This window comes from Flavobacterium sp. Root935, from assembly GCF_001429295.1.
In the GTDB taxonomy this organism is placed as follows: domain Bacteria; phylum Bacteroidota; class Bacteroidia; order Flavobacteriales; family Flavobacteriaceae; genus Flavobacterium.
This window is the reverse complement of the sequence record NZ_LMJL01000007.1, coordinates 124,381-182,051: the sequence shown is the minus strand read 5'-3', so window position 1 is coordinate 182,051 and position 57,671 is coordinate 124,381. Positions and strand designations below refer to the sequence as shown.

Annotated in this window: 57 protein-coding genes and 1 tRNA gene (1 of these 58 running past the window's edge); 40 read left to right on the top strand and 18 right to left on the bottom strand. The window is 32.8% G+C overall.

What is annotated here, in order from left to right:
- On the top strand, window positions 1-1,377 hold the 3' end of the coding sequence (locus ASE40_RS02355) for a PD-(D/E)XK nuclease family protein (protein ID WP_057115198.1). 1,386 nt of this gene lie to the left of the window's left edge; 1,377 of the gene's 2,763 nt are visible here — the last part of the coding sequence; its start codon lies off the left edge, out of view; it ends in the stop codon at window positions 1,375-1,377.
- A 297-nt stretch (window positions 1,378-1,674) separates the two neighbouring features.
- Entirely contained in the window at window positions 1,675-2,349 is a 675-nt protein-coding gene (locus tag ASE40_RS02350) for an ATP-binding cassette domain-containing protein (protein ID WP_057115197.1), read from the top strand.
- 6 nt (window positions 2,350-2,355) lie between these two features.
- Here ASE40_RS02350 and ASE40_RS21935 read toward each other — a convergent pair whose 3' ends face one another.
- Entirely contained in the window at window positions 2,356-2,499 is a 144-nt protein-coding gene (locus tag ASE40_RS21935) for a hypothetical protein (RefSeq protein WP_157848493.1), read from the bottom strand.
- 287 nt (window positions 2,500-2,786) lie between these two features.
- Between ASE40_RS21935 and ASE40_RS02345 the strand changes: the two genes are divergently transcribed.
- Together ASE40_RS02345 and ASE40_RS02340 are read left to right on the top strand one after the other, a co-directional pair.
- Entirely contained in the window at window positions 2,787-3,107 is a 321-nt protein-coding gene (locus tag ASE40_RS02345; RefSeq protein ID WP_057115196.1) for a hypothetical protein, read from the top strand.
- 23 nt (window positions 3,108-3,130) lie between these two features.
- The gene (locus ASE40_RS02340; protein WP_057115195.1) at window positions 3,131-3,505 is read left to right on the top strand and encodes a hypothetical protein; all 375 of its coding nucleotides are present in this window, start codon (window positions 3,131-3,133) and stop codon (window positions 3,503-3,505) included.
- 81 nt (window positions 3,506-3,586) lie between these two features.
- Here ASE40_RS02340 and ASE40_RS02335 read toward each other — a convergent pair whose 3' ends face one another.
- Together ASE40_RS02335 and ASE40_RS02330 are read right to left on the bottom strand one after the other, a co-directional pair.
- A complete protein-coding gene (locus ASE40_RS02335; protein ID WP_057115963.1) occupies window positions 3,587-4,363 on the bottom strand; it encodes an alpha/beta fold hydrolase in 777 nt (258 codons plus the stop codon).
- Window positions 4,364-4,555: 192 nt separating this feature from the next.
- Window positions 4,556-5,848 (bottom strand): aminopeptidase P family protein, encoded by a 1,293-nt coding sequence (locus tag ASE40_RS02330; protein WP_057115194.1) that lies wholly within the window; start codon window positions 5,846-5,848, stop codon window positions 4,556-4,558.
- Between the two features lie 305 nt (window positions 5,849-6,153).
- On the opposite strand from ASE40_RS02330, the gene ASE40_RS02325 reads away from it, so the two are divergent.
- From ASE40_RS02325 to ASE40_RS02290, 8 genes are all read left to right on the top strand, one after another.
- Window positions 6,154-7,497: a hypothetical protein gene (locus ASE40_RS02325; RefSeq protein WP_057115193.1), complete on the top strand. Its 1,344-nt coding sequence runs from the start codon at window positions 6,154-6,156 to the stop codon at window positions 7,495-7,497.
- Window positions 7,498-7,615: 118 nt separating this feature from the next.
- Entirely contained in the window at window positions 7,616-8,083 is a 468-nt protein-coding gene (locus tag ASE40_RS02320; RefSeq protein ID WP_057115192.1) for a hypothetical protein, read from the top strand.
- Window positions 8,052-8,483, top strand: a complete 432-nt coding sequence (locus tag ASE40_RS02315) for a nuclear transport factor 2 family protein (protein ID WP_241774310.1) — start codon at window positions 8,052-8,054, stop codon at window positions 8,481-8,483. Before ASE40_RS02320 ends, ASE40_RS02315 begins: the two co-directional genes overlap by 32 nt.
- Before the next feature lie 4 nt (window positions 8,484-8,487).
- Complete coding sequence (locus ASE40_RS02310; protein ID WP_057115191.1) at window positions 8,488-8,928, top strand: GNAT family N-acetyltransferase; 441 nt, start codon at window positions 8,488-8,490, stop codon at window positions 8,926-8,928.
- 18 nt (window positions 8,929-8,946) lie between these two features.
- Window positions 8,947-9,504, top strand: a complete 558-nt coding sequence (locus ASE40_RS02305; protein ID WP_057115190.1) for a hypothetical protein — start codon at window positions 8,947-8,949, stop codon at window positions 9,502-9,504.
- Between the two features lie 61 nt (window positions 9,505-9,565).
- A complete protein-coding gene (locus ASE40_RS02300) occupies window positions 9,566-9,775 on the top strand; it encodes a hypothetical protein (protein ID WP_057115189.1) in 210 nt (69 codons plus the stop codon).
- 543 nt (window positions 9,776-10,318) lie between these two features.
- The gene (locus tag ASE40_RS02295) at window positions 10,319-11,581 is read left to right on the top strand and encodes an ABC transporter permease (protein WP_057115188.1); all 1,263 of its coding nucleotides are present in this window, start codon (window positions 10,319-10,321) and stop codon (window positions 11,579-11,581) included.
- The gene (locus ASE40_RS02290; RefSeq protein WP_057115187.1) at window positions 11,578-12,933 is read left to right on the top strand and encodes a hypothetical protein; all 1,356 of its coding nucleotides are present in this window, start codon (window positions 11,578-11,580) and stop codon (window positions 12,931-12,933) included. The genes ASE40_RS02295 and ASE40_RS02290 overlap by 4 nt, the downstream gene beginning before the upstream one ends.
- A 272-nt stretch (window positions 12,934-13,205) precedes the next feature.
- Here ASE40_RS02290 and ASE40_RS02285 read toward each other — a convergent pair whose 3' ends face one another.
- Window positions 13,206-14,567, bottom strand: a complete 1,362-nt coding sequence (locus ASE40_RS02285; RefSeq protein ID WP_057115186.1) for a hydroxymethylglutaryl-CoA synthase family protein — start codon at window positions 14,565-14,567, stop codon at window positions 13,206-13,208.
- Between the two features lie 356 nt (window positions 14,568-14,923).
- Here ASE40_RS02285 and ASE40_RS02280 point away from each other — a divergent pair, with 356 nt between their 5' ends.
- The 4 genes from ASE40_RS02280 to ASE40_RS02265 all read left to right on the top strand — a co-directional run bounded on the left by ASE40_RS02280 (window position 14,924) and on the right by ASE40_RS02265 (window position 21,138).
- Window positions 14,924-15,589, top strand: a complete 666-nt coding sequence (locus tag ASE40_RS02280) for a succinate dehydrogenase cytochrome b subunit (RefSeq protein WP_057115185.1) — start codon at window positions 14,924-14,926, stop codon at window positions 15,587-15,589.
- An 11-nt stretch (window positions 15,590-15,600) separates the two neighbouring features.
- Window positions 15,601-17,601 carry a fumarate reductase/succinate dehydrogenase flavoprotein subunit gene (locus ASE40_RS02275; RefSeq protein WP_057115184.1) on the top strand — a complete coding sequence of 667 codons (2,001 nt, stop codon included), beginning with the start codon at window positions 15,601-15,603 and terminating at the stop codon, window positions 17,599-17,601.
- A 52-nt stretch (window positions 17,602-17,653) separates the two neighbouring features.
- Entirely contained in the window at window positions 17,654-18,400 is a 747-nt protein-coding gene (locus ASE40_RS02270) for a succinate dehydrogenase/fumarate reductase iron-sulfur subunit (protein ID WP_057115183.1), read from the top strand.
- A 305-nt stretch (window positions 18,401-18,705) separates the two neighbouring features.
- Window positions 18,706-21,138, top strand: coding sequence for a hypothetical protein (locus tag ASE40_RS02265; RefSeq protein ID WP_057115182.1), 2,433 nt, complete (start codon window positions 18,706-18,708; stop codon window positions 21,136-21,138).
- Window positions 21,139-21,220: 82 nt separating this feature from the next.
- Here the strand turns inward: ASE40_RS02265 and ASE40_RS02260 are convergent, their stop codons facing one another.
- Window positions 21,221-23,512 carry a family 20 glycosylhydrolase gene (locus tag ASE40_RS02260; RefSeq protein ID WP_057115181.1) on the bottom strand — a complete coding sequence of 764 codons (2,292 nt, stop codon included), beginning with the start codon at window positions 23,510-23,512 and terminating at the stop codon, window positions 21,221-21,223.
- Between the two features lie 158 nt (window positions 23,513-23,670).
- Here ASE40_RS02260 and ASE40_RS02255 point away from each other — a divergent pair, with 158 nt between their 5' ends.
- Complete coding sequence (locus tag ASE40_RS02255; protein ID WP_057115180.1) at window positions 23,671-24,447, top strand: DeoR/GlpR family DNA-binding transcription regulator; 777 nt, start codon at window positions 23,671-23,673, stop codon at window positions 24,445-24,447.
- Here the strand turns inward: ASE40_RS02255 and ASE40_RS02250 are convergent.
- The 4 genes from ASE40_RS02250 to ASE40_RS02235 are packed head-to-tail and all read right to left on the bottom strand — an operon-like array spanning window position 24,444 to window position 28,449.
- The gene (locus tag ASE40_RS02250; protein WP_057115179.1) at window positions 24,444-25,514 is read right to left on the bottom strand and encodes a dipeptidase; all 1,071 of its coding nucleotides are present in this window, start codon (window positions 25,512-25,514) and stop codon (window positions 24,444-24,446) included. The two genes, ASE40_RS02255 and ASE40_RS02250, sit on opposite strands and share 4 nt — an antisense overlap.
- 12 nt (window positions 25,515-25,526) lie before the next feature.
- Window positions 25,527-26,618, bottom strand: a complete 1,092-nt coding sequence (locus ASE40_RS02245; RefSeq protein WP_057115178.1) for a D-TA family PLP-dependent enzyme — start codon at window positions 26,616-26,618, stop codon at window positions 25,527-25,529.
- 39 nt (window positions 26,619-26,657) lie between these two features.
- The gene (locus tag ASE40_RS02240) at window positions 26,658-27,125 is read right to left on the bottom strand and encodes a RidA family protein (RefSeq protein WP_057115177.1); all 468 of its coding nucleotides are present in this window, start codon (window positions 27,123-27,125) and stop codon (window positions 26,658-26,660) included.
- 4 nt (window positions 27,126-27,129) lie between these two features.
- Window positions 27,130-28,449 carry a GntP family permease gene (locus ASE40_RS02235; RefSeq protein WP_057115176.1) on the bottom strand — a complete coding sequence of 440 codons (1,320 nt, stop codon included), beginning with the start codon at window positions 28,447-28,449 and terminating at the stop codon, window positions 27,130-27,132.
- A 183-nt stretch (window positions 28,450-28,632) separates the two neighbouring features.
- Here ASE40_RS02235 and ASE40_RS02230 point away from each other — a divergent pair, with 183 nt between their 5' ends.
- Window positions 28,633-29,400, top strand: a complete 768-nt coding sequence (locus ASE40_RS02230; RefSeq protein WP_057115175.1) for an amidohydrolase — start codon at window positions 28,633-28,635, stop codon at window positions 29,398-29,400.
- Here ASE40_RS02230 and ASE40_RS02225 read toward each other — a convergent pair.
- Window positions 29,397-31,085: an Ig-like domain-containing protein gene (locus tag ASE40_RS02225; protein ID WP_057115174.1), complete on the bottom strand. Its 1,689-nt coding sequence runs from the start codon at window positions 31,083-31,085 to the stop codon at window positions 29,397-29,399. The genes ASE40_RS02230 and ASE40_RS02225 overlap by 4 nt on opposite strands.
- Before the next feature lie 172 nt (window positions 31,086-31,257).
- On the opposite strand from ASE40_RS02225, the gene ASE40_RS02220 reads away from it, so the two are divergent.
- From ASE40_RS02220 to ASE40_RS02200, 5 genes are all read left to right on the top strand, one after another.
- Complete coding sequence (locus tag ASE40_RS02220) at window positions 31,258-32,262, top strand: hypothetical protein (RefSeq protein ID WP_057115961.1); 1,005 nt, start codon at window positions 31,258-31,260, stop codon at window positions 32,260-32,262.
- Window positions 32,222-34,579, top strand: a complete 2,358-nt coding sequence (locus ASE40_RS02215; protein ID WP_057115173.1) for a hypothetical protein — start codon at window positions 32,222-32,224, stop codon at window positions 34,577-34,579. The genes ASE40_RS02220 and ASE40_RS02215 overlap by 41 nt, the downstream gene beginning before the upstream one ends.
- A gap of 10 nt (window positions 34,580-34,589) precedes the next feature.
- Complete coding sequence (gene mce, locus ASE40_RS02210) at window positions 34,590-34,994, top strand: methylmalonyl-CoA epimerase (protein ID WP_057115172.1); 405 nt, start codon at window positions 34,590-34,592, stop codon at window positions 34,992-34,994.
- A 146-nt stretch (window positions 34,995-35,140) separates the two neighbouring features.
- A tRNA-Ile gene (locus ASE40_RS02205) sits at window positions 35,141-35,214 on the top strand.
- A gap of 159 nt (window positions 35,215-35,373) precedes the next feature.
- Window positions 35,374-35,793, top strand: coding sequence for a very short patch repair endonuclease (locus ASE40_RS02200; protein WP_057115171.1), 420 nt, complete (start codon window positions 35,374-35,376; stop codon window positions 35,791-35,793).
- Here the strand turns inward: ASE40_RS02200 and dcm are convergent.
- Entirely contained in the window at window positions 35,790-36,776 is a 987-nt protein-coding gene (gene dcm / locus ASE40_RS02195) for a DNA (cytosine-5-)-methyltransferase (protein ID WP_057115170.1), read from the bottom strand. The genes ASE40_RS02200 and dcm overlap by 4 nt on opposite strands.
- Window positions 36,777-37,207: 431 nt before the next feature.
- On the opposite strand from dcm, the gene ASE40_RS02190 reads away from it, so the two are divergent.
- On the top strand, window positions 37,208-37,474 hold the full coding sequence (locus ASE40_RS02190) for a hypothetical protein (RefSeq protein WP_057115169.1): 267 nt from the start codon (window positions 37,208-37,210) through the stop codon (window positions 37,472-37,474).
- A gap of 31 nt (window positions 37,475-37,505) precedes the next feature.
- On the opposite strand, the gene ASE40_RS02185 is transcribed toward ASE40_RS02190, so the two are convergent.
- On the bottom strand, window positions 37,506-38,096 hold the full coding sequence (locus tag ASE40_RS02185) for a riboflavin synthase (protein ID WP_057115168.1): 591 nt from the start codon (window positions 38,094-38,096) through the stop codon (window positions 37,506-37,508).
- A gap of 57 nt (window positions 38,097-38,153) precedes the next feature.
- On the opposite strand from ASE40_RS02185, the gene pdxA reads away from it, so the two are divergent.
- The 12 genes from pdxA to ASE40_RS02125 all read left to right on the top strand — a co-directional run bounded on the left by pdxA (window position 38,154) and on the right by ASE40_RS02125 (window position 46,642).
- On the top strand, window positions 38,154-39,203 hold the full coding sequence (gene pdxA, locus ASE40_RS02180) for a 4-hydroxythreonine-4-phosphate dehydrogenase PdxA (protein WP_057115167.1): 1,050 nt from the start codon (window positions 38,154-38,156) through the stop codon (window positions 39,201-39,203).
- Between the two features lie 105 nt (window positions 39,204-39,308).
- Entirely contained in the window at window positions 39,309-39,851 is a 543-nt protein-coding gene (locus tag ASE40_RS02175) for a YceD family protein (RefSeq protein ID WP_057115166.1), read from the top strand.
- Window positions 39,852-39,860: 9 nt separating this feature from the next.
- Entirely contained in the window at window positions 39,861-40,055 is a 195-nt protein-coding gene (gene rpmF / locus ASE40_RS02170) for a 50S ribosomal protein L32 (protein ID WP_008465217.1), read from the top strand.
- A gap of 172 nt (window positions 40,056-40,227) precedes the next feature.
- Window positions 40,228-41,226: a beta-ketoacyl-ACP synthase III gene (locus tag ASE40_RS02165; RefSeq protein WP_057115165.1), complete on the top strand. Its 999-nt coding sequence runs from the start codon at window positions 40,228-40,230 to the stop codon at window positions 41,224-41,226.
- Window positions 41,227-41,249: 23 nt separating this feature from the next.
- Entirely contained in the window at window positions 41,250-41,735 is a 486-nt protein-coding gene (gene accB / locus ASE40_RS02160) for an acetyl-CoA carboxylase biotin carboxyl carrier protein (protein WP_057115164.1), read from the top strand.
- Window positions 41,736-41,853: 118 nt separating this feature from the next.
- Window positions 41,854-43,200 (top strand): acetyl-CoA carboxylase biotin carboxylase subunit, encoded by a 1,347-nt coding sequence (accC, locus tag ASE40_RS02155; protein WP_057115163.1) that lies wholly within the window; start codon window positions 41,854-41,856, stop codon window positions 43,198-43,200.
- Between the two features lie 351 nt (window positions 43,201-43,551).
- Complete coding sequence (locus ASE40_RS02150; protein WP_057115162.1) at window positions 43,552-43,848, top strand: hypothetical protein; 297 nt, start codon at window positions 43,552-43,554, stop codon at window positions 43,846-43,848.
- Window positions 43,849-43,923: 75 nt separating this feature from the next.
- Window positions 43,924-44,220, top strand: coding sequence for a hypothetical protein (locus tag ASE40_RS02145; protein ID WP_057115161.1), 297 nt, complete (start codon window positions 43,924-43,926; stop codon window positions 44,218-44,220).
- 29 nt (window positions 44,221-44,249) lie between these two features.
- Window positions 44,250-44,540, top strand: a complete 291-nt coding sequence (locus tag ASE40_RS02140; RefSeq protein ID WP_057115160.1) for a hypothetical protein — start codon at window positions 44,250-44,252, stop codon at window positions 44,538-44,540.
- 18 nt (window positions 44,541-44,558) lie between these two features.
- A complete protein-coding gene (locus ASE40_RS02135; protein ID WP_057115159.1) occupies window positions 44,559-44,852 on the top strand; it encodes a PepSY-like domain-containing protein in 294 nt (97 codons plus the stop codon).
- Between the two features lie 15 nt (window positions 44,853-44,867).
- Window positions 44,868-45,164, top strand: a complete 297-nt coding sequence (locus tag ASE40_RS02130) for a hypothetical protein (RefSeq protein ID WP_057115158.1) — start codon at window positions 44,868-44,870, stop codon at window positions 45,162-45,164.
- Window positions 45,165-45,292: 128 nt separating this feature from the next.
- Window positions 45,293-46,642, top strand: coding sequence for a sigma-54-dependent transcriptional regulator (locus tag ASE40_RS02125; RefSeq protein WP_057115157.1), 1,350 nt, complete (start codon window positions 45,293-45,295; stop codon window positions 46,640-46,642).
- A gap of 27 nt (window positions 46,643-46,669) precedes the next feature.
- On the opposite strand, the gene ASE40_RS02120 is transcribed toward ASE40_RS02125, so the two are convergent.
- Together ASE40_RS02120 and ASE40_RS02115 are read right to left on the bottom strand one after the other, a co-directional pair.
- Window positions 46,670-49,105, bottom strand: coding sequence for a hybrid sensor histidine kinase/response regulator (locus tag ASE40_RS02120; RefSeq protein WP_057115156.1), 2,436 nt, complete (start codon window positions 49,103-49,105; stop codon window positions 46,670-46,672).
- A 177-nt stretch (window positions 49,106-49,282) separates the two neighbouring features.
- The gene (locus ASE40_RS02115) at window positions 49,283-51,184 is read right to left on the bottom strand and encodes a S9 family peptidase (RefSeq protein ID WP_057115155.1); all 1,902 of its coding nucleotides are present in this window, start codon (window positions 51,182-51,184) and stop codon (window positions 49,283-49,285) included.
- Between the two features lie 261 nt (window positions 51,185-51,445).
- Here ASE40_RS02115 and ASE40_RS02110 point away from each other — a divergent pair, with 261 nt between their 5' ends.
- From ASE40_RS02110 to ASE40_RS02100, 3 genes are read left to right on the top strand one after another with little or no spacing between them, the layout of a single operon-like run.
- Window positions 51,446-52,558 (top strand): NAD(P)/FAD-dependent oxidoreductase, encoded by a 1,113-nt coding sequence (locus tag ASE40_RS02110; RefSeq protein ID WP_057115960.1) that lies wholly within the window; start codon window positions 51,446-51,448, stop codon window positions 52,556-52,558.
- On the top strand, window positions 52,558-53,343 hold the full coding sequence (mtgA, locus tag ASE40_RS02105) for a monofunctional biosynthetic peptidoglycan transglycosylase (protein ID WP_057115154.1): 786 nt from the start codon (window positions 52,558-52,560) through the stop codon (window positions 53,341-53,343). Before ASE40_RS02110 ends, mtgA begins: the two co-directional genes overlap by 1 nt.
- The gene (locus ASE40_RS02100; RefSeq protein ID WP_057115153.1) at window positions 53,330-54,289 is read left to right on the top strand and encodes a lipid A deacylase LpxR family protein; all 960 of its coding nucleotides are present in this window, start codon (window positions 53,330-53,332) and stop codon (window positions 54,287-54,289) included. Before mtgA ends, ASE40_RS02100 begins: the two co-directional genes overlap by 14 nt.
- A gap of 517 nt (window positions 54,290-54,806) precedes the next feature.
- Here ASE40_RS02100 and ASE40_RS02090 read toward each other — a convergent pair.
- Window positions 54,807-55,367 carry a hypothetical protein gene (locus tag ASE40_RS02090; protein ID WP_057115151.1) on the bottom strand — a complete coding sequence of 187 codons (561 nt, stop codon included), beginning with the start codon at window positions 55,365-55,367 and terminating at the stop codon, window positions 54,807-54,809.
- Between the two features lie 115 nt (window positions 55,368-55,482).
- Entirely contained in the window at window positions 55,483-55,935 is a 453-nt protein-coding gene (locus tag ASE40_RS21660; protein WP_082586731.1) for a hypothetical protein, read from the bottom strand.
- Window positions 55,936-56,095: 160 nt separating this feature from the next.
- On the opposite strand from ASE40_RS21660, the gene ASE40_RS22085 reads away from it, so the two are divergent.
- Complete coding sequence (locus ASE40_RS22085) at window positions 56,096-56,272, top strand: hypothetical protein (RefSeq protein ID WP_166669332.1); 177 nt, start codon at window positions 56,096-56,098, stop codon at window positions 56,270-56,272.
- A gap of 63 nt (window positions 56,273-56,335) precedes the next feature.
- Here ASE40_RS22085 and ASE40_RS02085 read toward each other — a convergent pair whose 3' ends face one another.
- Both ASE40_RS02085 and ASE40_RS02080 read right to left on the bottom strand, forming a co-directional pair.
- Window positions 56,336-56,743, bottom strand: coding sequence for a hypothetical protein (locus ASE40_RS02085; RefSeq protein ID WP_057115150.1), 408 nt, complete (start codon window positions 56,741-56,743; stop codon window positions 56,336-56,338).
- Window positions 56,744-56,912: 169 nt separating this feature from the next.
- Window positions 56,913-57,266, bottom strand: a complete 354-nt coding sequence (locus ASE40_RS02080; protein ID WP_057115149.1) for a hypothetical protein — start codon at window positions 57,264-57,266, stop codon at window positions 56,913-56,915.
- Window positions 57,267-57,671 lie beyond the last annotated feature (405 nt).

Genomic DNA, 57,671 nt, shown 5'->3' with positions numbered 1-57,671 from the left:
GTTTACGGAGTTTTTAAAGTCATAAATAAACTAATAAATTACTACTCCAAACATTATCATATCGATAATATAGATACGCTTCACGCCATTTACAAACAGATTATAGATTTAGCAGAAGTATCTTTTGAAGGTGAGCCTTTAAGAGGTTTGCAGATTATGGGAGTTTTAGAAAGCCGTGTTTTAGATTTTGAAACAGTTATTATAACATCAATGAATGAAGGAAAATTTCCAGCAGGAAAATCTCAGAATTCATTTATTCCTTATGATGTAAAACGAGAATTAGGGCTGCCGACTTTTAAGGAGAAAGATGCGATCTATACCTACCATTTTTATCATTTATTACAAAGAGCTAAGAACATATATCTCATTTATAATACTGAAAATGATGGTTTAGATGCTGGTGAAAGAAGTCGTTTCATTACACAGTTAGAAGTTGAAAAACAGAGAAATCATAATCTTACGTTTGATATCTATAATCCGGTACTTCCTAATACGGCTTACGAACCTATTTCGGTTGCTAAATCAGAATCAGTAATGGAGCGTTTAAAGGAAATAGCAATAACAGGTTTTTCACCGTCGGCATTAACAAGTTACATCCGAAATCCGATTGAGTTTTATTTTCAGAAAGTCTTGAGGATTCGAGAAGTGGAGGAAGTGGAAGAAAATATCGCTTTAAATACTTTAGGAACTATCATTCATGAAACTTTAAAGGCACTTTATGAACCTTTTATTGGTAAATTTATTTCAGAAAATGATATTTTAAACTGCTTTAAATTATTGGATGATGAAGTTCTTAAGCAGTTTAAATTGGTTTATAAAGAAGGAGAAATTAAGAAAGGACGAAATCTGCTGGCTTTTGAGGTCGCCAAACGAAATGTTTCTAATTTTTTAAGAATGGAATTAGAATCTATTAAAAATGATGAAGCGATTCAGATTATTGCCCTAGAGCAGACTTTTGAGCGTGAATTTGTTCATCCGAAACTTCCATTTCCTATTTTGATAAAAGGAAATGTTGACCGTATCGAACGACGTGACGGGAAAATTAGAATTATCGATTATAAGACAGGAAAAGTTGAGAAGTCGAATGTTGTGCTGAAAACATGGAATGGATTGACAGAAGAGCTTAAAAATGATAAAATTATTCAAGTATTAGCATACGCTTTCATGTTTGAGAAAGAAGCTGGAGGGCTTCCGATCGAAGTCGGGATTATTTCTTTTAAAAATCTCAAATCTGGTTTTTTACCTTTCGGGTTTAAAGAAGATAAAGATTTAAAAGCTATTGTGACATCAGAAATACTGAATTCTTATTTAGATGAAATTGCGAATTTGTTAAGTGAGATTTTTGATATAGCTATTCCATTCGAAGAAAAAATTTAAACGGCTTATCAGAAAAATTTGGAACATATTTGAGTTTTATAAAACAACTTTAATTATAAATTTAGTTGTTTCTATTCCTGCAATCCTTTTTGGAAGCGTTAATTATTTTCTGTTTATTCTCGCTACAATTGGGTTTTTATCCAGTATAGGATTTAAGGAATTGTATCGTAAAAGCGAATATTTATTTTATGCTAACAACGGAATTTCAAAAAATAAACTTCTCTTTTATAGTTTTTTAATGAATATTTTCTTCATTGTTCTATTTGGAATTGTAGTAATCTTTATTCAAAAAATATATTGAAAAAACATATTTTAGAAGTTAGCGGTATTCAAAAAAAGTTTAGTGATAAACTTGTACTTTCAGATATTTATTTGAAAATTGGAACAGGTGAAATAGTAGGTCTGCTCGGACATAACGGTTCTGGCAAATCGACTTTATTAAAAATTATCTCTTGTAATTTAACTGCTTCGGATAAAAGTATATTTATTGATGGAGTTTCAAGGAATAATTGTTCAGAGGTGGTCAATGAAATTAGTTATATGTGTCAAGATCAATTTATTCCAAACCATTTGTCCGTATTAAGGACAATTGAATTATCAGTCGCTAAACAAAAATTGAATCTTTTTTATGAAGATGACTTCCTAAAACCTTTTTTAAGACAAAAAATCAAAAACCTATCATTTGGAGAATTGCGATATCTTCAAGTAAAATTAGTCCTTTTTAATTCGTCGAAATTTATTCTTTTAGATGAACCGTTCAGCGGATTGTCACCAAAAATGATTGAAATTATAGTTCAGTTAATTAAAGAAAATTCTCGAGAAAAAGGAATTCTCATAACCGATCATCAATACGAAAATGTGATGAAAATTTCAACAATATTGTTATTGTTGAAAGGCGGTAAGTTGCATAAAATCAATGAAAAAGCCGAACTAGTAAAAAATGGTTATCTAACACGTCCGGCTGATTTTTAAAAGCTATTAGCTAAATATTTTTTTAAAGAAACCTTTTTTAGTATTTTCTTCTGCATTTGTAGTATTGATGTTTCCGTTTTCAATACGAAATCTTCTAAACTTCATCAATTTTACATTTAGGTCAAAGCGTAATTCGTCAACAGTTTTCATTTGTATAAATTTTTTGCAAATCTATATAAAAACTTTTGGGTAATGCAACAATCTCTATATGTTAATTTTAGAATTGAGTTTTATCAAATGAAATGTTACGATTTTAGTATAATATGTTTTTTCTGTTAATTTTTTTTAAATATTTTATCCGAAAAAATACGATTAATTATGCTATAAATAAAAGTGGCTCAGGATGTTATATCGGCTGTTTTTTTAACAAGTGTTTAGGCGACAATTGTTAATATTGAAATATCTTTGACGCTTCCAAAACATGACAAATAAAGAATATGATTGATTTACAAACACTAGTAGAAGAGACTGGAGCAGAATCTGGATTGAGTTTTAATATTGATGGAATCTTAAACGAGTCGGTTAATTTAGAATACGACGGGAATATTGCTGCGATGATCGGAATGATCTTGAAAATGTGCCTCGAAATGTCTGAAGACATTAACAACGGAGATCTTAAACAAGTAATGATTAAGAATAATGACGGAATTGTAGTGGCAAGCAAAAATCAAGAAGATAATTGTATCGCGTTGCTTTCTAAAGATTTAAGTAAAATGGGTCTATTACTGAGAAGAATGGATTCTGTTTTTAATAATTAATTTAAAACCAATATTTAATAAACATGTCAGATTTTTTACAAAATTTTCAAAACGATTTAAAAGAGAATGTTAACGGATTTATCGCTGTTTCAGTAACTGAAGTTGAAACAGGGATGTCTTACTGCTCACTTACTGTAAATCCTAATTTTGATCCAGAATTAGCATCTGCTTACAATTTAGAAGTAGTTAAAGCAAAACTAAACGCTATTAAAGCTTTAGGATTAAACCAAAAAATCAATGATATTTTAATTACACTTACAGATCAAATACATATAATTGACGTGTCTGAAGACGGAAGGTATTTTATCTATTTAGCTGTAGACTCAACTAAAGCAAATCTTGGATTAACAAGAGCTACTTTATCTAAATACAAAAAAGATATTACTTCAAAGTTATAATAACATTTTGCCCCCAGAATGATAAAAAGGCTATTCCAACCTCGGTTAGAAATGGCCTTTTTTGATTTTGTAAAGTTCAAATTATTCGAAGAAATCGAACAAAATAGTATTCAAAGCTTCCTTGTTTTCAATATGGCTCATGTGTCCATCTTCAAAAGAAACTAATTCTGCTGTGGTGTCTTCAATCTGAGCAAGATTTTCTTCGTAATTTAAAACAGGATCCTTCTTTCCTAGAATTAATAGAAGAGGAAAACGATTTTCGTGTAAAAGCCATTCTCTATCTTTTCGTATCTTCATTCCTTCAAGAGATGCTACGATTCCTTGTAATGGTGTTTTTAAAGCCTGCTCTTTTACTTTTTCAATTTCGTCAGCCAAGCGGGTTCTATTATTTTCACTAAATAAATTAGCGATTGCTAAACTAACAAAACTTACATAATTCTGTTTTACGGCTTTTATGGCACGGGTTCTATTTAATTTTTTTTCAGCATTATCTTCTTTAGAAGTGGAATTCTGTAAAACTAATTTTTGGATTTTCTGCGGATATAATTCGGCGAAAGCCAAAGCAACATAACCGCCCATAGAGTGCCCGACAATTGTAGCTTTTTCAATTTTTAAATGTTCTAAAACTTCGTTAACAGCTTGAGCATTTTCTTCCATTTCGTGAACATAGCCTAAGGAATCAGATTCGCCGTGGCCTAATAAATCGATGGTTACAACACGATATTTTTCTGAAAAAAAAGAAGCATATTCTGTCCACATTTTTTTGTTTTCCAGAAAACCGTGAAGAAAAACTATTGTATTTCCTTCTCCTGAGTCTGTAAAAGAGATTTTGGTATTTTTATAAAAAATATTTTTCAAAACGGTGTTTTTAAATGTAAAGTGCAAAGATAAAAAAGGTAAAACCATATAAGAAATATAAGTTCATTTGAGTTAAAACTAATGTTCTTTCAGTTCAATTTTAAATGATCTTATAGTTTATAAGGCAAATAAAACGGCCTTCATTTATGAAAGCCGTTTATCTTTATTCTATAATCTGTTTTCTTTTCTCTTTTAAGAATTCATCAAAGTTTCGATTTCGTCAACTTCAACTGGAATGTTTCTCATTAAGTTAAAAGGTTCTCCTTTTTCCTGAACTACGACATTATCCTCCAAACGAATTCCGAATTTTTCTGCCGGAATATAAATTCCCGGCTCAACCGTAAAGACCATATTTGCTTTCATTGGCTCGTGCAGCAATCCGTAATCGTGCGTGTCCAATCCCATGTGGTGAGAAGTTCCGTGCATGAAATATTTTTTATAAGCAGGCCATTCTGGATTTTCATTCTGAACATCAGCTTTGTCTAATAAACCTAAACCAAGTAATTCAGAAGTCATAATTTTACCAACTTCGATATGATATTGTTTCCAAAGCGTTCCTGGAGTCAACATTTTTGTAGCTTCGTTCTTAACTCTCAAAACAGCATTGTAAACTGCTTTTTGTCTTTCAGAGAATTTACCAGAAACAGGAATTGTTCTAGTCATATCGCTTGAATAGTTAGCATATTCAGCAGCAACGTCTAATAAGATCAAGTCGCCGGCTTTACATTGCTGATTATTTTCGATATAATGTAAAACATTCGCATTATTTCCAGAAGCGATAATTGGCGTGTAAGCAAAACCTTTAGAGCGGTTACGGATAAATTCGTGTGCTAATTCAGCTTCGATTTCATATTCAGTAACATTTGGTTTTACAAATGAAAGCAATCTGCGGAAACCTTTTTCTGTAATATCGCAGGCTTGCTGAATCAAATCGATTTCTTCGCTTTCTTTTACAGAACGAATTCGCTGTAAAATCGGGTTGCTTTTTGCCACATTGTGCGCAGGATAACGCTCTTTCCACCATTTTACAAAACGAGCTTCGCGAGTTTCAGTTTCAACAGTCGCGCGGTAATGTTCGTTGGTGTTGATGTACATCGTATCGGCGTACGTCATCATTTCGTTCAAAACTTTATGAAAATCTTGTAACCAATAAACTGTTCTAATTCCAGAAACCTGAAAAGCACGTTCTTTAGTCAGTTTTTCACCTTCCCATACTGCAATATGATCGTTGGTTTCTCTTAAAAAAAGAATTTCTCTTTGGTGCTCATAAGGCGCATCTGGAAACAAAAGCAAAACACTTTCTTCCTGATCAACACCGCTCAGGTAAAAAATATCTCTATGTTGTGCAAACGGTAAAGTACTGTCGGCACTAATTGGGTAAATGTCATTAGAGTTGAAAACGGCAACCGAATTAGGTTTCATTTCTGCCGTGAATTTTCTGCGGTTTTTTACAAAAAGAGCGCTGTTTATTTGATGATATTTCATAATTATTTCGTTTTTGAACTTCGAATTTCAAAATTAGTGATTTTTGAAGAAGTGGCACAAGATTGATTTATTAAAGTTTTCTTATTTGTTTTGGTTCTAATTTTTTAGCCACAGATTTGAGGGATTAAAGAATTTTTCTCAATTTATGTCATTGCGACAAAGGAGAGATCACGGTAGTAATTCGACAAAGATTGATATGAGGAAGTTGTTATAAATTTTGTAAGAAAAGAACTGAGTATGTGAGAATATGTCAGTAAGATGATGTTAATTTGTACTTACTAAGTTTAATTTTCTTTTTAGATATAATGACCACAATCAATTTCAAATTAATCACAATAGCCGAAATCAAAACAAAATATCCTTTTTTAACAGAAGATGAAAAGTTCGATTATTTTGAAGAATGGGAAAATGAAGATTTTTTTCTCATTGCAGACGAAGATGTAAATTTTGATGGCAATTTTTATTTAGATGTTTATGAAGAGAAAGAGAAAAAATGGCTTGCCAATTTGCTAAACCTCTCAGTTAAGAAGATAGAAGAAATAAGAATAGAAGGCATTTTTATAAATGGAAATTTTTCTGTAAGCGGTTCGATTATTAATGCAGAAGGCGATTATGGCCCGTATGTTTTTATTAACGGAAATGTAATGTGTCAAAGTCTTTTACTTGGCGGCGCTAATGTTGAAATAAAAGGGAAAATTACAGTAAAAGAAGTTGTGATGACTTATTATAATCATGGTAATTTTAATTGTTCGGGGTTAATTGATTCTCCAGTTTTTATTGTTAATGATCATAATACAACATTTGCAGAAAGAAAAAATGATTTGTTCTATTATAATGACAGGGACGATGATGTAGATCCAAAAAATGAATGTAAATATGATGATGAAACAGGTGATGAAATTATTTCAAACGAAATCCGAAAATTACTTGATAATCAACTAATTGAAACTTTTGAAGAATTAGAAAGAGAGCTGGCAAAAGGCGAATTGGTTTTAAAACAAAATAATCCACCCGCTAAAACTTATGAATACTGGCGTAATAGTGTTTCAGAAAATTATAGAAATCTAAAACTAGTTCCAAAAGAATTTAAAACCGAAGAACTTTGTAATTTGGCATTGAATAAAACCTTCCACGCTCTGCCATTTATCGATCAGGACTTAATAACATATGAACTCTGCGAAAGATTAGTCAGTAAAGATGGTTTTGCAATTCAGGTTATTCCAGACGAGTTTATCACAAAAGAATTATGTTTTAAAGCTGCTGAAAGCGGTACAATGCTAAGATTAATTCCGTCAGCATATTATTCTGAAGAATTGATTCTATTAGTTTTCAAAAACGGAAAACATGAACCAGATATTAATGATGTTCCTTTTCAATTTATAACAGAAAACCTTCTTGTAGAATATGTGAAAATTGGAAAAGGATTATGGCTTGATAAAGCCTGTAAAGGAAGTGGGATTGATAAATTACAAATTCTAAAAAAAGTAATTGATTCAGGAATTGAATATTTGAATAATATTTTTGGAAATCATTTTAGCCAGGAAACAGTTGACTATGCTGCTTTAGTTTATGATAATGAAGTTTTTAAAGAAACATGGAATAATTATGTTCAAAAGTATAAACAGAAATTTGAACGACTTGAGAAATGAAAGAGCTATTAATTGAAAGTAAAGGAATAAAAACTAGCGAGTATTTTATACCGGCTTTTGAACTTAGAAAGGAGAACTGCTTCTCATTCATATACATGGAACAGTTTGTTTTTATGAAATGAAAGCAGAGTTAACAGATATTTTTACAGGAAAAACACAACATGAGAATGTAAAGATATTACATGCCTTAACTTTTGCTGAGAATTTTAAAGAATCAAGATTTGAACGTATTTTTAATTCTATAACAGTAAGTAGATACTTAAAAAGAAATACAAATTTGAATGAACACTCAGTTCCAAAAATCTTTAAAGAAAATGGTATTTCTAAAAATGATAAAGTAAAAAGCCTTGATTATAGTCAAAAAAAGTTACTTTCTTTATATTCAGTTTTTACGAAAACAAAAAATATAGTTTTTGATTTAAGTGGAGAAGTTTCTGTTGGAGCTATAAAAACATTTGATTTTGTTAAAAATGAAATAAAAAATGATGGTGCCGCAATTTTAATTGATTGGGCGGGAAGTGATGTGAAAGATAAATGTTCAAAAGTTATTGCTATTGAATGGCTTATTGAGCCGAAAAAGAGGTAATAAAAACATTGAAGGAAATATTATGAACAACAAAGAAAAAATAATTCAAAATTATATCGAAGGATATAATCAATTTGATATTGATAAAATGATTGCCGATTTTGACGAATCGGTTATTTTTGAAAACATTCAAAATGGCGAAATCAACTTGACTTTGACTGGAATAAAAGAATTTACAGTCCAGGCCGAAAAAGGCAAAGAATATTTCTCAGCACGAAAACAAACTATTACATCAATTAAGCAAGATGAGATTACAGCAATAATTGACATTGATTATTATGCTGTTCTAGCAGTAGATTTCCCAAACGGATTAAAAGCTGGTCAAGAATTAAATATGAAAGGAAAATCGATTTTTCAATTCTTGGACGATAAGATTGTAAAACTGATTGATATTAGTTAGAGTTATGAATCTAAAAGTAAACATCAGAAAAGTAGAAAATTACGACTTAGATTTCGTTTACAAAGCAATTTGCGAACTCGAAAACGAAGTTTTAGATTTTAAAATGTTCGAAACACTATTCAATGAAAACATATCTAACCCAAAAAATCTTTATCTAATCGCCGAAAATGAAAATGAATGTTTGGGATTTATTAGTTTCCACACCCAAAATCTTTTGCATCATTGCGGATTGGTTGGTGAAATTCAGGAGTTTTTTATTCATCAAAAATACCGAGGTCAAGGCGTTGGAAGATTACTAATTAGTGAGATTTTAGATTTTGCTACTCAAAATGATCTAAAAAGTATTGAAGTTACAACAAATAAAAAGCGAGTAGAGAATGTGGCAATTTATGAAAATCTTGGTTTTACTTTGAGTCATAATAAGTTTACGATTTATAAACAATAAAAGTTGAGAAAACAAACTATGAATACAAAACAACGTTGCTTGATCGGATTAGTGTTTTTTCTAATCAGTTATTTATTCTTTTCCAAACTTTTGCCAAGTTTTAGCGACTCAGTAGATTTTGCACATTGGTTTAACTTAATTGGAGCTTGTTTTTTGTTGTCATTTAATGATGTATTTCCTAAAAACAAAATAAATTCTGTTGCTTCTGTACTGACAACTTTAGGTGTTATTGCTCATATCGGACTTTGTACAATCGATTTTATAATGTCAAGTTATGGAAATAATGAAATTGCAAAAGAACATTTAAGCCAGCATATCAGTAATTCACCATTGATTTTTTATCCGTTTGTGGCCGTTGGTCCGTCTTTGCTTTTTCTTGGTTTGGCTTTGCATGCATTTGCTTATATAAAGACCGAAACTCTAAAATCTTTAATGGTAATTGTTGGTTCTGTCGCTGTTGGAATTTCTTTTTTTGCTTTGAAAAATGGGATTTTGATGGTTTTGAGCTGTCTGGTTTTTGTTTTGGGATTGGGACTTTTGCTGTTCGCAAAAGAAGAAAATGAACTGAAAAAGTAGCTTAAAAAAAATATTTTAGTTCGTATTTTTGTCTCACAAAATAAAATGATCCATAAATAAATTGAAAAAACATATAAAATACTTAATTGCACTCTTTCTGACTTTTGTTGTGATTGCGGGTGATGGTACTTTATATTCTCAATCTAAATCGGCAAAATATTACGAGTCTTCATTTGTAGTTTTAAGAAGAGAATTAAATCTTAAAAGCTCTCGTTATATAAGTTCGGACAAATTGCTTCTTGGAATAAAACGAGATTCTCAATTGTTTTAAATTTTCTTAAAACAAAAAATGCCTTTACTTTTCAAATTAAAAAACTGCAAGATCTGCTTCATCAAAAACTAATTTCATTTATAAATCAATCTGTTTTTATGAATGAAATAATCACTTCAAAACACTTCAGTAAAAGTTTATACAGCGCTTAAGAAAATTTATTTCTGAGCATAGAATGATTAAATAATGTCTAATCATTTATCATTTTCAAAATGTATAAACAAAATAAATAAACACGTTTAGAGCGATCTAAGCGACCACTTCCTCATTGGATAAAAAGAAAATTTATAATTATAATTACAGCCTTTATGTTAGGAATGGCAAACGGAATGCATACTGAAGATACTCGAATTAAAGGCAATCAAAAATATACTGAACAGCATAAAAAGGATTGATTGCTTGTTTGTGCTGTGGCCTTTATCAAGGCTTAAAACTTTTACAAAGGTTTTGAAATGCTGAAATTCAAAAATCATTTTTAGCAATATTTTTCGAGTTAAATTTTTTTTAATAGTTTTGAGCAAATTCCTACATCAAAATTTTAATATGGATCGTAAAACCAGATTTTTTAAAAATGCCGTAATACTACAATTTATACCCCTTCTTTTACTTTGTCTTTTTATTGTTTCCAATTTTAGAGAGCAAAAAATACTGAAAATTAGACAACTTCATCCTTACGAATTTAATTATGGCGAATTGTTGCCTTTAATTTTTTTTGCTGTCTGCTGTATGGTTGCCCTTTTTACTTTGTTTCCAAAAACGCCAGATGCTCCAGAAGATGATGAAGAAATTTTGAAAAGAAAACGTAAACAGAACTTTTGGAAATTTGCCTTCTATTGCAACGTTTTTTTATTGTTCGTTATTGGTATGTTTTCAGTATTGGTTTTTCAAAAAGATGCTTTAATTATTGATCAGCCGATTCATTTTTATGCAATAATTTTTTCTAGATTCCTGCTAGTTATTATAATCAGTTTGGTTGTGGCCTCTTTTTTATTAGCGGCTGGTCTCTATTGGAAAATAAATAAATCATTGGCTACGGTTATCTTGATATTTAGTTTCTTAATCCTAACTGTTTCGACTGTTTTTGAATTGGTTTTTGTTTCAGTATTTATAGAAAATTCAGAAAGACATTTTATTGCTAAAGCACAAAAACAAACTGGAAATCAAGAAGAAGTTTATGAAGATTATGGCGAAAGCGAAGAAGCTGACGGCGAAAGCGAAAACACTGCCACTTTGTTGTATGAATCTTGGATTTCTTTAATTGAGAATTGTGGTGGAACCGATGGTAAAGAACAATTTTTTAATATTAGAAATTTGATCGAAATAGCACAGCAAGAACAAATTTCTTATAAAGATGATTATTATCTCCTCAATTTCATAGATAATTTAAGAAATAAACCTGATGAGATTTATTCTGAATTTGAAACATTTAAACCTGTATTCTACAGCGCTGTATCCGAAAATACCTATCGCAGGGCTCATTTTGATAAAATTGTAGAAGGATTATTATTGGCTCACGAAGATATTGGTGGTGAAAAAGATTTGCTTAGTGAAATGTACAAAGTAATGAAGTCCAATGCAAAAGACGAAGGAGATAACACTGATTTTTTTGAAACCTTTGAATATAATTTTTCTGAAGAAACGGTTAGAAAACTTTATGCTTTAAAAGTTTCCAACGATTTTTATTTATCATCCGATATGAGATGGTTCTATGGCTTTTGGGCCAGAAGAAATAATGAAGGGAATTTGAAAGAGGTAGCCTTGATTTTAAAAGAAATAAAAGAACATTATGAAAATTCTGAAGAATGATAAAATCGTATAAAATAATTTTAATAGTTCAGTTTTTCATACTTGTCGCACTAGGTTTTACCTTTTATAAGGTAGAGTATGACGAATATTTTTCGATAATTACAAAAATCCCATTATTCTTAATTGGCTTTTTTCCTCTTATTTTATTAGGTATCTCTATTCTAGTACAGCGATTAGTATTAACAGTTATTTATTCTGATTCATCAAAAAATCATTCTGAAAAAGAAGATGAAGATAGATTTTGGACCATTTCTTTTTTTACATATGTAATTTTTGGGAGTTTTATGTTTTTAACTTCTCTCATTGCTTTTGCTTTAAGTTTCAGAAGTGCAGCAGAAGAGTATAAAGTTTTTATTTTAAAGCTCTGTATTTTCATAGTTCTTTTAATAGCAGTAAGCTTAATTATTGGTCTTTTTTTAAAGGTAAAAGAAAAGGTTAATGAGGTAAGTAAAATGCTCAGTGCTTTAATGATTTTTCTTTCGCTAATTCTTTTTGGAGGTGCTTTCTTTATTGGGGTTGGAAACATGGCTACTTCGGAACTTTATTTAAATGTAATGTTTGACGCTATAAAAGTAATGCCGTTAGTAGATGAAAGACTGGCCGTAATTGATAGCAGTACTGTAGAAGACACTGAAGTAATTGGATCAGGAATGAAATATGTAGAGGATTATTATGGTTTTAGAGATATGAATACCTCTAATATAAAATCTACTGGATTTTTGAGGAATCGATATGATGAAGAATATAGCGATTCTAGAATAAGTAACGAGATAAAATTTTTTTTCGCAGATTTTTTGTATTTAAGGAAAAACCAGTCTTTAACAGGTTATAGAAATGAAACTAAAATTGGGTTACATGCTGATGAATATGTATATGAAACGAAGTTTATCGCGGATAAGTTAAGAGAGAATCCTGATGTACTTAGAGATGCATATGAAAGTTACAGACCAATTTTGTTTGCGCTCTTGTCAAGAAGTATATATAACGATTCAAATGTAGATTTACTTATAGAGGTTTTGATTTCGAGCAGAGATGATATTTCGCGTGCTGAAAATGAAAATAAAGGTGAAATTGAAGTACTAGATATGATTTATAAAACAATGACTTCTGATGCTGAAAAAGAGTTTCCAAATGATCATTTTAGTCAAATTAGTCCTTTTGTTTCAAAAAAAACATGGGGTTTGATCAAGAGAAATTCTAAGCAAAATAGAAAAACTGACTATAATACTAAAGCGACAGCAGTTTGGATTTACAGCTTTTGGGCAAGAAGAAATCAGGAAGGAAATATGGATGTCACTTATGCGATATTAAAAGATGTTAAAAAACATTATGAAGTTATTGATTCTCAATGATTTTTATAAAAGACCGCTCTATGGAATAAAAAAAGGTTTCTGTAGTTTTTGACAAAATTTTTAGCGTAATCTTGTCATTTCGACTGAAGGAGAAATCACACTAGAAATTCCGCATGTAAAATCGCCAATCTTTTTAGAGCTACTAGCGTGTCCTTCGACTTCGCTCAGGATGACAAACTGTATGGTATAAAAACAAAAAACCGAAGCAAATCGCTTCGGTTTTTTTATTGGAATCTGGTCCCGAAGCCTCGGGATAAAAAATTTAGAATTTCTTAATCAACCCATTTATAATATCTCGCCCCAATCAAAACTGGAATCTCTTTTTCGATTCGATCTAAAACCCATTCGTTTTTAGGAGTTCTTACACTTTGTTTTTGTTCTTTTTTATGAAGACTTTCATATGTATTGAAATCAATTTCTACGCTTTCAGCTAAATTTTCAAAAAGATTTACATTGGCCAAAGCCGATTTCCATTCTGGCTGAATCGTTCCTTCAAAAACTTTCGATTTCGATCCGCTTCCGTAAGCCAGGAAACCAAATTTAGTTCCGTCAACTTCTTTATTGGTATCATAAAAATGAGCCAAAGTAGATAACAGTCCCATGAAAATAGAACCTGTATAAAGATTTCCGATTAAAGAAGAAGCCAATTCTGCAGGTTGTAATTTCTCAGTTACAAAACTTTTGTAATCGTCAGATTTTGCTACTTCCTTAATTTTAACTTGATAATCTGCAGGTGCAATATCATCGGCAATAATTTTTTCGGCACTATCTAAAGCATAGATTTCAGATAACATCCTTCTTCCTTGGAAAGAATATGGCAAGTGCATCACAATAGTGTGCCAAGTGTTGTATAAAGTTTCGGTCGTGTTTTTTAATTTTTTAAATGAAAAGTAAGCATTACGAGTACGATCCATATAACATTGGTTAGAATATTGACCGTCAAAAACGGGCTGGTCTTTGTGGATTTCGATTTCGGCTTCTAAATTGTCAAACCAAGAATCATTGTTAGTGTTTTGTGTAATTTCTTCTTTAGAAATAGTTCTGTAAGGTTTAAAGAAGTCAAAAACACCTTTTGTGCTCGTTGACCAATTATCATCAAAAGCAATAATTTTTGGATTTGAGGTAATCAGCATTGCAACAGCCCCGGCCCCTTGAGTATATTCTCCGCCTGAATTCAAATCGTATTTGGCAAAATCAGTCGTAACTACAATTGCTTTTTTAGTCGGATTTAATTTTACAAAGTCCAGACAGTTTTGTAATGCGTCTACACCGCCAATGCAGGCAAAAGTAAAATCGACAACATCGCATTCTGCTAATGAATCTTCACCAAATTTTTGCTCCATTAAATTAATCAAATAAGAAGCGATTGGTTTTGAACTGTCAATACCGCTTTCGGTACCAACATAGATTCTGCTTATTTCGTTTAGATTGATTTTATTATCAGTAATAAGTCTGGTTAAAGCGTTTGCTCCAAAAACAACCGTGTCCTGATGAACGTCTGGGAAAGTCATTTTTAGTAATCCGAGACCTTTTTCTAATTTTTCTGGTTCAATATTTCTGGCAGCCGCCAAAGTTTTTATGGGTAAATGTATGTTTGCTACATCAAAAGAAATAGCATCAATTCCTGTTTTCATTCTTATTTTTTTGAGCCGCTAAAGGTAAAACTATGTTGCGGAATGACAATTTTTTACTCAGACAAAATTTATGCGCAGTGAAACTTTTAAAGAAAATAAATCAAAACTTTGAATAAAATAGCAATATGATAATTTTTGATAATCTACTTAGAATTGATTTCTCTCGATTTTACTTAGAAAACAGTGGTTTGAGAATTGCTATAGTGAATTATTTTTTAGCAGTATATTTTTTGTACGTAAAAATACGTAGAACTAGGCTATTTTAAAATCATTATAAATAACAACGAAATGGTTGTAGTTCTTTTGTAATTGAGTTATTTTTGTCTAATTTTTTAAAACAAACTACTTAAACACTTATGGCACAATCTGCACAGTTGAATGCTTCCATCTTAAAGAAAGTAGCTATGGCTCTTTCGGGAATATTCTTAATCACGTTTTTAGCGCTGCATGTTTCCTTAAATTTTATTTCTATTATTAGTGAAGACGTTTTCAATGAGGCTTCTCACTTTATGGGATACAATCCGCTGATACAATATGTAATGCAGCCAGTTTTGGCATTTGGGGTAATTTTCCATTTCGTTATGGGATTTGTTCTAACAGCTCAAAACAGCGCAGCAAGACCAATTGCGTATGCAAAATACAACGGAGCGGCAAATGCTTCTTGGAGTTCTAGAAATATGATTATTTCTGGATTGGTTATCTTGGCATTCTTAGGATTGCATTTTTATGATTTTTGGTTTCCTGAAGTTAACTATAAGTATATAGCAGGAGAAGTACCAAATGCTACAAGGTATTATGGAGAGTTAGTTCATAAATTTCACGATCCAATCCGTACAGGATTATACTGCGTGTCTTTTGTCCTTTTAGGATTCCACTTATGGCACGGGTTCGCATCTTCTCTTCAATCAATGGGGATGCACAACAAATATTCAAGATTTTTAGCAAAAGTAGGTTACTGGTTCGCAGTTGTTGTTCCAGCACTTTTCGTAATTATCGCATTATTTCATCATTTCAATAATTAATATCAATTATAATGGCATTAGATTCAAAAATTCCAAATGGTCCTATAGCGGACAAATGGACAAATTATAAAGATCATATTAATTTAGTAAACCCTGCTAACAAACGTAATTTAGATATTATTGTAGTTGGTACAGGTTTGGCTGGAGGTTCTGCTGCGGCTACTCTAGCTGAGTTAGGATATAACGTAAAAGCATTTTGTTTCCAAGATTCACCACGTCGTGCGCACTCTATTGCTGCACAAGGGGGTATCAATGCGGCAAAAAATTATAAAGGTGACGGTGACTCAGTTTACAGATTGTTCTACGATACTGTAAAAGGAGGTGACTACCGTGCACGTGAGGCAAACGTTCACCGTTTGGCTGAAGTTTCTGCAAATATTATTGACCAATGTGTGGCTCAAGGGGTGCCATTGGCTCGTGAATATGGCGGACTTTTAGATAACCGTTCATTTGGGGGAACTTTGGTTTCTCGTACATTTTATGCACAAGGACAAACTGGACAGCAATTATTGTTAGGAGCTTATTCTGCAATGAACCGTCAGATTGGTCGTGGAAAAATTAAAATGTACAACCGTCACGAAATGCTGGATTTAGTAATCGTTGATGGAAAAGCGAGAGGTATTATCGCTCGTAACTTAATCACTGGAGAAATAGAAAGACATTCTGCTCACGCGGTAGTAATTGGTTCTGGAGGATACGGAAACGTATTTTTCCTTTCAACAAATGCTATGGGAAGTAACGCAACAGCAGCTTGGAAAATTCATAAAAAAGGAGCGTTTTTTGCAAATCCTTGTTACACACAAATTCACCCAACATGTATTCCAGTTTCTGGAGATCACCAGTCAAAACTGACTTTGATGTCTGAGTCTTTACGTAATGACGGTCGTATTTGGGTTCCTGCAAAATTAGAAGATGCTCAGGCAATTCGTGAAGGAAGAAAAAAAGCAACTGATTTATCTGAAGAAGAAAGAGATTATTTCTTAGAAAGAAGATATCCTGCTTTTGGTAACTTAGTACCTCGTGACGTTGCGTCTCGTGCAGCTAAAGAAAGATGTGATGCTGGTTTTGGAGTTAACAAAACTGGAGAAGCAGTTTACTTAGATTTCGCTGCAGCGATCAAACGTTACGGAACTGAAGAAGCTTACGTAAAAGGTTTAGATGCTAATGATGCCGCTTTGGTTACGAAATTAGGAACTGCAATTGTAAAAAGTAAATATGGAAACTTGTTCCAAATGTACTTGAAAATTGTAGACGAAGATCCTTATGTAACACCAATGATGATTTACCCAGCGGTACACTACACAATGGGTGGAACTTGGGTTGATTATAACTTAATGACTACAATTCCTGGATGTTTCTCAATTGGAGAATCTAACTTCTCTGACCACGGAGCAAACAGACTTGGAGCTTCTGCTTTGATGCAGGGATTAGCTGATGGATATTTCGTACTTCCTTATACTATCGGAGATTATTTAGCTCCAGATATTAAAATGGGTCCAATTTCTACAGACTTACCAGAATTCGTTGAAGCTGAAAAAAATGTAAAAGATCAAATCGACAGATTTATCAACAATAACGGAAAGCATTCTGTAGATTATTTCCATAAAAAATTGGGGAAAATCATGTGGGATAAAGTAGGTATGGCTCGTAACGCTAAAGGTTTAACTGAGGCTATCGAAGAAATTGCTGCTTTACGTGAAGAGTTTTATAGAGATGTAAAAGTTCCTGGAAGCGCTAACGAATTTAATCAGGAATTAGAAAAAGCGACTCGTGTTGCCGATTTCCTAGAATTAGGAGAATTGTTCGCGAAAGATGCTTTACACCGTAACGAATCTTGTGGTGGTCACTTCCGTGAGGAATATCAAACAGAAGAAGGAGAAGCACTTCGTGATGATGAAAACTTTGCATACGTTGCAGCTTGGGAATACAAAGGAAAACCAAGTGACGCCGTATTACACAAAGAACCTCTTAATTACGAAAACATTAAATTAGTTCAAAGAAGCTATAAATAGTATTTGAAAAAAGTCTTGATACTTATTTCTTAATACTTAATACTTATACAAAATGAAACTTACATTAAAAATATGGCGTCAAAAAAACGCCCAAGATAAAGGGGGAATCGTTGAATACCCAATCGACGGAATCGAACCAGATATGTCTTTCCTTGAAATGCTTGATGTTCTTAACGAACAATTGATCAATAGAGGAGAAGAGCCAGTAGCATTTGATCACGATTGTCGTGAGGGAATCTGCGGAATGTGTTCATTATTCATTAATGGAGAAGCACACGGACCAGACAGAGGTGTTACAACTTGTCAATTACACATGCGTATGTTTAAAGATGGTGATACAATTTTTATCGAGCCATTTAGAGCAAAAGCTTTCCCAGTAATTAAAGATTTAGTTGTAGACAGAAGTTCTTTTGACAGAATTCAACACGCAGGTGGATTTATCTCTGTAAATACTTCAGGAAATACAATCGATGCGAATACAATTCCAATTAACAAACACGATGCAGATAAATCATTTGATGCTGCTGCATGTATTGGTTGTGGAGCATGTGTTGCAACTTGTAAAAACTCATCGGCAATGTTATTCGTTGCGGCAAAGGTTTCTCAATATGCATTATTGCCACAAGGTAAAGTTGAAGCAGTTGATCGTGTTTTAAACATGGTACACCAAATGGATCACGAAGGTTTTGGTAACTGTACAAATACAGGAGCTTGTGAAATCGAATGTCCAAAAGGAATTTCTCTTGAAAATATTGCACGTATGAACCGTGAGTATTTAGCAGCAAGCTTGAAAGGATAATAAAAATCCAATTACTATATAAAAAACGCATTCATTTTTGAATGCGTTTTTTTTTGTGATCTATTTGAATGTCAATCCTGCTTAAGGTCATATGTTCTACCGTAGTAATTTTTATAATGGTGCAGTTTTTTTGTAGCATTTTATAATTTGAAACCAACTAGCATTCTCAAATTTTGATTTTTTGTAAGTCAAAGTCTAATTTTAACCAACAGATTTACAGTGTAAAAGCAGTGTTTTTAATCCACGTGCTGTTTTGAGGAGCAAAAAGATAATTTCAATTTATAAAGCAATCTAATTCTAATATTATGAAAAAGATTTTAGTACTAATTACATGTTGCGCCTACATTCTTTTATCTTGCAAAAAAGAGAAAGATGTCGATGATCAAAAAATGGCTGTAGCCGATCAGAAAGATTCTACAGATATTGCTGATAATGGCTGGCCGCGCGAGATAACAAATAATGGGACAAAACTGGTTTATTATCAGCCGCAGGTCGATAGCTGGGATGACCACAAGGAAATTAAAGCAAGACTAGCTTTTTCATTAACTCCTAAGGATGGAAAGCAAGTTTTGGGTGTTGCATCTTTACAAGCGTCAACTTTAGTAGATAAAGACAGTCGAAGTGTTTTCTTTAAAGATATTAAAGTAACCGATGTTCGCTTTCCATCTCTTGATGAAAAAAAGATTCCCGAAATGGAAAAGCTATTCAAAGAAACACTTCCGAAAGGAGGTGATCCCGTTTCTGTGGATCGTATCCTGGCAGATTTAGATAAAACTACAAGTCCTGCGAAAGGAATTGCTGCGCAAAATACTCCACCGCCGATTTTTTACAGTTCAAGTCCAGCAATATTGCTAATTGTTCAGGGAGAACCTGTTTTGGTTCCTGTAGAAAAATCAGAGATCCAGTATGTGGTAAATACAAATTGGGATTTGTTTTTTGATAAAACTACTAGTGATTATTATTTACTTGCCGAGAATATTTGGCTGAGCTCTAAAAAACTTGACGGTAAATGGACAAAAGCGACAAAACTTCCAGATGGTTTGAAAAATCTGCCATCGGGACAAAATTTCGACGAAGTTAAAAAAATGATTCCGCCTCCAGAATCAGGTACTGCGCCAAATGTTTTCTTTAGCAAAGTACCTGCTGAATTAATCTTAGTAAATGGCCCTCCAAAATTTGAAAAAATACCAGGCACTCAATTACTGTATATTGATAATACAGAAAATGATGTTTTTGCCAATGAAGCGCAGGGACAATATTATGTGCTTTTATCAGGAAGATGGTTTGGTTCTAAAAGCTTGAACGGACCGTGGAGCTATGCAGGGAATAATCTTCCAGCCGATTTTGCCAAAATTCCAAAAGATTCTCCAAGGGCAAGTGTTTTGGCTTCTGTTCCTGGAACTCAGGAAGCAAAAGATGCCGTAATGTTAGCGCAGGTGCCCACAACTGCAATAGTAAACAAAGCTGATGCAGAAGCAAAAGCAAAAGTCGTTTACGATGGTACGCCTCAATTTAAACCAATCGAAGGAACAAAAATGCAGTATGCCAGCAATACGCAGGAAAAAGTCATAAAAGTGGGTGATCTATATTATCTGTGCTTTCAAGCTGTGTGGTTTATGTCTACAAGTCCAAACGGACCTTGGAAAGTTACAAATTCTGTTCCCAAAGAAATTTATACCATTCCACCAAGTTCGCCTGTTTATAATGTAACATATGTTACTCAAACTAATGTGACTGATACAACTGTAGAAAGTAATACAACTGCAGGTTATTTTGGAGCCTTTATAATAGGAGCAACTGTTGGTGCAATTTTAACTTATGGTACAGGATATTACTACCCGCCTTATTATTACTACGGAGGATTGTATCCAATTTATCGACCATGGCCATGTACTTATGGAGCGGGAGCCGTTTATAATCCGTGGACAGGGGGCTGGGAAGCCGGAAGAAGGGTTTACGGACCTTACGGTGCTGCTGGAACATCTGCTTGGTATAATCCAGCAACAGGCAGGTACGGACGTTCTGCAAGTGTGCAAGGGTGGTACGGAGGTAGGACTGCGGCCAATACTTATAATCCGTGGACAGGAAATTACGGGCAAACTATTCAGGGACATAATGCTTACGCACAATGGGGTCATTCGGCTGCAACAAACGGACATGATTGGGTTCAAACGGGGCATGTCACTACAAGACGAGGCACCGCGGTTGGGTATGAAACTTCTGGTGGAAATAAAGGCGTTATCACCCATAGAAGAGGCGGCGGAACGACTATTCATACTAATAACAATATGTACGCAGGACATGACGGACATATTTACAAAAGAGATCAAAATGGCAATTGGAGTCATTATAATAATGGAAATGGAGGCTGGACTCAAGCTGGAACTCTCGGTGGATCACAGCGTAAAGCTGATAAACCAGATCTTAATAACTTACCGAAAAGGGATAGAGAATCGGGACTGGCAAATAAACCTTTAGGAGAAAACAATCGTCTCGGGGATCGTGCTGATAATTTTCCAAAAGCAGATCAGACATTGGGTAGACCAGAAAAACCTTTAGGTGAAGCTGGAGGACAAAATGTAACAAGAGATCTGGATCATTTTGAAAACTCTAGATCACAGGGTGAAGTGAGAAATCAAAATTTCCAAAACTTTAGAAACAACAGCAATTTTAGAAATAACGGAGGCCAATTTGGCGGCGGCGGTTTTAGGGGCGGTGGTTTTAGAGGTCGAAGATAATTCTGTCCTATATAAAAAAAGAAAGGTTGTTACTAACAATTGTAACAGCCTTTCTTTTTTTAGTTAATTACGTGTTTTTTATTTATTCATAAAATAACTGCGATGCTGTAATTTCTTCTTTCTTTTTTCCTTCTTTCTGAATAAAACAATTTAAAATTGTACCGCCGGTTAAGTCAAAATAACTGATGTTGATTTTATGAAAACCTTTTTCTAGTTTAACTGCTCCGTAAGCTTCATTTGCCCAATGAATATCGTCATTATCAACAATCAATTCATCATCAATAAAAAGCTTCGATCCGTCGTCTGAAAGGGTCGAAAAAGTATAATTTCCAGTTTCAGGTATAAAGATGTATCCGTTAAATTTTAAACCAATATAACGTTCTAATTTTGTTTTCCATTTTTCAACGCTGATTTTGCCTTCAAAAATTCCTGTCGCTGCAGGTTTTGAAAGCTCCAAATCCAGAACTTGTTTAAATGTTCCTGTATAATATTCATATTTCAAACCATTTTTCTTAGGCTGAATGGCCAAGGCTGATTTTAAATCTGGATTTCGAACTATGATTTTATTAATGGAACTTCTTTTACCGCTTTCGCTGATTTGAATCGTTTTGATGATTCGATATTCTCCTTTTGGAATATTTATGAGCACTGGATTTTGATACAATTCTGCCGTTTCATCAGGATTATAACCGTCAATTGTATAAAAGATCTTTCCGTTTTTTATAGTTGGTTTTAAATCTAAAATATATTTTGATGCAATTAAAGCCATTTCATCAGCACCAAATGGCGTCGGAACTTTATACAATCGATCTTCTAATTCTAACTTTTCTAAATGATAGGGCAGTTGATTTTGAATAAAATGGTTGTAGTTTTTATTTTTTGGTTCTGTCCAAGCGATTTCTGCTAAAGCCAAAACACGCGGATAAAGCATATAATTCAATTTTGCTGGGCTAGTTAAATATTCTGACCAAAGATTGGCTTGAACTCCGATAATATATTTTTGTTCTTCAACCGATAAACTGTCAACCGGAGTTGGGTTGTAGTTGTATACTTTTTCTAAAGTACTTAATCTGCCAACGGTAAGCGGTTCATTTGGAGAATATCCCTGATTGTAATCAAAATAAACCGTTCCTTCTGGTGTCATTACAACTGGGTGTTTCAGTTTTGCCGCATGAATTCCGCCCGATTCTCCACGCCAAGACATAACGGCAGCGTTTGGGGCGAGTCCACCTTCGAGGATTTCATCCCAGCCAAAAATCTGTCTTCCATTAGCATTCAAGAATTTTTCAATTCTTTTAATAAAATAACTCTGTAATTCATGCTCATCTTTTAAACCTAAAGCTGTAATTCTCTTTTGGCAATTTGGGCAGGTTTTCCATCTTGTTTTTGGGCATTCGTCTCCACCGACATGAATATTTTTACTTGGAAATAATGCCATGACTTCGGTTAAAACATCTTCTAAAAAAGTAAAAGTTTCATCTTTTCCCGCACAAAATACATCTTCAAAAACACCCCAAGATTCTATAACTTTATAATTTCGATCTGGAAAACAAGCTAAATTTGGATATGCTGTAACGGCGGCAGAAGCATGGCCCGGCATTTCGATTTCTGGAATAACATTCACGTAATTTTCTTCGGCAAATTTCACAACATCTTTAATTTCTTCCTGAGTGTAAAATCCTCCGTATGGATTTCCGTCGAAAAAAAATGGCGATCGTTCAAATTTATTTCCCACTAAAGTTTGAGCTCTTTTTGAACCAACTTCGGTCAGTTTCGGATATTTTTTTATTTCGATCCTCCATCCTTGATCGTCGGTTAAATGCCAGTGAAAATTATTTAATTTATAGCTGGACATTTGTCTGATAAAATCTTTTATGACAGCAACAGAGAAAAAATGACGGCAGACCTCTAAATGCAGGCCTCGGTAAGAATATCGGGGTTGATCTTCAATAATTAGGCAGGGAAGTTTGATTTCTTTTGAAATTTTGTTTGGAAGAAGCTGCAGTAAAGTTTGAACTCCATAAAACAACCCTTCTTCTTTTCCTGAAACTATAATTTTTTTAGAAGTAATTTCGATTTTATAGGCTTCTTTTGATGTGAAATTCACATTTGTATTAAAGTCAATTTTTACATCTGATTTCTTTGAAGCAGTTTGAGAATTGAAAGCCGTTTCTAAAATTTGAGCCGATTTAAATTCCCTTTCACTGTAATTTTTATTCACAAAATTGATTTGAACTTTTCCAATTATACGAATACTGTCTCCTGTTAATTTGTAGAAATTTGGAGATGGAATAATAGAGTTATTCTGCTGGAAATTTTGTGCGGTTCCATTTAAAAAAGAAAGAACAAAAAAGAGGTAAAGGAATTTTTTCATAAAAGAAAAACTTTAGAATTTATTAAAATGGAGTTTTAAAGATAGTAAATGGTTTTAAAATCAGATTTTTAAATTTTTTTATTAATAATCGAGCTTTTGGTTTCAATGAATTATTTACTGAAATGTTTATTTTTGTAGTAAGAAAAAAAACAATCGGCATGAGCACTGAAAATGAAGTTTTAAATTATAGTAAAGAAGAACGTAAAAATCATATTTTAAAAGAGATCAATCTGCACACGCGTGTAAGTTTTGAAACTCTTTCAGCTAAACTTGGTGTTTCTGAAGATACTATTCGCCGTGATATTAATGAACTCGACGCTGATGCACTTTTGATTAAAGTAAAAGGCGGCGCGATGACCAAGGGATATCACTATTCTTCATCTAACCAGACTTATGCAGTCGAAGCCAAACAGGTTATTGCTCAAAAAGCAGTCGGACTTCTTCATGACGGAATGGTTTTGATTGTTGACGGAGGAACTACCATTCGTGAATTCATCCGATTAATTCCAAACGATCTTAATTTAACCGTTTTTACCATTACAGCTTTAACGGCCGTACAACTTTTAGATAAGCCTAATATTAAAACGATCATGATTGGCGGCAGTATTTCTTCTTACAGTCAAATGTGTGTGAGCGGAGAAGCTTTTCATCAATTAGCCAACATAAAAGCAGATCTTTTGGTTTTGGGAACAAATGCATTAGACGTAGACGGTGGTTATTCTGATTCGGACTGGGAAACTGTTCAGGTAAAAAAAGCAATGATTCAAGCTTCTAAAAAAACGGCAGTTTTGACTATTACAGAAAAATTAAATACAGTTCTCAAAATGAAAATTGCTAATTTATCTGAACTGAATTATGTAATTACCGAAGAAGAACCCAATCACGAAAAATTACAGAAATACAAAAGCGCCGTTCCAAGTCTTATTGTGATCTAATCCCAATGTTTTACTAAAAAATCAATCCAATTTTGATGAAAAATTTTCTTTAAATCTTCATCAGAATAACCGTGATTTTTAAAAATTAAAACCAGTTTTTGTAAATCAGCAATCGTATCTAAATCATACGGACATTGTTCTGTTCCAAAAGCGCCATCCAAATCAGAACCAATTCCGATATGATTTGCATTTCCTGCAAGCTGGCAAATATGATCCATGTGCCGAAAAGCAGTTTCTAAGCTGCAATTCATTTTTTTTGGATCAGAAATTCCTCTTTCCCAATTTGGAACCATCATCCATGCATCTAAAGCGCCACCAATAACAGCTCCTCTTGAAACTAAAGCTTTGATCATTTCATCACTGTATTGCCTATTATGATCAACCAAAGCTCTGCAATTGTTGTGACTTGCCCAAACCGCGCCATTAAAATGATCCAAGGCTTGCCAAAAGGCATCGTCGCACAAATGCGTTGCATCGAGAATAATATTTAAACGCTCCATTTCTTTCAATAATTCGATGCCATTTTGATTCATTTTTCCAGTTGCATCAGTTCCGTTTGCATATCGGCCAGGACCATAATGTGCGGGGCCAACAGCTCTCAATCCGTAATTATAGGCTTTTTCTAAATAAGAAATATCGATTATAGAATCTGCTCCTTCTAAACTCAAAATATATCCAATTGGTTTTTGGTCGTTTGGAGTTCCATTATTCCATAAATTAAAATGATTTAAAAGCGATTTTTTATCTGTAATCTGCGTCATTTGCCCAGCTTCTTCCATGCTTTTATACCACGCAAGCTGACCTTGTGTTTGCGACCAAGCTTGTTCTGGAGAATTCCACCCTGGAATAATACTATCAGGTTTTACAAATCTTGCAATTTGTGTGGCGACCACAATTCCGATATTACCTCTTCTGAGATCAGGAAAAGAAACCGTTGCACGTTCGCGATCTGGTTTGTCGGTCATTCCTTTTTCTAAGTTTCGTAAAGTCGGAACATCGTTTCTCAGATCACGATTCCATTCCATCGCATTCATGCTGAGATCTAAGTGGGCATCTAGTATAAACATAGCATTTAAAATTTAAATAGTATTTTTTCGGCCTCGCGCACCAACTGGCCATTGCGCATAAATTTGCTGTTTTTTGTTTACTGCCTGAAGATTATCGTACAAAGCAACAGTCGGGCAGACATGATAAGGTTCCGCATAAATAATATCGCCAATTTCATATTGGTTTTGACCTTTATTTTCAAGAATCAAATGTTCTTCTGAATGTGCGATTGGAATCAAGTTTTCATCATTTAAAATGGTCAATCTTTTATCAATCGGATTTTCAGATGAAACGGCTTTATAGCCAATATCTACGCAAAATGTATTTTTAGTCGGTTTAGAAATTATTGTTCCAACGATTACTAACGCAGGTTTGAAATCTTGTTCAGGTAAATGAATTTGATAATTCGAATCCCAAAAAACAAAAGTTCCCGGACTGCATTCTACATTTTCCTGTGCTGCATAAAATGGAAAAGTATTAGAACCGCCAGCGACAATTTTAAAGCTTTCTGCTTTATTGATAATCTGTTCAAAAGACTTAGAAGCTTCTGAATTTCTTTCTTCAACGGTTCCTTTTATATGGCCATCATAAATATGAATTCCTTCAAACTGAAGATTTTTTAATTGTAAAATAGCATCAATTAAACCAGTCCAATTTTCTGAAATCGAAAAACCAGTTCGGTTCATTCCTGTATTTAAATCTAAATAAACGTAAAGAACGAGATTATTTCTTTTGGCAATTTCGTTTAAATCTGAAGCTGTTTTCAGATTGTCTGCAATAGTTGAAAAATGAGTTTCAGGAAATTTTTTAATTAATGAAATCCATCTTTCCGCTTTTAATCCAACAGGTTGATACGCTAAAAGAATGTCTTCGATCTTCTGATTTGCGGCAAGTTCTGCTTCGGCTATTGTAGCGCATTTGATTTTCTTGATGTTGTAAATTTTAAAAAGCTCTAAAACTTCGGCATTTTTATGTGTTTTAATGTGCGGACGTAATCGTTGTGTGTCGCCTTTTACATAAGAAATCAACTTTTCGATATTTTGACGTACTCGATCTTCGTAAACTGCTAAAAACGGAGTGTCAATAAGTGTTTCGGAATTTATTTTCCACCAGTTCTTTTGCATAAATCTTGGTTTTTAGCAATTTATAAAAGTGTTTTAGGCTTAATACAATTCAAAAAGTGCCTCAACTTCGACAGGAATATTATCAGGAAGCGAACCAAATCCGACTGCACTCCTTACTCCGATTCCGTTTTCCTGTCCCCAAACTTCTGCAAATAATTCGCTGCATCCATTAATCACATAAGGATGTTTTAAGAAATCAGATGTACAATTCACCATTCCTAGCACTTTGATCACTCTTTTGACTTTACTTAAGCTTCCAAAATTGGTTACGATTGTAGAAAGCATTGTTAGTCCAACTTGCCTTGCCGCTAATTTTCCTGCTTCGATATCAATATCTTCTCCAATGCGTCCAATTATTAAAGATTTATCATCCTGCACGGGACCGTGGCCAGATAGATATAGATATTTTCCGTCTACTAAATAAGGTTTGTAAATTCCTAAAGGCTGTGGAGCAGGAGGAAGTGACAGTCTAAGACTTTCGAATTTTTCTTGTGGATTTAAACTCATGATTTTAATGTATTAAAGCGTTTAAAATAAAAATAAATACAATTCCTAAAACAGAAACCATTGATTCCATTACTGTCCAGGATTTAAAAGTGTCTTTAAGACTGATATTAAAATATTCTTTGAACATCCAGAAACTTGGATCGTTAACATGGGAACACATTAAACTTCCAGCGCCAACAGAAAGTACAAAGAGATTGGGGTCGAGATCGTTTGATTGTAGTAAAGGTAGTAAAACGCTGGCAGTCATTAATCCTGCAGCTGTTGCAGAACCCACACAAACACGAATAATCGCCGCCATAAACCAAGCTAATAAGAAGGGGTGAATATTAACTTGGTTTAATGTGGCGACGATAGTTTCATTTACTCCGCTTACAATCATAACTTCTTTGAGACAGCCTGCACCTCCAACAATCAGCACAATTAAAGCAACATCCTTTATGGCCTGTGTATAATCATCCATTACAGAAGACATGCTTCTATTCATTTTAATTCCTAAAGTATAGGTGCAAAGAAGCAGTGAAAGCAGCATAATTATGCTTGGGTCTCCAATGATTTTACATATTGAGATTAATTTTGCATTATTTGAAATTAACGGAAGCAAAGAAGTAATTGTTAATCCAAAAACGGGAAATAAGGCAGAGAATAAACTTAAGCCAAAACTGGGCAGCTTACCTTCATTTGTAATTTCTTCAACATTTAGAATTTCGTGATCAGATTCTGTTTTAATGTTTTTAAAACGAGTTGAGAACCATAAACCAGCAATTAAGATGGTCGGAATTGCAATTATAATTCCGTAAATTAAAACCAAGCCAATATCGGCTTTTAAAATACTGCTCAATGCCATTGGCGAAGGATGGGGAGGAAGAAAACCGTGTGCAACAGAAAGCGAAGCTAGCATTGGTATTCCTAAATAAACTTTTGATAATTTAAATTGATGCGCAACAGAAAAAATAAGCGGGACCAAAAGCACAAATCCAACGCTGTAAAAAAGCGGAATTCCAATTATGAAACCCGTAACCATTAATCCTAAACGAACATACTTTCTGCCTGTCCAATTCATTACGGTTTTAGCAATTACTTTCGCAGCTCCAGATGAAACGGCAAGTTTCCCAATGCAAGTTCCGAAAACAATAATTAATGTTATCGAACCAAGCATTTCACCAAGACCCTTTTGTAAAACGGGCGAAATATTTTCGATAGGCAGACCGAGAAAAAGTGCTGCTAAAAGTGAAGTAATTATAAAGGCAATAAACGGATTAATTTTAAACCAAGCAATCTGTAAAATCAAGAAAATAATGCAAGCTGTGAGTATAAGAATGCTCATGATTTTGTATTGGTTTTTAGTTAGTTATAATTGTGGTTGGAATTTCAAATATATAAAATAATTTCACACATCGCATTTTTTTTGCAAAAACTGCATTTTTTTTGCAATGGTAATGTTAAAATTGTTCGGTTATAACTAAAGAATAGGCTGATGTTTTCTACCTTTATATCAAAATAATTTGAAATGAAAATTGCTTTAATCCAATCTGATCTTACCTGGGAAAATGCGGCTGTAAACAGAGAAAATTTTGATCTCAAAATCAATGAAATCAATTCTGAAGTAAATTTGATTGTACTTCCAGAAATGTTTTCAACGGGATTTACCATGAATGCTGCGGAGGCTGCAGAAACCATGAACGGTGAAACCATTGAATGGATGAAATTAAAAGCAAAACAAAAAAACGCTGCAATAACAGGAAGTATCGTTATTACAGAAAACGGTTCATTTTATAACCGAATGTTTTTTGTTTTTCCGTCAGGAGATTTTCAATATTATGATAAAAGACATTTGTTTTCGCTGGCGGGAGAAGACCAGTTTTACACTGCTGGAAATCAGAAAGTAATTGTTGAATATTTAGAATGGAAAATTTGTCTTCAAATTTGTTACGATCTGCGTTTTCCTGTTTTCGCTAGAAATGTCGAAAATTATGATCTTCTTTTGTATGTTGCCAATTGGCCAAAAGTTAGAATAAACGCTTGGGACACTTTGCTAAACGCGCGCGCCATAGAAAATTTAAGTTATGTTGCCGGCGTAAATAGGGTAGGTTTTGATGATAATAATTTTGAACATAATGGTCATACCCAATTAATTGATTTCTGGGGAAATTATATAATAAAGCCACAAGAAACAGCAGGTGTTTTTGTGGCTGAATTGGATAAAAATATAATGTTAGAAACCCGAAGAAAACTTAATTTTCTAGGTGATCGTGATACTTTCGAAATTAAAATCTAGAAAGCTTTCCGTTTCTTTTCTTCATCTTTTTTCTTTTTCTCGTCTTGTTTTTTCTCGACTTCTGGATTAAACGGAACACTTAAATCGATAGTTTCGTTTCGATCCCAATTGGCGCGGACATCAAATTCTTCCTGATTGTAGAATACTTCTTCAGAGTATCGTTTTTCTAAGAAACTACCCGTGTCATACATCTTGTTTTTGTTGTCATCGTAAATAATACGCACCGTAAAAACTTCTGGCTGGAGTAAATTAAATTCTAAAGTTGTTGCACCTTCAGAATAATCGCTGGCTAAAACAACATCTCCTTTTTTATTCGTCAATTCGACAATTATAGGAAAACGTTTTACATTTTTTAGATTTAAAATGATGTTTCCATAATCCGCTGCTTCTTTGGTGCTGAGTTTGTAAGATAATGTATCGTTTGTTTTTTCATAAAAATCAGTCAAAGCGCCTGGCAGGAAAGTAAAATTGTATTTTTCTAAAGGCTCTTTTTTGAAATCAATATATAGTTTTTGATCAAATTCGTCATATTCAGTCGTATACGGAACTGCTACAGAATCTTTATTGACTAAAGTGATTTTAGATTTGTCAAATTTTACCAAAGGAGTTTCGGTCTCCAATGTAAAGCGTTCTCTAAAATTAATTTGGCCATTTTGTACTGCTTTGATATTAAGAGTATCCTTTTTTAAAGCTTTGATTTTAAAAGAAAACCTCTTGTCATAGTTTTCTTTTGAAACTTCAAGCGATAATGAATCTGCTTTTATCGGTTTGTACCAAACTTGCAGGGAATCCTTTTTAGGAAACTGCGTAACTATAGTTTCTAGAACTTCGCTTCCGTTTTTAAGGACAATTTTCGGTTTCGAATTCTTAAAATTCTGTTTTCCTTCATAAGGAAGAAACAATCTATTTCCAGAAGCTTGAATAGGTTTAAAAGTTTTTAAAGGCAGTGTTTCTTTAAATAATTCTACTTCGTAAACAGTGTCAGTCGGAATCGTAACGTAATTTTTAAGAAACCCAATTTTATCATCTTTCGGATTAAATTTATTGTTGCTTCCCTTATCCTTTAATGCCACTAAAAGATATTTTCCTTCTTTTAGATTTTCAAACTGGAAAGTTCGCATACTATCCAAAGTGTTGGTGATATAACGCGGAAATTCTTTGTAAATAGTAGAATCTTTAAATTTATCATTTACTTCATAAAGCATTACCGAAACAAAATTATCTACATGTTTTTCGTATGAATCTTTAATTCGTCCGTTCAGTTTAAGCGAATCAATATGAGATCCTGTGGAGAAAATATATTTGAATTGGTTTAAAGCATTTCCTTCATTATTATCCGTAATAGCCTGCCCGAAATTTAAACTGTAAGTTGTGTTGGGCTGTAAAGTATCTTTAATTTCAATCTTAATAAATTTACTAACGGTACTTGGTGTTATTAACGGTTCATTCTTTAATGGCGGAGAAATAATCAACTGTTTATTGGTATTTTTCAGCTTAACATATTCGTCGAAATTTAAAGTGATAGTGTTTCCTTTAAAGTTTGTACTATAATTTTCAGGATAACTTGATACCAAAACCGGTGCTAAAGTATCTTTTAAACCGCCTGTAATACTGCCTCTTTTAGCGCAGCTTATCATTGATATTAAAATTATAAATGAAATATATTTTAGAGTGTTTTTCAACATAACGGGTTTTCAATTTGATTGCACAAAATAACGATTATATTTGCTTTAATTGAAATTTTTTATCCATTTATTAGGATTTAAAAAAATTACATTTCTGTTTATTTTTTATGGTTTCGAATATTTAAAGAGCCATAATTTCTTACTTTTGGGTTTAAATGTAATTTTCCAAGTTTTGTTAAAGCGACTTTTTCCAATTTTATTTCTCTTTTTACTCTTCTCCTGCAGTAAAAACGAAAAGCCTGTTATTTCTTTTTATTATTGGAAAACAATATTAAAATTTTCAAAAACGGAAAGAGAAGTTTTAAATGAAAACAATGTTCAAAAGCTTTATATAAGGTATTTTGATATTGGAGTTCATCCAGAAACGAAAAATCCAATTCCGGTTAGTCCAATTCGCTTTGACGAAAATCTTAATCAATATGCTGTTGTTCCAGTTGTCTTTATTCAGAACAAAGTAATGCTGCAGCCCAATCTGGAGGTAAATGATTTGGCTGAGAAAACATTTGGTTTTATTGAACAGATCAACCAAAAGAATAAAATATCTTGTGACGAAATTCAAATTGACTGCGATTGGACATTGAATAGCAAAGACAATTATTTGAAGTTTGTGGAAGTTTTTAAAAAGCTATCGAAGAAGAAGCTTTCGGCAACAATCCGACTGCATCAAGTCAAATATTTCAAAAAAACAAAAATCCCAAATGTCGATTCTGGAGTTTTAATGTATTACAACATGGGGTCGATTGCACCAGATTCGCTAAATTCTATTTACGATCAAAAAGCGGCTTCAAAATATTTGAAGAGTTTGAAGAAATATCCGCTTCATCTTGATTTGGCACTTCCCATTTATTCTTGGGGAGTTCACATTAGAAATAATAAAGTAATAGGACTTCGTTCGAAAATGAATATTAAAGACCTTCTTCAAGATTCGAATTTTGAAAAAATAAGCCCGATTTTTTTTAGAGCAAAACAATCTAATTATAAAAATGGTGTTTTTTACGAAGAGAAAGATTTGCTGAAAATAGAAGAAATCAGCACAAAAGATTTAAAAGAAATGGCAGAAGATCTGGATGAAAATCTGCCGCAAAAACCAAAAGAAATTATATTTTACGATTTAGACGAATTCAATTTAAACAATTATGAAAAGAATATTTTTGAACAAGTTATTTCTGAGTTTTAGCCTCGCTTTACTTTCGATATACGGAATTATTTATGCCTGCGCCGGCGGAGACGACTGGGATTTCTTTGGTTACAATTCTAATTTTACGCCAGAAACTTTTGCAGACAAATCGTATTCTCCCTTGTTCTTGTCAGGAGGAATTTTTTATGGAATTGGTTTTGATACCCAGCACAATTCCCGTTTTAACGGAAACATAAAATCAGATTGGGCCAATTACCTTAAAGGTAAAGTGGACACTACAACGGTAAATTATTTTTTGATTGGTGACGAAAAACCAAGATACTATTCTGACGATAAAAATGTGATTAAAAACAAAGAAGAAATTACAGATCTGCATGTTTTTTATAAAAGCAAAAAAGAAAATAAGAGTTCGCAGAAATGGGGAAAAAAGATTAATTTGAAAGACGAGAAGATTAAGGATTTTATTGAATTCTTGTATTTGGCTCAAAAAATTGAAACCGTTTCGATTGGAGAAGATTACTGGAGTTACGATCCAGTTGTGGCAAAAACATTCAATGATGCGAAGATGATTCAATCTATCGAAAATGTGTACAATACTTTATCAGATCCATTTTTGAAAAACAGATATTGGTTTTTAACGATGAAGGCTCGTTTTTATAGCAATGATAAACAAAAAGCAATTGATTTTTTTAATAAAACAGAAAGTTCTGTTGCAAAAAATACTTTGTATTATCGTGCTTTGGCGTATGTTGCAGGAATCAATTACCAACAGAAAAAATATGCGGTTTCTAACTATTTATATGCCCAGGTTTTTGATAAATGTCCAGAATTACGCGTGGTAACTGCGTATAGTTTTCACCCCAAAAATGAATCGGATTGGACTAAAGCTTTAGCAATGGCTAAAAATAATAGTGAGAAAGCGGCGCTTTGGGCAATTCATGGTTATTATAAAGATGAAAAACAGGCGATCGAAAAGATTTATGAATTAGATCCGAAAAGCGAACATTTAAACTATCTGGCAACAAGATTGGTGAATTCACTGGAGCAAAAAATAAATAATTCTTTTCAGCAGAATGCAGGCGAAAATCAACCGACCAAGCCTCAGACAATAGCAGAAAATAAAAGTGAAAATCAAGCAAAGATTGATAAAAGTGCATTTGATTTAATTGCTAAAATTTCTGCAGCGGGAAATACTGAAAAACCATATTTATGGGATATTGCAATAGGCTATCTTCAAACACTAAAAGGCGATTATGCCAATGCAGACAAGAATTACACTAAAGCAGTAAAAACGCTGCCAAAAACCGAACTGGCAAGTTATCAGATTCGATTATTGCGTTTTGTAAATAACTTGAGCAAAATAGATAAACTAGATGATAACAATGTAAAAACCGTTTTAGCAGATCTAAATTGGATTTATTTTGAACTGCCAAAAAATTATAAAAGAAGTGAGTTCCGTTATCAAAATGCTTTTCAATGGAGTAAAAATTATTTGGCAGCTTTATACAAAGCTAAGTCAAATCCAGTAATGGCAGAATTGTTTAATGAGTCTCGTTACAGCTATTGGAATGATGGAAATTCATTTTATGATAATGAAAAGGACTTGCTGGCAATGAAAGCTTTTTTAGAAAAAACCAATAAAACCGAAATCGAGAAAATTGGTGCTGGAATTTATAGTTTGAAATTGAAAGATATTAATAATTTTCAGGCAGTTCAGGCGACTTTCAAAAACAAAATTCCTGAAGCGATCGAATATTTGAAACAGGCAGATTCAGTGCAATATTATAAATTTTTAGGAAATCCGTTCAACGGAAGTATTAAAGATTGTCACGATTGTGATCATGTCGCTTATCAAAAAAGAAAATATACCTACATGGATTTTCTGACTACGATAAAATCGATGCAGGAAAAATTGGCGCAGAAAGAAGATGTTTATACCAATAGTCTTTTGTTAGGAAATGCATTTTATAATATTTCTCATTTCGGGAACGGAAGAACTTTCTACGAAATTAATATTGTGGGTTATGGCTCGAGTCCGTATTCGTTTAGAAATGCAATGAAAGAAATGATTACCAATAATTCAGTTTCGAAAATGTATTACCAAAAAGCTTTTGAAGCTGCTTCGAACAAAGAACAAAAAGCAAAATGTCTGTATCTGATTTCAAAATGCGAACGAAATGATTATTACAATAAAAAGTATAATAACATAAACAGTTACTGGGAAATTCAAGATGATAAAGTTAATTTTATTGCTTGGAATTCTTTTAAAGCTTTAAAGAAAGACTATTCAGATACAAAGTATTATCAAGATGTAATTGCAGAATGTGGTTATTTTAATACTTATGTAAATCAATAAAATTTTAACAATGGTAAACAAAATAGAACATATCGGAATTGCAGTAAAAAACATGGATGATGCCAATGTTTTGTTCGAAAAAATGCTGGGCGTTCCTTCCTATAAAATGGAAGCTGTAGAAAGCGAAGGCGTACTGACTTCTTTCTTTCAAACGGGCAATAATAAAATTGAACTTCTGGCAGCGACAAATCCAGAAAGTCCGATTGCTAAATTTCTAGAAAAAAAAGGAGAAGGAATTCATCACATTGCTTTTGACGTTGATGATATCGAAGCAGAAATTATCCGCCTCAAAAAAGAAGGTTTTGTTCTGATAAATGAAATTCCGAAGAAGGGCGCCGATAATAAATTGGTTGTTTTTCTTCATCCGAAGAACACAAATGGTGTTTTGGTGGAGCTTTGTCAGGAAATTAAATAAAAAAATGTCATTTTAATTTTTAAATAAGACATTGAAAATCAATTTCGTTTTTGAAATTCAGCAAAAGATTTAAAATTAAATACAAATGATGTCTTAAAATATTTGGAGTGAATCAAAAATAGTAGTAATATTGCATCCTCTAAACCGGTCCTATAGCTCAGCTGGTTAGAGCACCTGACTCATAATCAGGTGGTCCCTGGTTCGAGCCCAGGTGGGACCACTTCTTTAGAAATAGAAAGCCTTTGCAGAAATGTAAAGGCTTTTTTGTTTTTCTTCCTATTTTAAAATGAAAATAATACAATATTTAACCTCAAATAATTGAATTTTCATTTCCGTTAAATAACTAACTTTATCTGTCAGAAACAAATTTAATCTTACGATGGATAATTTAACTCCCGAACAAAGGAGGAAAAATATGCAGGCGATAAAAAGTACTGCTACAAAAGACGAAATAAGGCTTGCTAAAGCTTTGTGGAATCTCGGTTACCGATATCGAAAAAACAATAAAAAGATATTTGGTAAACCTGATATTACTTTTGCCAAATATAAAATTGCCATTTTTGTAGACAGTGAATTTTTTCACGGAAAAGATTGGGAAGTCCAGCAATTGAGAATTAAATCAAATCGCGAATATTGGATTCCGAAAATTGAAAGGAATATGAAAAGAGATGAAGAAGTCAATGCTTTTCTAGTTTCAGAAAATTGGACAGTTCTAAGGTTTTGGAGTCAAGAAATTAGAAAAAACTTAGAAGTTTGTTTGGCTAAAATTGAAGGAGCAATAATGCTTTTAAGTATTTAAACCTTTTGAGCTTTTGCTTTCTTGGTTTCAATTTTTTCAATGCACTTAAATATTTCCGAGGCCAATCTTTCAATCACGGGCATGCTTACGGAATTTCCAGCCTGCTTATAAAGACTAGAATTTGAAATAGAAGGTAGTTTATAAGTGTCGGGAAAACCTTGAAAACGAAAACATTCTCTTGGGGTTAATTTTCTAAAACCAAAATCTGTCGTTATAATAGGAACATTATGTCCGCCGGTTCCCATATTTGCAGTTAGCGTAGGGCAGACTTTAGATTTATTTTCTCTTACGTATTGTCTTCTAAACTGGTAAATTCTGTCTTTACTCACAACAGCTTCTTTCAGCATGTTGTACATATATTTCTCTTCCGTGTAATAGAATTTTTTATCGACATTTTCTTTTGTGATTAAATCAGTAATCTTTTTAGTTAACGGCTCTTTTTCAGGAAAGGTAAATTTAAAGCCTTTTTTTACGAAACTTTTATCGAAAGCAACCATGAAAATCCTTTCACGACTATGCGGAATGTTTCCAAAATCTTTGGTATTCAAAATAGCGCTGTCAAAAGTATAATTGCGTTTTTTTATTTCGCTTTGAATTACTTTCATTGTATTTCCGTTATCATGACTTTTTAAATTTTTTACATTTTCAAGAAATACAACCTTCGGCCTCATCTCGTCAATGAAATCCAATATTTTAAAAAAATGATTTCCCCTGCTGTCATTAAAGCCTTTTCTATGACCAGCAAGAGAAAATGGCTGGCAAGGAAATCCTGCGGTAAGAATGTCAATTTTTTTAAGATTTTTAACATCAATCTCCATTACATCACCTTCTATAAGAGTATGGTTGAAATTGTTTCTGTAAGTGATACAGGCTTTTTTATCAAATTCATTCGCCCATTCTAGTTTAAAACCTGCATTTTCAAAGCCTAAACAAATACCGCCGACACCAGCATATAAACTTCCAACTGTATATTTGTTTTTCATTGTTTTTTGGTTTTTAAAAAAGAGCTTGTTTTTTTATTGATAGCCAATGCAAATATATTAATTCAAAAGATTGTTCCCGTGTAAAAAAAATAAGATCCAAGGTTTAAGTTTTTACGTAACTTTTAATGAAGAAATTTTGGTTACAGTTATTGTTCTTTTTTTAAAATCAGGAAATTCTTATAAGCTTGTTGAATTAGTAAATAGTAATGAAAATGAGCTTTTTATGAGCTACAACGTTTTCTAAAAAGGGATTAAGCTATTTGTTGAAAAAAGTGTTAAAATTTGTTTTATGTTTTTTGTTTTAAATATTGCTTTTGTGCAAAAAACTTATACTTTTGTCCAAGATTTTGCAAATAGGAATGTATTTATGCAAAATTTCTATTAAAGAATATTTGTTAATAATTATAGCTTGCTTTAGCAGCTTGAATTTTATGAAAAATCTAAAAGCCCCATTTTTAGCAGTTGCTTTAATAATTTTAAATGTTTCCTTTATGGCAGCTGGATCAAGTAATCCTCCCCCTCCAGATATGGCAGGGAAAAGTACTGAAAGTATGACCACAATGAGTGAGGATGATTGTGAGCCATTTTGTAACCCGCCATTTCCAATAGATCAAAATATCGTGTTTTTACTAATTGGCGGTTTAGCATTAGGTGCGACCGTAATATATAAAAATCAAACAAAAAAAGCTTCAATTTAAATTGAAGCTTTTTTTATAGGAAATCAGTAAGTTATTTATTAATAGAATAAAGTCTTGAAATGTATTTTCCAACTACATCAAATTCTAAATTTATTTTTGTTCCAACTTTGAAGTCTTTAAAGTTAGTGTGTTCATAAGTATAAGGAATAATTGAAACACTAAATTCATGAGTTTTAGAATTCACAACTGTAAGACTTACTCCGTTTACAGTAATCGAACCTTTTTCTATTGTAATGTTATTTAAATCTTTATCGTATTCAAAAGTGTAATTCCAGCTTCCGTTGGCTTCTTCAATTTTAATACACGTTCCTGTTTGGTCAACATGGCCTTGAACAATATGTCCGTCAAGACGATCGCCAAGTTTCATGCCTCGTTCTAAATTTACAATATCGCCTGCTTTCCAATCACCAATATTGGTTTTTGAAATTGTCTCATCGATTGCTGTTACGGTATAAAGAGAATCTTTAATGGCTACAACGGTAAGACAGATTCCGTTATGCGAAACGCTTTGATCTATTTTTAATTCGTTAGTTATCGAAGAGTCTACTGTTACGTGAAGATTGTTAAGGTCTTTTTTGATTTCGTGAATCGTACCAAGGGTTTCTATAATTCCTGTGAACATTGTGGTTTTATTTTACTAAATTTGCACATCAAAATTAGTAATAAATAAACTGAGCTCATGAATAAAAAAGCAGAAAATATAATTGTTGGAATTTCAGTAGGAGATTTAAACGGTATTGGAAGCGAAGTTATATTAAAAACATTCGAGGATTCTCGCATGTTAGAATTGTGTACGCCGGTTATTTTTGCAAATGCTAAAATTCTTTCTTTCGTAAAAAAAAGTTTTACCTCTACAGTTCAGTTTCACGGGATTGATAAATTAGATCAAGTTGTACCTGGAAAAGTAAATGTTTTAAATCTTTGGAAAGAAAGTATTGATGTAAATTTTGGTGTAAATGATCCAAAAATAGGGGAGTATGCGATAAAATCTTTTGCAGCAGCAACAAAAGCTTTAAAAGATGACGAAATAGATGTTCTGGTAACAGCACCTATTAATAAGTATAACATACAATCTGAAGGTTTTAAATTTCCAGGACATACAGATTATCTAAATCAGGAATTAGAAGGCAATGCGCTTATGATGATGGTGCAGGATAACTTAAGAGTGGGTTTAATTACAGATCATGTGCCTTTAAATGAGGTGGCTTCTCATTTAACAGAAGAATTGATTACTAAAAAAATTGAAACGATTAAAAAATCTTTAATTCAAGATTTTAGTATAGTGAAGCCGAAAATTGCAGTTTTAGGATTAAATCCGCATGCAGGTGATGGTGGTGTCATTGGAAAAGAAGATGATTTGGTTTTGAAGCCAGTTTTAAAGAAGCTATTCGATTCTGGAACAATGGTTTTTGGTCCATTTCCTGCGGATGGTTTTTTTGGAAGCGGTCAATACGAAAAATATGATGCTATTGTAGCAATGTATCACGACCAAGGATTGATCCCGTTTAAAACATTATCTTTTGGAAAAGGCGTGAACTATACAGCTGGTTTGAATAGAGTTAGGACTTCTCCAGATCATGGTACAGCTTATGATATTGCAGGAAAAGACATGGCAGATCACAATTCATTTACAGAGGCAGTATATCTTGCAATAGACATTTTTCGCTCGCGTAATCAGTATGAGGAGATTAGCCAAAAACCTCTTAAAATAAAAGAAAAACAGTTATAAACAAAAAAAGGTGAATAAGATTATTAGATTTATAATAATTTTATATCTTTGCACCCCAATTCAGACATCTAGTTATAGAACTGAATTGATCAAATTGATGTTGAAATGAGCAAAACAAAAGAATTTTTAATTCCTTTCGTAGGATTAAAACTAGGAAAACACCATTTTGAGTATCAAATAAATAACACGTTCTTTAAGGACTTTGACTATGAAGAGTTTCAAAGTTCAGATATTAAAGTGAATTTGGTTTTCGAAAAGAAAAGCAACATGTTAGAGTTAGAATTCAAACACAAAGGAACTGTAAATGTGCCTTGTGATCTAACAGGCGAAGATTTTGATCTTCCTATAAAAGGGAAAATGAAATTAATTGTTCGCTTTGGAGACGAGTTCAATAATGATAATGAAGAATTGTTGATTTTGCCGCATGGAGAACATGAATTAGATGTGTCACAATACATTTATGAAATGATTGCACTTTCGGTGCCTCAAAAAAGAATTCATCCAGGTGTTAAAGACGGAACATTACAAACCGAAGCTTTGACAAAATTGAATGAATTAAGTGTAAAAGAACAAAAGGAAGAGAGTAATAAAGAAGAAGATATTGACCCGCGTTGGGAAAAATTAAAGAAACTATTAACGGATAAATAATATAGTAAAATGGCACATCCTAAGAGAAAAACCTCGAAAACAAGAAGAGATAAGAGAAGAACACATTATAAAGCTACTGTAGCTCAAATCGCTACATGTCCTATTACAGGTGAAGCGCATTTATACCACAGAGCTTACTGGCATGAAGGTAAAATGTACTACAGAGGGCAAGTTGTTATCGATAAATCTGAAGCGGTTGCTTAATACGTTTTTGTAAATTATACTAGAACTCTCACATAGTGAGAGTTTTTTTTGTTGGTTATAATTTTTGTTTTTTAAGAAAATATAGACAAAATCGCTTCGTTTTTTTTTGTAATTTTCAAGTCTTTTAAAAATTTTTCAAATCGCAGTATTTGAAAGGAAATAATAGAATATAATGAATAAAATCACAGCCGCTATTACCGCTGTTGGCGCTTACGTTCCTGACTTTGTACTTTCTAACAAAGTTTTAGAAACAATGGTTGATACCAATGACGAGTGGATTACTACTCGAACAGGAATTAAAGAGAGAAGAATTCTTAAAGATGCTGATAAAGGCACATCTTATCTTGCTATAAAAGCAGCGCAAGATTTAATTGCAAAAGCAAATATTGATCCTTTAGAGATTGATATGATTATAATGGCAACAGCAACACCAGATATGATGGTGGCTTCTACAGGAGTATTTGTTGCAACAGAAATTGGGGCTACAAATGCATTTGCATACGATCTGCAGGCTGCATGTTCAAGTTTCTTATACGGAATGTCTACTGCTGCAGCTTATGTTCAGTCAGGACGTTACAAAAAAGTACTTTTAATTGGTGCCGATAAAATGTCATCAATTGTAGATTATACAGACAGAGCAACTTGTATTATTTTTGGTGATGGAGCTGGTGCAGTTCTTTTTGAACCAAATTACGAAGGTCTAGGTTTGCAGGATGAATACTTAAGAAGTGACGGTGTAGGACGCGATTTTCTTAAAATTCCAGCTGGAGGATCTTTGATTCCGCCTTCTGAAGAAACTGTAAAAAACAGACAGCACAATATTATGCAAGACGGAAAAACTGTTTTCAAATATGCTGTGACTAATATGGCCGATGCCAGCGAATTGATTTTACAAAGAAATAATTTGACAAATCAAGATGTAGATTGGTTAGTGCCACACCAAGCTAACAAACGTATTATTGATGCTACTGCTGGAAGATTGGAATTGGATGATTCTAAAGTATTAGTAAATATCGAAAGATATGGTAATACTACTTCTGGAACTTTACCATTAGTATTGGCAGATTTTGAAGATAAGCTTAAAAAAGGAGATAATGTTATCTTTGCTGCTTTTGGTGGTGGATTCACTTGGGGATCTATCTATTTAAAATGGGCTTACGATAAGAAATAAATTAAAACTAAAAACGAATCATTATGGATTTAAAAGAAATTCAAAACCTAATCAAATTTGTTGCAAATTCGGGCGTTGCAGAAGTGAAGTTAGAAATGGATGATGTAAAAATCACGATCAGAACAACTTTAGAAACAAATGTAACTGAGGCAACTTACGTGCAGCAATTACCAACTCAGGCAGCTTTACCTCAGGTAACAGCTCCACAAGTTACTGCTCCAACAGTTGTAAATGTAACTCCAGAAGCACCAGCTGCTAACGATTCTAAATACATAACTATAAAATCTCCAATCATTGGAACTTTTTATAGAAAACCATCTCCAGACAAACCAGTTTTCACAGAAGTAGGAAGCACTATTTCAAAAGGAGATGTTCTTTGTGTAATTGAAGCAATGAAATTATTCAACGAAATCGAATCTGAAGTTTCTGGTAAAATTGTAAAAATTCTTGTTGACGATATGTCTCCAGTAGAATTTGACCAACCTTTATTCTTAGTAGATCCATCATAAATAAATTTAGATTTTAGATTTTAGATTTTAGAATGGTTCATAATATAAGTTTTGTTAATCATCTAAAATTATCTAATTATCAAATTGTCTAATTATCTAATTATCTAATTAAAATAAGATGTTTAAAAAAATATTAATTGCGAATAGAGGAGAAATTGCACTTCGTGTAATTCGTACATGTAAGGAAATGGGAATCAAAACTGTTGCAGTTTACTCTACAGCCGACGCAGAAAGTTTACATGTTAAATTTGCTGATGAAGCGGTTTGTATTGGTCCTCCTCCGAGTAACTTATCGTATTTGAAAATGTCAAATATCATTGCAGCTGCAGAAATTACAAATGCAGATGCAATACACCCAGGATACGGTTTTCTTTCTGAGAATGCTAAATTCTCAAAAATTTGTCAAGAGCACGGAATTAAATTTATCGGTGCTGCTCCAGAAATGATTGACAGAATGGGTGATAAAGCTTCTGCAAAAGCTACAATGAAAGCAGCAGGAGTTCCTTGTGTGCCAGGTTCAGACGGATTATTAGAATCTTACGAGCATGCACAAAAAGTAGCTAAAGAAATTGGTTATCCAGTTATGATGAAAGCTACTGCTGGTGGTGGTGGAAAAGGAATGCGTGCTATCTGGAAAGAAGAAGAGCTTTTAAAAGCTTGGGAAAGCGCGCGTCAAGAAGCTGCTGCTGCATTCGGAAATGACGGAATGTACATGGAAAAGCTTATTGAAGAACCACGCCATATCGAAATTCAAGTTGTTGGCGATTCTTACGGAAAAGCCTGTCACCTTTCTGAAAGAGACTGCTCTGTACAACGTCGTCACCAAAAACTTACTGAAGAAACTCCTTCACCTTTCATGACAGATGACTTACGTACAAGAATGGGAGAAGCGGCTGTAAAAGCGGCTGAATTCATTAAATACGAAGGAGCTGGAACTGTAGAATTTTTAGTGGACAAACACAGAAACTTCTATTTTATGGAAATGAATACTCGTATCCAAGTTGAGCATCCAATCACAGAACAAGTTATTGATTATGATTTGATCCGTGAGCAGATTATGGTTGCTGCTGGAATTCCAATTTCTGGTAAAAACTATCTTCCAGAATTACACGCTATCGAATGTCGTATTAATGCTGAAGATCCTTATAACGATTTTCGTCCTTCACCAGGAAAAATTACTACGCTTCATATGCCAGGAGGACACGGAGTACGTTTAGATACTCACGTATATTCAGGTTATAGTATCCCGCCAAACTACGATTCTATGATTGCTAAGTTAATTACAACAGCGCAGTCTCGTGAAGAAGCTATCAGCAAAATGCGTAGAGCTTTGGACGAGTTCGTAATTGAAGGTGTAAAAACTACAATACCTTTCCATAGACAATTAATGGATGATCCACAATATATTGCAGGAGATTATACAACTGCATTTATGGATACATTTAAAATGAAAGATCCAGAATAATTATAAAGGCTGTCAATTTTTTTGACAGCCTTTTTTCTTTTATATGCACTTTATTTAAAATTCCAATAAATAAACTCCAAATTCCAACTTGGAGTTATAATTTGAATCTCAAACATTGGAATTTGGAATTTTAAAATTTGAAATTTCTTCTAAGGTTACACTTTAAGTGTTTACTTATTACACACCTTTTTTATCTTTTACACACTTTTTGAAATTTATCTTTTTTTGGCATAATTAATCAAACCCTTTAAAAATAAGGGTTTATGGCGTTTGGCACAGTTCTTTTCTATTACGGCATAATAATTTCATTACCTAAAGCGTAAACAACTATTAATATTAAATATATACGTTATGAAAAATTTATTTTTATCAGCCGCAATTGTCTTAGGAAGTTTAACTTCATTCGCTTCAAATACACAAGTAACAAATACAATCGTAAAAACGATTTCTATTGAAGACGAATACACAGAGATCAAATTAGAAGAATTACCAGCTGCAATTACAGAAGCTTTGAAAAAAGCATATCCAGAAGCAGTAATTACAAAAGCATATAAAAACGAAAAATCAGAGTACAAACTTGACGTTACTGTTGGTGACAAAGTTGGAAATCTTTTCGCTAATGCAGACGGAACTTGGATTAAAAAATAATCTAAAAATAGATTGGTGTGAAAATCCAGTTCAAGAATACTAAAATAAAATTAACAACATTAAAATATAACTATCATGAAAAATTTATTTTTATCAGCCGCAATCGTTTTGGGAGGTTTAACATCATTTGCTTCAACTTCGCCAATTTCAAATACTATCGTAAAAACAATCTCTATCCAAGATGATTATACAGAAATTAAATTGGAAGAGCTTCCAACAGCAGTAACAGATGCTCTTAAAAAAGCATATCCAGATGCTGTGCTTACTAAAGCATTTAAAAACACAAAATCTGAGTACAAGTTAGAAGTAACTGTTGGAGATAAAACAGGAAATCTTTTTGCAAACGCAGACGGAACTTGGATTAAAAAATAATCTAAGACTAACCCTTAAAAACTATTACTATGAAAAAGTTGATTCTATCGGCAGCAATTGTTTTAGGCAGTTTGTCGATGCACGCAGAAACCACTGCTGTAACCAGCCCAATGGTACAGACAGTTAATGATCAGGATGGATATAAAGAAGTAGACGGAGTTCCGGCAGCTGTAAAGAAAGGCTTAGACGAGGCTTATCCTGGTGTAGTGCTTGAAAAAGCATGGGTAAATGACAAAAAGGAGTACAAAATTGAGATCACTGTTAGAGGTGAAAAGTCAATTGTCTTTACAGACGCTTCTGGTAACATTCTTAAAAAATAATTTTTAAACCACAATATTATGAAAAAGTTAATCTTATCAGCAGCGATTGTTTTAGGAAGTTTATCGGTAAATGCCGCTATACTGCCAGCAATTTCGATTTCTCAATCAGTACTAATTCAAGATGAATTTACTGAAGTAGCTGCAGACGCCGTTCCAGCAGCAGTAAAGTCTACAGTTGAAAAATCTTTCCCGAAAACTAAGCTTGAAAAAGCTTATAAAAACGAGAAAAACGAGTACAAACTTGAGATTTCAAATGGAGACAAGAAGTATACTATTTTTACAGATGCTTCTGGTAATATCATTAAAAAATAATTAAAAATCAGCATCATGAAAAAATTAATGTTATCAGCAGTTATCCTTTTTGGAACAATGTCAATTCATGCAGATGTATTGCCAGTTTCAGAAGATATTAAAACTACTGTCATTATTCAGTCCGAATATACAGAAGTTGCTGCAGATGCTGTGCCTGCAGCTGTAAAAACAGCCTTGCAGACAGCTTATCCAGGTGCAAAATTGGAGAAAGCATTTGTAAACGAAAAAAAAGAGTATAAACTCGAAATATCAGTTGGAGACCAAAAGGCTACTGTTTACTCAGATGTCAATGGTAACTGGTTGAAGATATAATTAGGTGAATTTAGATTTATGTTTTTGGTGAAAAAGAGATTGCGACGTGCAATCTCTTTTTTTTTGCATAATTTTGTGAAAATACAATTTTAATAGTCTTATTTTAGCAAAAAACTCCCTAAACTCAAATGCCGAAGATATTATTGATAGAAGATGACATCGCGTTTTGCAAATTATTAGAAAAATTTCTAATTAAAAAAGCTTACGATGTAACGATAGCTTTCTCTGCTGCAGAAGCGCGTACAGCAGTTAAAAACGAATCTTTCGATTTGATTTTGACAGATCTTCGTCTGCCTGATTTTGACGGTATTGCTTTAATGTCAGAATTCAAAAATTCATACCCTAATATTCCAGTCATTTTGATGACGGGATATTCGGATGTAAATACTGCAGTTAAAGCCATTAAGAATGGCGCGGCAGATTATATTTCTAAACCTTTCAATCCCGATGAGGTTTTATTAGTTATTACTAACGCTCTAAAATCGCAAGAGCTGGAAGACGAAACCGAAACTCCGGTTAAAGAAAAAAAGAAAGTCAAAAAAACAGTTTCTACAGAAAATGAGTTTGTAAAAGGAATTTCTGTTGCTTCTAAAAAACTGTTAGATCATATTGAATTAGTCAGTCCTACTGATATGTCGGTTTTAATTATCGGCGAAAGCGGAACTGGAAAAGAAATTATTGCAAAAAGTATACATCAGCAAAGCCAGAGAAAAAACAATAATTTTATAGCAGTTGACTGCGGTGCTATTCCGAAAGAATTAGCTGCGAGTGAATTTTTTGGTCATTTAAAAGGATCTTTTACAGGAGCGATCAGTGATAAAATGGGTTATTTTGAAGCAGCAAATGGTGGAACATTATTTTTGGATGAAATTGGAAATCTTTCATACGAAAATCAAATTCAGTTGTTAAGAGCACTTCAAGAAAGAAAAATTAAACCCGTTGGAAGTAATAAAGAAATAAACGTCGATATACGCATTATTACAGCTACAAATGAAGATTTGCGCGAGGCAGTAAAAAACGGCGATTTTAGAGAAGATTTATACCATAGAATCAACGAGTTTTCGATTCAGTCTCCATCTTTAAAAGATCGTGATGAAGATTTAATGGTTTTTGCCGATTATTTCTTAGAAAAAGCAAATCAGCAGTTAAATAAAGATATCATCGGATTTTCTCCAGAAGTAGTTTCTATTTTTCAAAATTATAGCTGGCCTGGAAATCTAAGAGAATTGCAGAATTGCGTAAAACGTGCAACTCTTTTATCTCGTGGTAATTTTATTGAAAGTGATGTACTTCCAGCAGAATTTTTTCAAATTCAAAAACAACAGCCTGCAGCAGGAATGTCATTATCTGAAAATGAAAGAGAGACTATTATTCACGCTTTATCAAAAGCACAGAATAATAAATCGGAGGCAGCGAAGCTCTTAAAAATTACTAGGAAGACGCTTTACAATAAATTGAAACAATACAACATAGAGTAAAGCATTTAAAAAAATGCTTTACTTTTTTTATACTTCTTGTTTTAATTCTTCAAAAAAGACATTCATTTTTTCTTTTAAATCGATAAACATACTTTCCAAATCTAAAGTATTCAAATCGTCTTTTTCTAATTTCTTTAAAATCTCACCAATTTCATTCGCCTGAATTTGTTTAAACATTGGCGCAATACGATGTGCAATCGATTTTATTTCGTCGTGATTGTTTTCTTGTATAGCCGTGCTCAAAAGACCTATATTTTCTATACTGCTGTCTATGAAAGATTTTAGAACCTCTTTCAAAGCGGATTCATCTTGACCAAGAAAATCTTTTAAAGTATCTAAAGAATACATTTGAGAAGAATGATTTTCTGCAGTTTCTGAAAATTCAGTATCCGGAATTTCTTCATTGTCTAAAATATGCTGGATAGTTTCGAGCAAAATTTTTGGCGAATATGGCTTTTTGACAACAGTAGAAAAACCAGCTTCTTTATAAACCGAAAGGTCCAAATCTGTTCGACCAGTTAACGCTATTACGGGCTGATTTTTGAAAACAGAATCAGGAAGTTCACGAAGCTTTTCTAAGAACAAAAATCCGTCGATTTCTGGCATCTGAATATCAGTAATCACAAAATCAAAAGGCGTGTTTTGAATGGTTTCTAAAGCCTTTGCAGGATTGCTAAAAGATAAAACCTGATGTTGTTCTTGTTTTAAAACACCACTTGTCAGATTCAACAGATTAATGTCATCGTCAACAACAATAAAAGTTTGTTTTTTAGTGTTTTTTAATGGCTTGTTTTTGACTTTAGTCGTAGTTGGCTGGCTATTATCAAAAATTAATGGCAGTTCAACTTTAAAGGTGCTTCCTTTGCCATAAATACTTTCTAAACTTAAAGTTCCGCCCAAAATAGAAATAATCTTTTGGCAGATCGATAATCCTAAACCAGTGCCACCATATTTTTTCTCGATATTTTCATTGGCTTGTGCAAATTCTTCAAAAACTAATTTTTGATTTCCTTTTTCAATTCCAATTCCCGTATCTTGAATAGAAATAGTAAAAGTCTGGTCTTCATTCGCGTAAGCGGCAATTCTAATATGTCCTTCCTCTGTAAATTTATATGCGTTTCCAATAATATTGGTTAAGATTTGTTTTAGTCGAAAAGGATCACCAACAATGCGTTTCTGAAACTTTTCATCGACATTAATAATCAGGTCAATATTTTTTTCCTTGTAAACAGTTTGAATGTTTTTGGCAACATCTTCAATAATTTCGGGAAGTAAAAACGGAACTTTTTCGATGGCAATTTTTCCCGCTTCGATCTTCGAAAAGTCCAATAAATCCTGTACTAGCTGTGTAATATATTCAGAAGAATTTTTAATGTTTTTTACAAAATAAGACTGCTTGGTATTAATATCTGAATTTCCTAAAAGTTCAGAATATCCCACAATCGTACTCAAAGGAGTTTTTAAATCGTGGCTTACAGTCGAGATTAATTGCTCGCGGCTTTTAAGAAGGTTTTTGGTTTTGAAATTGGCAATTTCCAGTTGTTTTTTATAAACCTGTGATTTAGAATAATCACTCACAATTAAAATAGAGAAAAACACTGTCAGCAATAAACCAATAACAGCAGAAGCCGTCACGATTTCATTGACTCTTTTTAGTGATTTTTCTTTTAGTGAATTGTTTTTTATCGAATTGATAATGATTTCTCGTTCAATAATTCGAAGTACTTTTCGCAGCTGATCTGAAATCGCCATTTCGTTTTGAAGCAGTTTGTTTTCTTCAAAATTTAGGGATTCTTTTTTCTTTTCAGCTTTCATTTTCACGGTGCTCAACAGCTTTTTAGAATTTGCTAAAATAGAATCCGAAGCTTTTTTGCTCAACGTATTGGTGCTGTCGTCTGGAATATTTTGATTGAGATAATCTACATATCGCTGTAAAACGCCTCGCTGATAACTTCCCAATTGGTTTGGGTTTTTGGTGAAATCCTGAAGTTCGAGTTTTCTTAAATTAAACTCCATTTTCGTGATTTCGTCAATAGCATTATTTACAGAAGTTTCGTCATCTGCTTTATTTTTAATTTCTTTTAACTGCTTGATATTTTTAGTCTTTTCAGATAAAAGATAAGTCACACTGTCCAAAAGTGTTTTTTGATATTCTGTAGTAACAATTTGTTTTAAAGTATCGATGCGAAGACGAAGCGAATCTGTCTCGATCAAATAATTTTTAAAATCTTTTTCGGAGTTATTTTGAATAGTCTGTCTTGCTAAACTTTCTGTTTTATAAACGTTCGAGAAAAGTTTACTGACTCTAAGAATTTTGGTTTTTTCGAAAGCAATTTTGTCTTCCAGTTTGTTGTAAACGACATTTTCAGAATATAAAAACCATCCAACTGTAACAACCAAAGCCAATAATGCAACATAGCTGAATAAAACTTTGAGTGCTGTGTAACTTCTTTTGCTCTCCATATTTTGCTGAAAATGTTTGTAAATTTGGGATGAATCTAAACTCCTGCAATTTATCTAAAAAAATCTGTTTACCGAAAAGTAAATCTCTTCGATATGTTACATAATTATAAGGTCTGCAAATAAAAACAGCCGTAGATTATGTAAAATCTACGGCTGTGAATTGATCTTTTTTATGAATTAAAGAGTTTCATCTAACCATTTAAAAAATTCACCTTGCCAAACCTGAGCATTTTGAGGTTTTAACACCCAGTGATTTTCATCTGGAAAATAAACAAAACGGCTTTTAATGCCTCTTAACTGTGCTGCTTGAAAAGCTTCTTGTCCCTGCCCGATTGGCACGCGGAAATCTTTTCCTCCTTGGAAAATCAAAATTGGTTTGTTCCAGTTCTGAACCAAAGTTGCTGGATTAAAAGTTGTATAAGCTTTTTGAGCTACAGCATTATCTTTTTCCCAGTAAGGTCCGCCAAAATCCCAGTTGTTAAAGAAAACTTCCTCAGTAGTTCCTAACATTGAAACAGTATTGAAAACACCATCGTGAGCGATAAAAGTTTTGAAACGGTTTTTGTGAATTCCAGCTAAATAAAACACAGAATATCCTCCATAACTAGCACCAACGCATCCTAAACGAGTTTTATCAACGTATTTTTCTTTAGCAACATCATCAATTGCAGAAAGATAATCGTCCATAACTTGTCCGCCCCAATCTTTACTAATTTGCTCGTTCCATTCAACACCATGTCCTGGCATTCCACGACGGTTTGGAGCAACTACCACATAGCCTTTTGCGGCCATCAAAGAGAAATTCCAACGGAAAGAATACGATTGAGTCAATGCACTTTGTGGTCCGCCTTGACAGAATAATAAAGTTGGATATTTTTTAGAGGCATCAAAATTTGGAGGTAAAATTACCCAAACCAGCATTTTTTTGCCATCAGTAGTTGTAACGTAACGTTTTTCAGTCTTACTTAAAGTTAAAGACTTGTACGTTTCTGTATTCACATTTGAAAGCTGTTTCCAAGTATTTTTCTTCAAATTGAAAGAGAAAATTTCACCAGCATGATTCATGTCACTTCTTGTAACAATAATATCATCTCCAGAAAAACCTACTAAATCATTCACATCAAAATCTCCGTTTGTCAATTGGCGAACGTTGATTGCGATTTTAGTCAAACCTGGAAAATTAACAGAGAAAAGTTGTTTTGTTCCGTCAATTGGAGCCACAAAGAAAACTGTTTTTCCGTCTTTACTCCAGATAAAATTATCTACAGTTCCGTCCCAGTTTGCAGTTAAGTTAGTTTTGATTCCTTTAAACTCAACAATAATATCGTTTTTATCAGACTCGTAACCGTCGCGTTTCATTTGTAACCAAGTTAAATTTCCTGTTGGAGAAAACTGCGGTGCAGTATCATAACCTAAATTACCTTCGGTTTTATTAATAGTTTTTTGAGTTTCTAAATTGTACTCATAAATATCTGTGTTTGTAGAAATCGCATAAGCAGTTCCTGCTTTTTTCTTGCACACATACAAAATACTTTTGCTATCTGGCGACCAGATATAATCCTCGTCACCGCCAAAAGGTTTTTGCGGAGAATCAAAAGTTTCGCCTTTTAAAATGTCGATTCCTTTTGCGCCGTCTTTGTTTTCTTTATAAAAAACATGGTTAAATTTTCCCTCGTTCCAAGTATCCCAGTGACGGTAATCTAAACCATCATAAATTTGTGCATCAGATTTGGTTAATTTCGGATAAAAATCTTTTCCTAAAACTTTATCGATTTTTACTTCTTCATTATAAACGATAAATTTTCCGTCTGGCGAAATGTTTTTATCAGCCAAGATATCTTTTGTATCCTTAATTTCAACTGCATTTCCTCCGTTTACAGGAATTGTGTAAATTTTAGAAGTCGATTTATTTTCTTCTACAGAAGGCGTAGAAACTTTAAAAACAACATTTTTTGCATCTTTAGAAATGCCAAGAGGTGTCACTCTTCCTAATTTCCATAACAATTCTGGTGACATAACATTCTGTCCGATAGCGTTTAAACTCATCATTATTAAGGTTGTTAATAATACTTTTTTCATAATCAAATTATTCTATTTTTTGTGGCGCTAAAAATACAACAATAAAATTCCAATATTTTAAATTCCAAATCCCAAAAAATGTTAAAAGTTCTAATTTTTATCCCGAGGGTTCGGGAACAAATTCCAAAAATTGTGGTGATTGAAAATTTAAAAAGAAAACTCGAAATTTGGTCCCGAACCCTTGGGATAAAATATTGGAATTTATTTAAAATTTGGAATTTAAAAAATTGTAATTTAACCCAATATTGGAATTTAGAAAAGATGGAATTAAGTTATTGGGAATTAAAAAACTGGTTCACGAATATTGATTATACAATTGTGGGAAGCGGAATCGTTGGCCTGCATACGGCATTGCGCTTACGCGAAAGATTTCCGACAGCTAAAATTCTTGTTCTCGAAAGAGGAATGCTGCCTCAGGGTGCAAGTACAAAGAATGCAGGTTTTGCCTGTTTTGGAAGCCTTTCTGAAATTTTGGAAGATTTAAAAACACATTCAGAAGATGATGTAGTAAATCTTATAGAAAAACGCTGGAGAGGTTTGCAGCTTCTTCGAAAAAGATTAGGAGATTCTGCGATCGATTTTAAACCTTACGGAGGATATGAATTGTTTTTGAAAGAAGATGAATTCGGATTTAATGAATGTGTTTCTAAAATTTCTTTTATCAATGAAGTGCTAAAACCACTTTTCAAAGCTGATGTTTTTTCTAAAGAAATAGACCGTTTTGGATTTGGAAATATTCAGGAATATTTGATTTTTAATCCGTTTGAAGCGCAGATTGATACTGGAAATATGATGCAGGAATTATTGAAGCAGGCAGTTGCTGCCAATATTTTAATTCTAAATCAGCAAACGGTAACTTCTTATGCAGATACGGGAAATCATGTTGAAGTTGTTCTGAACAATTTTAATTTTACAACCCATAAATTGCTTTTTGCAACAAATGGTTTTGCGGGATCTTTAACCAGCGGAGCTGTAAAACCCGCAAGGGCGCAAGTTTTAATTACAGAACCCATTCACAATTTAGATATAAGAGGAACGTTTCATTTAGATCGCGGTTATTATTATTTTAGAAATATTGATAATCGAATTTTATTAGGAGGAGGACGAAATTTAGATTTTGAGGCAGAAACCACAATCGAATTTGGACAGACGAAAATTGTACAAAATAAATTGGAAGATTTGCTGAAAAATGTAATTTTACCAAATCAGGATTTTCAGATCGCGCACCGATGGAGCGGCATAATGGGAGTCGGAAACAGTAAAAACCCTGTTGTTTCTCAACTGTCTGAAAACGTGTTTTGTGGAGTGCGTTTAGGCGGAATGGGAGTAGCAATAGGCAGTTTAATAGGAACAGAATTAGCAGATTTAATATAATGGCAGCACCCAAAAAACCAGTACCAAAAAAAACAACCGCAGCGAAACCAAAACCAAAATCGTCTCCTAAAAAAGGAAATCGATCTTTAGGAGAAAAAATAAAGTGGTTTTTTATAAAAGCAGCTTTATGGTTTTTCGGACTATCAATTGGGTCGGTTATATTTTTTAAATATGTTCCCGTTCCTTTTACACCCTTAATGATCATTCGAGCTATCGAAAATAAAATGGGAGGAAAGGAAGTTTATTTTGATCACGATTGGGAACCAATTGAGAAAATCTCAATGAATCTGCAAAAAGCAGTAATTGCTAGTGAAGACGCTACTTTCTTAACGCATAATGGCTTTGATTTTAAAGCACTTCAAAAAGCCTATAAAAGCAATGAACGCGGACGCCGAATTCGCGGTGGAAGTACTATTTCGCAACAAACCGCCAAAAACGTCTTTTTATGGCAGGGAAAAAGTTATTTGCGAAAAGGCCTCGAAGCTTATTTTACGGTTTTAATAGAATTGATTTGGGGCAAAGAGCGTATTATGGAAGTTTATCTAAACAGTATCGAAATGGGTGATGGTGTTTATGGAGCTTATGCTGCAACAGAACATTGGTACCGTCGTGATGCTTCAAGTTTAACGCCAATGCAGGCGGCAGGAATTGCGGCCATTCTTCCAAATCCAAGAAAATTTAAGGCTACAGGTTCTTCAAGTTATATAAATAGAAGAAAAGAACGAATTGTGCGCGAAATGCGATACGTTGGAAAAATCAATTATAAAGGTGATGGGAAAAAGTAAAAAGACTTTTTTTGCTTTTCTGATATTAACAGTAACGTTGACTTTTGGACAAGGAAAAACTTCAGAAATAGGTTTTATATCGGATAACGATTTGTATACTTCGTCTAAAAATGACATGTATTACACTAACGGATTGGAGATTTTTTATCGTTTTTTATCAAAGAATGAAAATCCGAAAATCAATAAAAAAGTAACAGAGTTCCGTATCGGACAATATATTTATAATCCGAGATTTATAAATAAAGAAGCAGAGTATGTAAGCGATCGGCCCTTTACTGCCTATCTTTTTGCAGAAGCAGGGAGAAGCTTTTTTTATCAAAGTGAGTCAGTTTTAAAAACCGATTTTCAGCTGGGCTTTATGGGACCAAATGCTTTAGGGGAAGAAACACAGGTGGGTTTTCATAATTTAATTGGCTACAAAAAAGTATACGGCTGGGAACATCAACTTCATAACGCTTTTGGAATACAAGCGCATGTAATGTATTCAAAAAAAATGTTTCCTTCAAAACACAACGATTTTGTCGATCTGTACTTTCAATCAGAAGGTAGACTGGGAACAATTTATACAGGTGTTTCAACAGGTTTTATGGCAAGATTTGGTTTTAAAAGACTGACGCCAATTTACAATTCTAATATGTATCATGCTTCTGTAAATTCAGAAGCACAGCCTAATATAAGGGAGTTTTATTTCTACATGGCACCAAGTGTCAATTACCAATTTTACGATGCCACAATCGAAGGCAGCTTGTTTAATCATACCAACCCAATTACCTTCGATTTGGTTCCACTTCGTTTTAATGGTGAAGCAGGTTTAAAATACCGTCACAATAATTTCAATATTTCGTATTCCTTCCTTTACCGTGGACGCGAATCAAAAGGTGATGTTAATGATACAAATCGCGGTTATTTTTATGGATCGATTCGAATGGGATTTTTGTTGAGGTAGATTTTCTATGCACAAAGGCGTTAAGACGTGAAGATTTTTTTAAAATGAAAGTTTAAAAGTTATGTGGAATTATTTTTTCTTGTTCTTCTTTTTTGTCTTTTATGCTTTTATGAGCTATAAATGGGGATCGTTTTTGATTCCAAACTTGTCGTTGGATTTATTTTATTACTATTCTTAACCTATTTTTATTACAAATACAATGATAGAGGATTGATTCTGATTTCTATGTTTAATCTGTTCTTGTATGCCCTTTTATTCCTTTCGTCAATATTTATTTATTTTGATAGAGAAAACGAAAAAAGAACTTACTACATATTTCCTATTCTTATCTCTATTTTATTAATGATTGTACAAAAGCAGACTATGAATTATGAGGCTCTTTGGGGTATACCAGTTGCTGGGGCATTTTTTCCTTTGTATTTTTTGAAGTATTACTTAAAATACATGAAGGAAGAAGTTTGATAATAAGTGAAAATTTTTTACAAATCCACGCTATCTACTTTAAATGCTTTCGGATTTAATCCATTTCCATGTTTTTAGACAAATCCTCCCATTTTTGATCCAGACAAACTATAGTATTTTCCATTAGAGCGACATTCACATCAGAAGTGCTTTTTACTTGCGGACTTAATACTGCTTTTCCATTTTCGAAATAAATATAAGCATCAACATTGCTGTCTCCCCAAAAGTATGGGTAAACTATTGCTCTGTTTTCCGTGCTTTCGGTAACGAATTTTTCCATACTGACGATAAAAGCAAGCATGGGCAGCATTTCAACATAATTTTCACTGAAAAACAGCAATCCCCATTTCCATTCTTCTTTCGCTTCATCATAGTCTGAAAAAGCCATTGCTTGTTTGTATTCCATCCATCCATCAAGAACTTCCTGATTGGTTTTTTCATTGTAGGAACGAAGATATTCTGGCGTTAAATCCATTTTAGAATACATTTCACGGCTGTCCCACCATTTTTGCCAGTTGTCGTTTAAGGTTGGTTTTTCGGGAGCGCTTTTTAAAAAATTTTCTAGCTGCGCTTTTGTGATTTTTACTTTAGAGAATAAAGAACTTAATTCAGACATTATTTAAGATTTTAATGAAACATAATTAAACAATCAGCGGTTTGTTTTTAACGATTATTTTGAAATTTATATAAAGAAATATACTGATAATGAGATCGAATCTCAATACTATTTTTTATTTCGACTCATGCTTTTTTAGAATATAATGTAATGTAAATACTGTAATTATAGATAAAATGGAAATAGGTAAAAATGACAATGTAAGCGTATGAAGCAATTCTTCTGTAAATAGAAATGTGCTCCACGAAGATTCTCGATCAACAAAAATGCTGTAATTCCAGAAAAACCATATTGAAATTAAGAATAATAATTGAAGAAAAACTATTGAATAGCTGTTTTTAAGGAAAGAAAGAAACCGAAAAACTATTGATAATAAAATTGAACAAATGAAAGACATTAAATAAGCGTCATAAGAAAAAGAACAGTCGAGACAGCTGCTTGAACTTCTTTCAGAAAGGCTTCCCATTGTCCAGTAAATTTGTATAAAAGTAACAATGAAAATTGTAATCGCAGTTATAGAAAGTTTTAGTAATAAAGGGAATAATTTAATTTTTAAGGTTTGATCCATTTGTTTTTATTGTCCGAAAGGTTTACTTGTTTAGATTTTGACAAAAATAAAAATAAAGAAATATTTCGGGAATTGGCATTGTTTAACTTTAAAGAAACACTTAACCTTTTGATAATATGCTTAATAATTAAAATCTTTACATTTAATTAAAATTCAAACTATGGAAATTAATTGGATTGTAATAGGAGTTGTAGCGCTATTGGTTATCATCTTGGTTATTTTGACACTCAGAAAAAACCAAAAAGAAAAAAGGAAATTGGAAAATTTGCTGAATAATGATTTCAAAAAAACAGACAAAGACGACGTAGATGCTGAAGATTCGGCAAATGAAAAATAAAAATAAAACCGCATAACTAGTTGCTATGCGGTTTTTATCGTTTATTTTATAAAAAGGTAGATTTTATTTTTTAGTATAAATTCCTTTAAAAGCTCCTTTAGATTCTATTTCTGTATCTGATATTTTGACAAAACTATAAGTTCTTTTGGAAGAAGCAGAATTTTTATATTGTAAAATATAAGAATCATCGGTTTGTGTTTGCGTAATTTCTGGATCTTCATCCTGAATGATGTAATACTGTACTTCTCCTTTAGCCGAATAAAGATTTCCATAAGAGTTACAAGTAATATCAGATTTTGTAAATTCAAATATTTGACCTTTAGAGTCAATCCATGTTCCTTGAATCCACTGAGGAGGATTAATTTTAGCATTGATATTATAACCACCATCAATACTCATACCATCTTGACTTTCGTCAGATGAACATGAATACATAAAAACTAGACTTAGTAAAACTATTAATTTTTTCATCATTAAATTTTTTTACAAAATTGATTCGATGAAATTTGAACGAGATACTGGTTTAGTTTTAAATATAATAAATTAGGACATTTTTTTAGAAAAAAAATGATGCCATAAAAGAATTCTTTGGTCCAAAACTTCTAAATCATAATTTTGATAATAGTGCTTAATTATGGTTTTATTCTGAAATTATTATTACAAAATAAATAACAGATACAATTAAGAGAACTAATCCGATGATTAGTAATATGTCATCTTCCGCAGAACTAATGCTTTTTTTGACTAGATAATAACGATCGATCAACATTCCGATTTCGTAAAATAATAGAAAACCAATTAAGGTTAATAAACCATATACTTTTTCTAATCCGCCGCTTCCGCTAAAAGCGCCTTCATGAGCAAACCAGCCAATAATTAAAGCTAGCGGAATAATTAATAATGTTGATTTTATAAGAAGCGGACTTCCTTTCCAGAATAATAATGCAATCAAAGCTATTATTGGTAGTAATAACCATCGTAATAATAATGTCATTTTTAAGTCGATTTTACAGATTAGTAATTTGTATGGTAAAGCTTAAATTTTGCTAAGGTTATAATTTAATGTAAGTTACTTAAAAATGTTTTTATTTGTGCAGGTTGTCTTTTAAAAGCTGTAATTCTGCTATTACATATTAATGCAAAAGGCTATTGTTGAAGTTTAAATTTCCATTCTACGTTTTTTGTCGCTATCTAAATAAAAAACCGTATCACAACTAAGTAATACGGTTTCTGGGGAGAATATCGGATTCGAACCGATCACCTTCCCGATCCATCGGGATACTTTAGCCTTTTGTAGCTATGAGATTCTCAATGTATTTTCTACTTTTCATTTTTTTAATTTGCATTTCTCTTTGGTAAGCTTCACTTCTTGTATGAAAAGTTTCGAAATATTTTATTT

Coding starts and splice junctions, on each gene's coding strand:
- accC (WP_057115163.1), top strand. CDS start 41,854: ATGTTTAAAAAAATATTAATTGCGAATAGAGGAGAAATTGCACTTCGT.
- ASE40_RS21660 (WP_082586731.1), bottom strand. CDS start 55,935: ATGGATCAAACCTTAAAAATTAAATTATTCCCTTTATTACTAAAACTT.
- ASE40_RS02120 (WP_057115156.1), bottom strand. CDS start 49,105: ATGGAGAGCAAAAGAAGTTACACAGCACTCAAAGTTTTATTCAGCTAT.
- ASE40_RS02280 (WP_057115185.1), top strand. CDS start 14,924: ATGGCACAATCTGCACAGTTGAATGCTTCCATCTTAAAGAAAGTAGCT.
- mtgA (WP_057115154.1), top strand. CDS start 52,558: ATGGCAGCACCCAAAAAACCAGTACCAAAAAAAACAACCGCAGCGAAA.
- ASE40_RS02215 (WP_057115173.1), top strand. CDS start 32,222: ATGAAAAGAATATTTTTGAACAAGTTATTTCTGAGTTTTAGCCTCGCT.
- ASE40_RS02135 (WP_057115159.1), top strand. CDS start 44,559: ATGAAAAAGTTAATCTTATCAGCAGCGATTGTTTTAGGAAGTTTATCG.
- ASE40_RS02145 (WP_057115161.1), top strand. CDS start 43,924: ATGAAAAATTTATTTTTATCAGCCGCAATCGTTTTGGGAGGTTTAACA.
- ASE40_RS02340 (WP_057115195.1), top strand. CDS start 3,131: ATGTCAGATTTTTTACAAAATTTTCAAAACGATTTAAAAGAGAATGTT.
- dcm (WP_057115170.1), bottom strand. CDS start 36,776: ATGAAAAACAAATATACAGTTGGAAGTTTATATGCTGGTGTCGGCGGT.
- rpmF (WP_008465217.1), top strand. CDS start 39,861: ATGGCACATCCTAAGAGAAAAACCTCGAAAACAAGAAGAGATAAGAGA.
- ASE40_RS02265 (WP_057115182.1), top strand. CDS start 18,706: ATGAAAAAGATTTTAGTACTAATTACATGTTGCGCCTACATTCTTTTA.
- ASE40_RS02345 (WP_057115196.1), top strand. CDS start 2,787: ATGATTGATTTACAAACACTAGTAGAAGAGACTGGAGCAGAATCTGGA.
- ASE40_RS02125 (WP_057115157.1), top strand. CDS start 45,293: ATGCCGAAGATATTATTGATAGAAGATGACATCGCGTTTTGCAAATTA.
- ASE40_RS02255 (WP_057115180.1), top strand. CDS start 23,671: ATGAGCACTGAAAATGAAGTTTTAAATTATAGTAAAGAAGAACGTAAA.
- ASE40_RS02150 (WP_057115162.1), top strand. CDS start 43,552: ATGAAAAATTTATTTTTATCAGCCGCAATTGTCTTAGGAAGTTTAACT.
- ASE40_RS02175 (WP_057115166.1), top strand. CDS start 39,309: ATGAGCAAAACAAAAGAATTTTTAATTCCTTTCGTAGGATTAAAACTA.
- ASE40_RS02290 (WP_057115187.1), top strand. CDS start 11,578: ATGATAAAATCGTATAAAATAATTTTAATAGTTCAGTTTTTCATACTT.
- ASE40_RS02115 (WP_057115155.1), bottom strand. CDS start 51,184: ATGAAAAAAGTATTATTAACAACCTTAATAATGATGAGTTTAAACGCT.
- ASE40_RS02270 (WP_057115183.1), top strand. CDS start 17,654: ATGAAACTTACATTAAAAATATGGCGTCAAAAAAACGCCCAAGATAAA.
- ASE40_RS02330 (WP_057115194.1), bottom strand. CDS start 5,848: ATGAAATATCATCAAATAAACAGCGCTCTTTTTGTAAAAAACCGCAGA.
- ASE40_RS21935 (WP_157848493.1), bottom strand. CDS start 2,499: ATGAAAACTGTTGACGAATTACGCTTTGACCTAAATGTAAAATTGATG.
- ASE40_RS02250 (WP_057115179.1), bottom strand. CDS start 25,514: ATGTTTATACTAGATGCCCACTTAGATCTCAGCATGAATGCGATGGAA.
- ASE40_RS02190 (WP_057115169.1), top strand. CDS start 37,208: ATGAAAAATCTAAAAGCCCCATTTTTAGCAGTTGCTTTAATAATTTTA.
- ASE40_RS02090 (WP_057115151.1), bottom strand. CDS start 55,367: ATGTCTGAATTAAGTTCTTTATTCTCTAAAGTAAAAATCACAAAAGCG.
- accB (WP_057115164.1), top strand. CDS start 41,250: ATGGATTTAAAAGAAATTCAAAACCTAATCAAATTTGTTGCAAATTCG.
- ASE40_RS02320 (WP_057115192.1), top strand. CDS start 7,616: ATGAAAGCAGAGTTAACAGATATTTTTACAGGAAAAACACAACATGAG.
- ASE40_RS02225 (WP_057115174.1), bottom strand. CDS start 31,085: ATGTTGAAAAACACTCTAAAATATATTTCATTTATAATTTTAATATCA.
- ASE40_RS02245 (WP_057115178.1), bottom strand. CDS start 26,618: ATGCAAAAGAACTGGTGGAAAATAAATTCCGAAACACTTATTGACACT.
- ASE40_RS02285 (WP_057115186.1), bottom strand. CDS start 14,567: ATGAAAACAGGAATTGATGCTATTTCTTTTGATGTAGCAAACATACAT.
- ASE40_RS02275 (WP_057115184.1), top strand. CDS start 15,601: ATGGCATTAGATTCAAAAATTCCAAATGGTCCTATAGCGGACAAATGG.
- ASE40_RS02110 (WP_057115960.1), top strand. CDS start 51,446: ATGGAATTAAGTTATTGGGAATTAAAAAACTGGTTCACGAATATTGAT.
- ASE40_RS02085 (WP_057115150.1), bottom strand. CDS start 56,743: ATGAAAAAATTAATAGTTTTACTAAGTCTAGTTTTTATGTATTCATGT.
- ASE40_RS02080 (WP_057115149.1), bottom strand. CDS start 57,266: ATGACATTATTATTACGATGGTTATTACTACCAATAATAGCTTTGATT.
- ASE40_RS02260 (WP_057115181.1), bottom strand. CDS start 23,512: ATGAAAAAATTCCTTTACCTCTTTTTTGTTCTTTCTTTTTTAAATGGA.
- ASE40_RS02130 (WP_057115158.1), top strand. CDS start 44,868: ATGAAAAAATTAATGTTATCAGCAGTTATCCTTTTTGGAACAATGTCA.
- pdxA (WP_057115167.1), top strand. CDS start 38,154: ATGAATAAAAAAGCAGAAAATATAATTGTTGGAATTTCAGTAGGAGAT.
- ASE40_RS02240 (WP_057115177.1), bottom strand. CDS start 27,125: ATGAGTTTAAATCCACAAGAAAAATTCGAAAGTCTTAGACTGTCACTT.
- ASE40_RS02200 (WP_057115171.1), top strand. CDS start 35,374: ATGGATAATTTAACTCCCGAACAAAGGAGGAAAAATATGCAGGCGATA.
- ASE40_RS02230 (WP_057115175.1), top strand. CDS start 28,633: ATGAAAATTGCTTTAATCCAATCTGATCTTACCTGGGAAAATGCGGCT.
- ASE40_RS02325 (WP_057115193.1), top strand. CDS start 6,154: ATGACCACAATCAATTTCAAATTAATCACAATAGCCGAAATCAAAACA.
- ASE40_RS02185 (WP_057115168.1), bottom strand. CDS start 38,096: ATGTTCACAGGAATTATAGAAACCCTTGGTACGATTCACGAAATCAAA.
- ASE40_RS02140 (WP_057115160.1), top strand. CDS start 44,250: ATGAAAAAGTTGATTCTATCGGCAGCAATTGTTTTAGGCAGTTTGTCG.
- ASE40_RS02305 (WP_057115190.1), top strand. CDS start 8,947: ATGAATACAAAACAACGTTGCTTGATCGGATTAGTGTTTTTTCTAATC.
- ASE40_RS02100 (WP_057115153.1), top strand. CDS start 53,330: ATGGGAAAAAGTAAAAAGACTTTTTTTGCTTTTCTGATATTAACAGTA.
- ASE40_RS02310 (WP_057115191.1), top strand. CDS start 8,488: ATGAATCTAAAAGTAAACATCAGAAAAGTAGAAAATTACGACTTAGAT.
- ASE40_RS02165 (WP_057115165.1), top strand. CDS start 40,228: ATGAATAAAATCACAGCCGCTATTACCGCTGTTGGCGCTTACGTTCCT.
- mce (WP_057115172.1), top strand. CDS start 34,590: ATGGTAAACAAAATAGAACATATCGGAATTGCAGTAAAAAACATGGAT.
- ASE40_RS22085 (WP_166669332.1), top strand. CDS start 56,096: ATGGAAATTAATTGGATTGTAATAGGAGTTGTAGCGCTATTGGTTATC.
- ASE40_RS02295 (WP_057115188.1), top strand. CDS start 10,319: ATGGATCGTAAAACCAGATTTTTTAAAAATGCCGTAATACTACAATTT.
- ASE40_RS02235 (WP_057115176.1), bottom strand. CDS start 28,449: ATGAGCATTCTTATACTCACAGCTTGCATTATTTTCTTGATTTTACAG.